Below are 57,671 nucleotides of genomic sequence, written 5' to 3'. Positions count from 1 at the left end.
GGGTCATCTTGGTCAGAGATACGACCATTTAAACGGAAAGCACCTTTTTCACTATTATTAGGACTATAGTTTAAATCGAACGTTCCTTCTTTAAGGTTGTAGCTGCCATAAGTCATAGTGGCCCGAGCAAAGCTTTCAGCTTGAGGGCGTTTAGTCACTAAGTTGACCATACCTCCTGGAGCAACCAAACCAAAATTAATAGAGGCAGGCCCTTTTAAAACTTGTACCTGATCCATGCCTGATAACTCAGTAGCAACATACGTATTTTGGCCTACTCTTAAACCATCTACATAAACTGAATCAGAAGAAGTTTGTCCTCGAATAATGAAATCATCCCAACCACGACGACCAAGTTTCCCAGCTCCAACACCTGCAACGCCTTCAAGGGCATCTGCTAAAGTTTTTGCTTGTTTTTGGTCAAGTTGCTCGCGGGTTACTACCGAAACCGACTGAGCAGTTTTAAATAAGGGTGCATCTGATTTTAAGGCAGAGTTTGCTTTCGTTGCGACATAAGGTGAAGTGCTTTCTTTTTGCGCTTTAACAGAAATCGTGGGGAGAACACTGGTCGAATTTTGTTGTTCTGTTATTTCTTCAGCGTGACTTGCTGTCATCGAAGTAAAAATAGCAACTGCTAACAATGTTTTTGATGTTGAAAAACGGAAGGGTTGATTCATGGGAGGCCTAAGCAGCACAAAAAGTAAATTTGATAATGAGAATTATTTTAATTTATTGTGGGGTAATTTTAAATAACATTATGATTCATTTATAAAATAAGAAAAGCAAAATCAATTTTAAAATATTATTAGAAAAATAAAGTAGTTTATTGCAAGAGTTACTGAATCCCTTTATTTTAGTATGGATATAAAAATATCTAATATTTAAAGTTTTTTTGGGGAATTGTATGGGGTTTGAAAAAACAACATCGCAGATATTATTTGATAATGGCGTACATAAATGTATTAGTTTTACCAGCTTGGTTAAAGGGGAAGGCATCCAAGCCAATCAATTTTTAATTATTGACCATGAACGTGCTGCTGTAATTGATCCGGGTGGCGATTTGACCTACGTTCCATTAACGATGGAATTAAATAAATATACACGTTTGAAAAATCTAGACTATGTGATGGCCTCGCATCAAGATCCGGACATTATTACTTCAATGCCACGCTGGCTGGTTTATACCGATGCTAAAGTCGTTGCATCAAAATTATGGGCACGTTTTTTACCACACCTAAATTCCTCATTTATGAGTGAGCGAATGAAAGGGAATTGGGAAGACCGTCTTATTGAGCTGCCAGATCGTGGTCAAGTGATTCAATTAGGTGAATCAAAGCTTGTGGTAGTTCCCGCTCACTTCTTACATTCGGTGGGTAATTTTCAGTTTTATGATCCAGTTGCTAAGATTCTGTTTTCTGGCGATATGGGTACCTCGATTGTTGAAGATGCTAATCAGCCTTTAAAAGATTTCGATACGCACGTCATGAAAATGAAGGCTTTTCACCAACGCTATATGTGTTCCAATAAAGTTATCCGTTTGTGGGTAAACATGGTGCGCCAGATGGATATTGAAATGATTGTGCCTCAGCATGGTAGTCCATTTATGGGTAAAGAAATGGTCAATCAGTTTTTAGACTGGATTGAGACCTTGCCATGCGGCGTAGATTTAATGAATGAGCAAATTTTTAGTTGTCCTACCTAAATATTATGTCTAATGATCAACCCAGATAAAATTCTGGGTTGCAAAAACCTCGATTAAAAAATAACGTTAAAACTATAATAAGTGGGAATTATTTGGAGAAGCTCTATATCTATTGCTGAAAAAGGCAAAGATAATATGAAAATTGCATTGAAATTTGTTTATAATAGCTCACGGAATTTACCAGTGAGATTGTTATGCTGACCATCGTTCAAGAAGCGCTAACCTTCGATGATGTCTTATTACTTCCTGCCTACTCTACTGTTCTCCCAAAAGATGTCTCTTTAAAGACACGTTTAACTCGCGGCATTCATTTAAATATTCCATTAGTTTCAGCTGCAATGGATACAGTGACTGAGTCACGTATGGCGATTGCTATGTCACAAAATGGTGGTATCGGGATTTTGCACAAAAACATGGATATTGCTGCTCAAGCTGCAGAAGTACGCCGTGTGAAAAAATTCGAAGCGGGTATGGTGAAAGATCCAATCACTGTAACGCCTGAAACTACAGTACGTGAACTGATTGCAATTACCAGCGCTAATAACATTAGCGGTGTACCTGTTGTTAAAGACGGCAAGGTTGTTGGTATTGTGACAGGCCGTGATACGCGTTTTGAAACCAATTTAGAACAACCTGTTAGCAACATCATGACAGGCCAAGATCGTTTAGTAACTGTACGTGAAGGCGAGTCTAAAGAAAATATTCAAGCATTATTGCAAAAACACCGTATTGAAAAAGTCTTGGTCGTTGGTGAGAGCAACGAACTTAAAGGCTTAATTACAGTAACGGACTTCCGCAAAGCTGAGAGCTATCCAAACAGTTGTAAAGATGATCTTGGTCGTTTACGTGTGGGTGCTGCGGTAGGTACAGGTGCTGATACACCAAGTCGTGTGGAAGCATTGGTTGAAGCCGGTGTTGACGTAATTGTTGTTGATACAGCACATGGTCACTCTGCTGGTGTAATTGAACGTGTACGTTGGGTGAAACAAAACTTCCCTCAAGTACAAGTGATTGGTGGCAACATCGCAACTGGTGATGCTGCATTAGCATTATTAGATGCAGGTGCAGATGCTGTAAAAGTAGGTATTGGCCCTGGTTCTATCTGTACAACACGTATTGTGGCAGGTATTGGTATGCCACAAATTTCTGCGATTGACAGCGTTGCTAGCGCACTAAAAGATCAAATTCCTTTAATTGCAGATGGTGGTATCCGCTTCTCTGGTGATATGGCAAAAGCGATCGGTGCGGGTGCAAGTACGATCATGGTTGGTTCATTACTTGCAGGTACTGAAGAAGCGCCGGGCGAAGTTGAGTTTTTCCAAGGTCGTTACTACAAAGCATATCGTGGTATGGGTTCATTAGGTGCAATGGCGGGAGCAACTGGTTCTGCTGACCGTTATTTCCAAGATTCAAAAGCAGGTGCTGAGAAGTTAGTACCAGAAGGAATCGAAGGCCGTGTTCCTTATAAAGGCCCAATGGGTAACATCGTTCATCAAATGATGGGTGGTTTACGTTCTTCGATGGGTTATACAGGTTCAGCTGTGATTGAAGATCTTCGCCAAAATGCGAAATTTGTGAAAATTACTTCAGCAGGCATGTCTGAGTCACATGTTCATGATGTAACGATTACTAAAGAAGCTCCGAACTATCGTGTTGGTTAGATTTTCGTAACCAAAACAATGAAGAAAGCCGTCATTACACTGACGGCTTTTTGTTTTTGGTGTAAAGTGAATCTGACGAAAAGAGATATGGCGGAATTGCCATATATGCAGTAAGCCACGGCTGAAGTGGCGTAAAAATGAGATAAGCTATGAGTTATTTTGGAACGGATGGTATTCGTGGAAAATTTGGGCAAATGCCTATTACTCCAGAGTTTGCTTTAAAACTCGGTTTTGCTGCAGGGAAGGTATTAAAACGAACGAGTCCAAAAAATAAGCCACTTGTTGTATTAGGAAAAGACACTCGTTTATCTGGTTATATTTTAGAGTCTGCTTTGCAGGCGGGGTTAAACGCTGCTGGCGTATATGTTCATTTGCTTGGCCCATTACCAACCCCAGCAATTGCGCACCTTACTCGTGCTTTACATGCGCATGCAGGTATCGTGATTTCTGCATCACATAACCCATATTTTGATAATGGTATTAAATTTTTCTCAAGCGAAGGTAAAAAACTACCAGATGCGCTACAAGAAGAAATTAACCTCGAATTAGAAAAAGATTTATATATTGATGACACAGCAAACTTAGGTAAAAGTGTTCGTGTAAAAGATGCAAATGGTCGTTACATTGAATTCTGTAAATCTACTTTTCCTTACCATTTTGATTTAAGTAATTTAACAATTGTGGTGGATTGTGCTCATGGTGCAGCGTATAGCGTTGGTCCTTCGGTTTTCCGTGAGTTAGGTGCAAAAGTTGTTGCTTTATATAATGAGCCGGATGGTTTAAATATTAATGAAGGTTGTGGTTCAACACATCCTGAGAACCTACAAAAAGCTGTAGTTGAGCACGAAGCAGATTTAGGGATTGCCTTTGATGGTGATGCTGACCGTGTCGTGATGGTCGATAAGTTTGGTAACTTGATTGATGGCGATCATATTTTATATATCTTGGCGACTCAGGCTCAGAAAAAACCAGCAGGCGTTGTTGGTACTGTCATGAGTAACATGGCACTCGAAATTGCACTTGAAAAAGCGAATGTTGGTTTTGTTCGTGCTAAGGTTGGCGACCGATATGTATTACAAGCTTTAGAAGAAAATGGTTGGGTTACTGGTGGGGAACCATCTGGTCATATTCTAACTTTAGACAAGAGTACGACAGGTGATGCGATTATTGCAGCACTTCAAGTTTTAACCGTGATGGTCGAGCAAAATAAAGCTCTTCATGAGTTGGTTCAAGACTTTAAATTATTCCCGCAAATTCTTGTGAATGTACGTTTAGAACAAATGCTTGATCCGTATTCTATTCCTACATTGGTTGCCGAGTTTGATAAAGCAGAAGCACAGCTCAAAGGACATGGACGAATCTTAATTCGTAAGTCAGGAACAGAGCCTGTAATTCGTGTTATGGTCGAAGGTGATGATGAGCAAGAAGTGAATGCTTTAGCTCAGCATTTAGCAGATTCAGTTCGTTCACAAGCACAAGTCGCATAAGGTGCATGACATGAGTGATGTCATTAAAGATTTAAGTGAATTACGCTTAAGCTACGAGCAAGGAGAATTGCATGAGGGGCAAGTTGAATCTAATCCTCATCAGCAGTTTCTTGGTTGGTTTAACCATGCTCTAGTAGCCAATTTGCATGAACCCTATGCAATGTCATTAGCGACAGCAAGCGCGAATGGCAGACCTCATGTTCGAACAGTTTTGTTACGTGGGGCTACAGAAGCTGGGTATGATTTTTATACTAATTACGACAGTCAAAAAGGTATCGATTTGGCAGAAAATCCATATGCCGAATTATTATTTTACTGGCCAAGTCTAGAGCGTCAGGTGCGAGTTGGTGGTCGTGTAGTCAAAATTGCTGAGCAAGAGTCTACAGATTACTATCGTAAACGACCACGTGATAGCCAAATTGCAGCGCATATCAGTATTCCGCAAAGTGGTAAGATTGAAAGCCGAGAGCTGTTACAGCAACGTTTTCAAGACTTACAACAGCAAGTTACAAGTCGTGAAGTACTTGATAAGCCAGAGTTCTGGGGAGGCTATCGTCTGCAACCAGATTATTATGAATTCTGGCAGGGAAGACCAAATCGTTTACATGACCGCTTGAGTTATGAAAAAATCGACGGTCAATGGACGCTGCACCGACTGATGCCTTAAATGACAAAAATACAAATCAAACAAAGACCTTTATTAACACGCCCTGAACAGTTTCAGGGCGTGCCTCCGTTTATTGCCGAAATTTTGGCAAGGCGTGGGGTACAATCTGAACAGGAATTAGAGTTAAAGCTTAAGAATTTATTAGCTCCACAGCTCAAGGGATTAGAAACTGCTGTGGCATTAATAGATCAAGCTATTGATGAGCAGAAAAAAATTGTTATTGTCGGTGATTATGATGCCGATGGTGCAACCAGTACAGCTTTAATGGTATTGGTGCTTCGCGATATGGGGGCACAAGTCGACTATTTGGTTCCAGACCGATTTAAATACGGTTATGGGCTTACCCCCGCAATTGCAGAGCTTGCACATCAAACTTATCAACCCGATTTATTAATTACTGTCGATAATGGGATTTCCAGCCATGCTGGTGTTGATGCGGCACATGCACTGGGCATGCAAGTGGTTATTACAGATCACCATTTAACCACTAAAGAAACACCGCTTGCAGAAGCAGTTGTAAATCCAAATCAGTTAGGTTGTGAGTTCCCAAGTAAGGCGCTTGCAGGTGTTGGAGTTGCATTTTATGTACTGGCCAATTTAGCAAGTTTACGTAACAAGCAAAACAAAAGTACAAGTAAAGTCACTCAATATCTAGACTTGGTTGCTTTGGGAACGTATGCGGATGTTGCTGTGTTAGATTATAACAATCGTATTTTGGTCGATGCAGGCGTAAAACGTATTCAACAACATCAATGCCGAGTCGGAATATTGGCGTTGCTAGATATTGCTGGCCGTGAGGCTTCATCTTTGCGTGCACAAGATTTAGGTTTTGTTTTAGGTCCGCGTATTAACGCTGCTGGACGCATGGAGAGCATGCGTATAGGCATTGAATGTTTATTAGCTGACACTATGGAATCTGCCTATCCAATCGCGAGACAGTTAAATCAATTAAATATAGAGCGCCGTCAAATCGAAGGGGAGATGAAGCAACAAGCCTTGTCTGCTTTAGATAGCTTGCAGCTCTCAAAGGAAGACGTTCCTCAAGCTCTTATACTCTTCGAAGAAAACTGGCATCAAGGTGTGATTGGGATTGTTGCAGGGCGTTTAAAAGAGCAGTTTCATCGTCCCACTATTGTGTTTGCACCTGATGAAGATGGTATTCATATAAAAGGGTCTGCACGTTCAATTGATGGGGTGCATATTCGAGATACGATTGAACAGGTTGCTGAACAACATCCAGAATTGGTGAGCCATTTTGGTGGGCATGCAGCAGCAGCAGGTTTAACCATACGTAAAGAAAACTTCGAAGCTTTTAAAACAGCATTTACCAATTGCATTGCAGCAATGGAAGAATCTTTGTTTCAAGCAACGCTATGGACGGATGGAGAACTCCCTGCTTCGGCTTTGCAACTAAATACATTAGATTGGATAGAACAGTTGGGGCCTTGGGGACAAAAATTCCCTTTTCCTCAGTTTGAGGGGCATTTTAAAGTTGTTGATTATCGCTGGCTTAAAGAAACGCATTTGAAGCTTAAATTAGCACTCGACCAATACAGTTTTGATGCAATTGCTTTTAATGCAGCAGGCCGTTTTGAATTTGACCCAATGCGGGATTATGTACATTTGGTCTATGAAATAGATCGTAATGCATTTAATGGCAATGTGAATTTACAATTACGCATCATACATTTAAACCAATAAAAAAATCCGCTCAATTGAGCGGATTTTTTATGACTTTAGGATTGATTAGAAGCGGTATGCTGCACGAACACCATAAGTGTTGTCGTTATCACCAAATCCAACACGGCCTTCAACACTTACTTGCTGATTTAAGAATTTTTTAGCATTAATACCAAATTCATCTTTATCAGTTAAGTCGTTGTTGTAGTAATCAGCACCAACACTTAAAGTTTTGTCGATGTAGTAGTCACCACGAACTTTATATTCGTCTAGGTCACCAAACGCACCGAACGCTTCAAGGTTTACGTCATGTTGGCCTACTTGAGTTACGTATTTAGCACGAACTGTTGGATCAGCTCCGTCTTTACCGTCTTTTTCGTCGTAGCCTTTAACACCTAGAGCAAGTAATAAACCTGGAGCTGGTAAATAACCTACTTCGGCTGCATAAGTAGTTACTTTTTGGTCGTAATTAGTGTTATCAATTTCACGCTCATTTCGACCTACATCACCGCTAAGGTAGAAATCTGAGTTAGGAACGTAATATTCAACACCTACGCCATACTGAGTATCTTTTGTACCGCTGTTATCGCCATAGTTGATAAGGGCGTTAACGTTACTTGTACGGCTTAAGAAAGCTGCTTCAGCAAGTGGAGCGTTACGAGTTTGAACAGGATTAAAGTAATAAGTCCCGTCAACACCGAATTTACTTACGCTGCTACCGTTGTCTGGATCAAGATAATTGTAAGAACCACCAACTTCAGCTTGGTAAGCGTTTGCTGCGCCACTCACTGCGAGTGCAGATAAAAGAGCTGATGCAATTGCTAGTTTTTTCATGGAATCTCTCCCCTCTAAAAAGCGATTTTATAAATGTTTTGTTACAACTTTTAGTCTAGACGAAAAAGCTTAGTCGTCAATCTTGCGCAAGTAACCGTACTGTAACCGTGTGATATTTATGTAAATCAATTTAATTTAACAAATTGATTTTAAAGTATAAAAACATAATGTTTTATTTTATTAAAATTGAGGATATTTTGTGTAGATCATAAAAAATGCTGTAAAAGTACCCAATTTTGTATGAGGATGTTACCAATTAATCTTAAATTGAACTGAAGAAAATTTATAAATTAAATTGATGAAATATGATGAGAAATACAAAGCGGGTTCGTAGATAACCGCAGCTATGCTAAAATAATTGACTGTTTATCTGCTCTTATGGGAACACTCGCGTGGAAATTAATCCTTATCTAAACCAATTGAAAGACTTAACTGATCGTAGCCAAACACTACGGGGGTATCTTTGACTACGATCTGAAAAAAGAACGTTTAGAAGAAGTTTTACGTGAGTTAGAAGACCCTGCGATCTGGAATGATCAAAGCCGTGCTCAGGCAATGGCGAAAGAAAAAGGTGAACTAGAAAACGTTATTAATGTATTGGATGGCTTATCTACACAGCTTGAAGATGCAAAAGCGATGTTAGATTTGGCTGTAGAAGCCGACGATGAAAGCCTGCTTGAAGATGTTCAGTCTGAGCTTGGGGCTGCCGAAGATGAACTGGCTAAACTTGAATTCCGTCGTATGTTTAGTAACCCAATGGACCCGAATCCTTGCTATGTAGAGATTCAATCAGGTTCAGGTGGTACAGAAGCACAAGATTGGGCGTCTATGCTTTTACGTATGTATATGCGCTGGATTGAACGTCATGGCTTTAAAGCAGAACTTATGGAAGTGTCTGACGGTGACGTAGCAGGTATTAAATCAGCAACGATTCGTGTTGAAGGTGAATATGCCTACGGTTGGTTACGCACAGAGTCAGGTGTACACCGTTTAGTTCGTAAATCACCATTTGACAGTGGCAACCGTCGTCACACTTCATTCTCTGCGGTATTTATTTCACCAGAAGTTGATGACAATATTGAAATTGATATTAACCCTTCTGATGTTCGTACCGATACGTACCGTGCATCTGGTGCAGGTGGTCAGCATATTAACAAAACCGACTCTGCTGTGCGTTTGACTCACATTCCAACAGGTATTGTGGTGGCGTGTCAGAACCAGCGTTCGCAACATGCTAACCGTGACCACGCATGGAAACAGTTACGTGCACGTTTATATGAATTGGAAATGCAAAAACGTAATGAAGCAGCTCAAGCTCTAGAAGACTCGAAGTCTGATATTGGTTGGGGAAGCCAAATTCGTTCATATGTATTAGATGATTCTCGTATTAAAGATTTACGTACGGGTGTTGAAAACTCTAATACAGGTGCTGTTCTTGATGGTGACCTTGATCGTTTTATCGAAGCGAGTTTAAAACAAGGTTTATAAGAGTCTGCTGAACTTTTAGTTTAAATACAGTTCATCTATGAATATTTAGAACTCTTGGATTTTTAGCGATTAAAACGGCAAAGCAGTTCAGTCTTCGAATGTTAATCGAAAAAATGCGATATGAATATCGAAAAAAATAGATATGAATATCGAAAAAATGCGATATTATGTTTTCGAAATGCTGAACAAAGCTTTGTTCGTTTAAAAGACGTGTTGAGCCTATGGATATTGATGCAATTAGCAAAGCCCTTTCCAACCCTCTACGTCGGCAAATTTTGCAATGGTTAAAAGAACCTGCACATTATTTACCGGTGGAAGAATGTGGTGGTAGTTTTGAGAAGGGTGTTTGTGCAGGTCATATTGAACGTTTGGGTAAAGTAGCTCAGTCTACAATGTCCAATCATTTGTCTGTGTTACAACAGGCGGGGCTTATTCAGGTCCAAAAATATGGTCAATGGTCTTATTTTTCACGTAACGAAGCTTTGATTCAGCAATATATCGAACATTTAAAACAAACACTTTAAATTATTAAAAGTGTAAGTCGAGGCGATTATGGCTGAACTCAATACTCCTTTAACGGTTGGTGATTTTGAAATCAAAAATCGATTGGTAATGGCTCCATTAACGCGTGCGCGTAGTGGTGAAAGCCGAGTGCCTAATGATTTAATGGTTGAATACTATCAACAACGTGCAAATGCTGGTCTAATTTTGACCGAAGCAACAGTAATTGGTTCAAAAACTGTGGGTTACGCAGACACCCCAGGATTATGGTCACAAGAGCAGGCACAAGCTTGGAATAAAATTATTGAGGCAGTTCATGCTCAAGGTTCAAAAATTGTAGCTCAACTTTGGCATGTAGGCCGTATTTCGCATCCTGAACTTTTAGATGGTGATATTCCTGTTGCACCAAGTGCAATTCAACCTGCGGGTGAAGTGAGTTTATTACGTCCTAAACGTCCCTATGTAACACCGCGTGCACTTTCAATTGAAGAGATTCAAGAAGTTATTGCTCAATACAAACATTCAGCAGAACTGGCTAAAGCAGCAGGTTTTGATGGTGTTGAATTACACGCAGCGAACGGTTACTTAATTGACCAGTTCCTTCAAAGTAATACCAACCAACGTGATGATGAATACGGTGGTCCTGTTGAAAATCGCGCACGTTTATTATTAGAAGTCGTTGATGCATTTATTGAAGTGTGGGGCGCAGGCCGAGTAGGTGTTCATATTGCACCGCGTGGTGATTCACACGATATGGGAGATGAAAACCCATTAGCAACTTTTGGTTATGTAGTGGAACAGCTTAATCAACGTAATGTTGCTTTCATTTTCTCTCGTGAATATGAAGCTGCTGATAGTATTAGCCCTAAACTTCGCGAAAAATTTAATGGTGTATGGATTGCCAATGAGAATCTAACACCAGAGTCAGCAAAACGTATCTTGCGTGAAGGTCAGGCAGATGCTGTATCTTTTGGTAAGGCATATATTGCTAACCCAGATCTTTTACAGCGTTTAGAGCAAGATTTGCCACTAAACGAACTTCAAGCAACGACTTTATATGCGAAAGGTGCTGAAGGTTATACAGACTATCCAACACTAGAAGCTTCATAAGGTTCTTTGAAATGATGTTTTGCTGACTTCGTCCATTTCTGAATTCAGTAAATCGCTTTTCTTGTAATGGTAGAGTTTAGGTATCGAAACTCTGCCATTTTTTCTATCTATGTTATATTTTCCCCAGTTTTAAACTTTGACTATTTGAGGCAAACCGCTTGGCGACCCCATTTTGGTACAACACCGCACTCCATTTATTAAAACCTTTTTACCACTGGCGTATAAAAAAACGTGCAGAAAGCCAGGAATTATATAATCAGGAATGTCTTGAAAGATTTGGGCCGTTTGAATCTCCGAAAAATGTGAGAGCAATTTGGTTCCATGCTGTTTCGGTTGGAGAAACCAATGCTGCGCAGCCTTTAATCGAGCATTATCTTAAACTCGGTCAGCCTGTGTTAGTTACTAATACGACTAAAACTGGGCAAGCGCGTGCCAAATCATTATTTTTAAAAGCGCCGTATTTAGATTTATTTCAAGCAGTTTATTTGCCTGTTGATCAAAAACATCTGTTAAAACAATTTTTTGAGTTGTACCAGCCAAAACTTTTAGCATTGGTTGAAACTGAACTTTGGCCAAATTTAATTGATCAAGCCAAGCTACAACAGGTTCCTTGTTTATTATTAAATGCGCGATTATCAGAAAAATCAGCTAAAGGTTATAGCCGTGTTTCAGGTCTAACAGCAGGAATGCTGAAACAAATTGATTGGGTGCTGGCACAAGATAATGCGACTCGACAACGTTATGTAGAACTTGGTTTAGATCAACAAAAAAGTCAGGTGGTTGGAAATATTAAATTTGATATTCACGCACCAGAAGCATTTATAAATCAGGCAGCAAAGCTATACCAGCTATGGTATTTGGGCCAACGAAAAGTACTGACAATTGCCAGTACACATGCACCCGAAGAACTACAAATTTTGCAAGCACTTCAGCCTTATCTAAGGTCAGATCCAAAGTTAGTTTGTATTGTCGTACCTCGACATCCTGAACGTTTCGACGAAGTCTTTGAAATTTGCCAAAACCTAGATTTAATTACTCATCGTAGAAGCTTGAACCAAAGTATTCATACGAGTACACAGGTTTATCTAGCCGATAGTATGGGGGAGCTTTGGTTATGGTACGCCCTAAGTCAGGTGTGTTTTGTGGGTGGATCACTTAATGAACCGGGCGGTGGGCATAATATTTTGGAGCCTATGGTTTTAAATGTACCGACCGTAATTGGACCTCGTTACTTTAATTTCCAAACCATTGTTGATGAATTTATTGATGAAAATGGGGTGCTCATTGCTCAAGACGCTGAGCAAGTTGTAGCAATCTGGATGGCATGTTTAGCCGAGCCTGAAGAAGCAAAGCAGGTGGTAGAGCAGGCGCATAAAGTCTTACAACGTAACCAAGGTTCATTACAAAAGCATATTGGTGTAATTAACCGGTATTTGGCCGAAAAACCATGAATATCGTTTTACTAGAACCTGACGATGTTCAGTCAGATTTATGGTTAATCCGTTCAAAACGCCAATTGCAGCATTTACGTGAACATCTTGATATTACGGTGGGCCAAAATCTAAAAGTTGGTGTTCGTAATGGTGCACGCTATACCACTGAAATTGTTTCGATGAATGAGCAAGAAGTTTGTATACGGCCTATCACTGAAGAAGTTGTACCTGCAAAACTTCCAGTACATTTAATCGTAGCGTTACCAAGGCCCAAAGTTTTACGCCGTTTAATTATGGATAGTGTGACTCTAGGTGTTGAAAGAATTAGTTTGATTCATAGTTCTCGTGTAGATAAAAGCTATTGGCAAACTCCATTTTTGCAACAACTTGATAACTATGTGACTTTAGGGCTTGAGCAAGCAGGCGACACCATTGTTCCTGAAATTCAATTATATAAACGCTTTAAACCTTTTGTTGAAGATGTTTTACCAAACTTAATTTCAAAGGAAAGTCCCGCCTATGTGGCTCATCCGTATGCGGAGCAGAGCATGCCAGTTAATATTCCGCATGCGTGCAGTGTAGTCGTTGGACCCGAAGGCGGCTTTATTCCCTATGAAGTTGATTTGCTCACAAAAAACGGCTGCCAAGCTGTGAGCTTAGGCAACCGTATTTTAAGAACTGAAACGTCTATTTCTTATATTTTAGGTCGTCTCTTTAGTTGATGTTTCTGGGTTTAAAAGTGGCTGATTTGAAGCCATTTTTAATTCCTGAATTGGGTAAGGAATATTAATACCGTTCTCATTGAAAGCTTGTTTTACTTGAGCTTGAATTGTACTTGTAGATGAGGACATATCAGTTTCAGTAGTATCAACCCACCAACGTACAGTCAGGTTAACCGAGAAATCTGCTAAAGCTGTAACGTTAACCGAGAAAGCTGGCTGACTGAGTACATTTCGGTCATTATTAAGAATATCTAAAATAATCTGTTTAGCTTTTTGTTCATCGTCATCATATCCAATGCCGACTACAAACTCACAACGTCGTTGCTGATAAGCCGTATTTACAGTTAAAGCACTCGTATAAACAGTGGCATTTGGAATAACAATACGACGGCCATCTGGCGAGCGTAAGAATGTTGCACGAATTTGGATATCTTCAACAGTTCCTTCAAGTGAATTGACCACGATTGAATCGCCAATACGGAACGGTTCGCTCAATAAAATCAAAATACCTGAAAGCAAGTTTTGGAAAATATCTTTAAATGCGAAACCAATTGCGACCGAACCGATTCCTAACGCGCTCATGAGTTGCCCTGGGGTAAAACCTGGGATCATGATGACGAGTGCAATTAAGAATCCAAAAAATAAAATTGTCGTACTTCCCACACGGTTTAGAACCAACACTAGGTTTTGGCGCGTGTAAGAGCGATTTTCTAAGGTTTTACGAACAAAGAACTTAAATAATTTGGTGAGTAGCCAAAAAATAATAAAAACGATAATCGCAATACAAATATAAGGCACACGTTCCCAGAAGCTATCCACGATTTTATCAATAGTGGTATAGGCATCATGATACTTTTCGGTATGGGCTAAAACCGTTTGAGTGGTTTTAGTACCTGCTTCTTGCAAAAGTTCGCCTGTATTTTTTGCAACATACGTTAAGGATTTTTGTTCATCAGCCACGACAAGTCTCTATTTTAAAAAATTATGAAAGCGATGATCGGCTTTCATCATAGTAGGAGATAAAATGTGCGCCTACTATAATGAGTTCATCTGAATAATAAAGTGTTTTTTAATTAAAAGTATTCCGTTCCTTTTTGTAAGATTTGTGACGGGGTTTGAATAGTATCGGTACCAGAGAAGTAGTAAAAAAAGCCTGCGGTAGAAATAAGGCTAATTAAAATAGCCAATAAAATAAACCAAGCCATGAGTTTTTCTATGAACGTTGATGGTCGAGATGGACCATATTGATTTGGACCTGCTGTACCTGGGGCAAGTAGTAAATAAATCATAAAAAAGAACTGAACAACTGGAATGAATAGTAGTAATCCCATCCAACCACTTTTATTTAGATCATGCAAACGTCGCACGACGAGAACAACATTTAAATAAATCAGGAATAGCCAAAAAGCCCAGACTACCAAAGCACTGAGGCCAGAAAGAGAGCTATAAAACTCAAAATTAAATAAATTACTTGAAAGCTGAAAACTTCCAAGAAAGGAGGCCAGAATAAAATAACCCACGATTGTGACTAAATAAATCAGTCCATATCCACCTAAATAACTCATACGGTTAAAACGGCCATGAATTGAAAAAGGGCTATCTTTTAAAGGCAGCTGTGGTGGGCGTGAGGAAGTTGTTTGGGTAAACATATTATTTTATTCCTAGGTTGCATATGAGAGACAAAATAATCTTTGTTGATGATCAAAACCATCAAATATTGAAAAAATTATAAAAGTAAAAGCTATAGACAAATGTTTTAAATCAACTTAATTTTATAAAAATGTTCATAATTTCGTATGCTTGAGTAGGTGGTTAATATATGACCAAAGTCGCATTGTCTAGGCTTTGAAAGAGTCATCATACTGCAAAGGCATACAAATAAGATCCAGTAAAATAATAGCCACAGTCTCGAGATGGGATGCACAAGATCAAGGAAGTTGCGTATGAATGAGATCTATCCAGTACCAGAGGAATTTAAAAAAACAGCTCGTACTGTTGAAGCAGACTACTTTAAACGTTATCAACACTCTATCGAGAACCCAGATGAATTCTGGGCAGAGCAAGCTAAAATTGTCGATTGGATAAAGCCATTTACCCAAGTTAAAAATACCAGTTTTGACAAAGACAATTTCAAAATTGAATGGTTTGCTGATGGTGAGTTGAACGTGTCAGCAAACTGCCTAGACAGGCATCTTAAAGAACATCCACATAAACCTGCAATTATTTGGGAAGGGGACCATCCTTCTCGTCATAAAATCGTTTCTTATAAAGAATTACACGATGAAGTCTGCCGTTTTGCCAACGTTTTAAAGAAATATGGCATTGGTAAAGGTGACCGCGTTGTGCTGTATATGCCAATGGTGACAGAAGCTGCAATTGCCATGTTAGCTTGTGCCCGTATTGGTGCTGTTCACTGTGTGGTATTTGGTGGGTTCTCGCCAGATTCTTTAGCAAGTCGTATTGAAGACAGCCAAGCTAAACTGGTGATTACCGCAGACTCAAGTCTACGTGCCGGAAAACTATTACCGCTCAAAGAAAATGTTGATTTGGCTTTAGCATTGCCGGGTACCGAGTGTGTTGAAAATGTGATTGTGGTTTACCGTAATGCAAACCCGATTGAAATGAAGCCTGGTCGTGATTTGTGGTATCACCTCATTATTATGGAGGTTGATGCAAACTGTCCTCCAGAGCCGATGAAGGCAGAAGACCCTTTATTTATTCTTTATACATCGGGCTCGACAGGTAAACCGAAAGGTGTGTTGCATACGACAGGCGGTTACTTAGTTTATGTAACCAGTACCTTTAAAGAGGTATTTGATTTAAAACAAGATGATGTGTACTGGTGTACAGCCGATATCGGTTGGATTACAGGGCATAGTTATTTGATTTATGGGCCGCTGGCAAATGGTACGACGACTTTAATGTTTGAAGGTGTGCCTCAATATCCAACATGGGCACGTCTTGGTCATGTGGTCGATAAACATAAAGTTTCTATTTTATATACAGCACCAACCGCAATTCGCGCCATGATGCGAGAAGGTGATTCGTTTGTACGTGAAAGTAACCGTAGCAGCCTGCGTTTACTTGGTTCGGTCGGTGAACCTATTAATCCTGAAGCTTGGAACTGGTACTACAACGTTGTTGGTGAAGGCCGCTGCCCGATTGTTGATACATGGTGGCAAACCGAAACAGGCGGTATTTTGATTGCGCCATTGCCGGGTGCAACAGCTTTAAAACCGGGTTCAGCAACACGTCCGTTATTTGGGGTCCAACCTGCCATTGTAGATGGTGAGGGTAATGAGCTAGAAGGTGCGGTTGAAGGTAACCTTGTGATTAAAGATTCATGGCCAGGCCAGATGCGTACCATTTGGGGGGACCCAGACCGCTTTATTGAGGCTTACTTCTCGACCTTTAAAAATACTTATTTTACGGGTGATGGTGCTCGCCGTGATGAAGATGGCTATTACTGGATCACAGGTCGTGTTGATGACGTCTTAAACGTTTCAGGTCATCGTCTGGGCACAGCTGAAATTGAAAGTGCTCTTGTTTCGCATGAATCAGTAGCAGAAGCAGCAGTGGTGGGCATGCCTCATGATATTAAAGGACAAGGTATTTGTACTTTCGTGACTTTACAGGCAGGTGTTCCAGAATCGGAAGAGCTGCGTAAAGAGTTAATCAATTGGGTACGTAAAGTGCTTGGACCTGTGGCTTCACCTGATGCACTACATTGGGCACCAGCATTACCGAAAACCCGTTCGGGTAAAATCATGCGCCGTATTTTAAGAAAAATTGCAGCGAATGAATTAGATAGTTTGGGTGACACTTCAACCTTGGCTGAGCCTGCTGTGGTTGATCAGTTAATTGCAACGGTTTATCCTGATAAGCAAAATTAATTTTAAGAAAGCCCCATCTGGGGCTTTTTTATTGCTTGCTATTAAGAGCTTGTTAAAAAGTCAGCAGTATTTTGTACATTTGCAAACGTACTCAGCGCAGTTAAAAAAGCAGTTTGTACGTCTTCAGCTTTTACAGTTTTTCCGTCATGACTTAAATCGCGAGTTGCGGTTGCATCTGCAATTAAGATGGGTTGATAGCCAAGTTCTTTAGCTGCACGTGTACCTGAATCAATACACATATGCGTCATCATGCCTATAATAATAAGTTGCTCAATTTGATGTGCTTTTAAAAGCTCATCTAAATTGGTTTCTAAAAAACTGTTTGGATAACGCTTTGTCACGATTAATGAATCACTGCCAGCACTAAGTTCAGGATGAAGTAAAACACCGTCGGTATTTTCTTGAAAGAAACTCGCTTGTGGTGGGTTAATATGTTGCACATAAATAATCGGTAAGTTTTTCTCGTTAAAATATTGTTCAAGCTGCTTTATTTTATCGAGCGCTTGATCTGGCCCAACCAATTCCATTTTGCCATTTTTAAAATAATCATTTTGAACATCGATAACTAATAATGCTTGTTTCATGAGATTACTCTTCTTGATATGAGATAAAACAAGATTATTCTCTGCTTGAAAAATCGGCTATAGTCAGATGAAAGCATTACCGCCAGTTTTCTTTCGCCATGAAAAATGAATATTGAATTAGACCCGATTGATCTAAAAATTATTGCATTACTTAAACAAGATTCCCGACTGACAAATAAAGAAATCGGACAGCGTGTCCATCGGACAGGACAGGCGGTGGGTGCTCGAATTGCTCAGTTAATGGATGCAGGTGTTATCAAAAACTACACCATTGCCGTTCAATATTCGCATAAACAATTTATTCATTTGCATTTAAATGAACAACGCGCATTTGAAGAAATTGAAAATTTGGTTAAGCAATACGAACAAATCGATGAATGCTTTAAAGTCATGGGCAATGCTTGCTATATGATTGTCAGCCATTTTGAACCAGCAGCATTAAATGAATTTATCGAAAAACTTTCAAAATGGTGCCGTTACTCGGTTGAAACAGTGATTCGAGAAGTCGAGAAATCCTAAAAAAATAAAGGCTCCAAGCCGAGTCTTGGAGCCAATAAATTCTTTATTTTTAATTTATTGTTTTTATTATCTTGCGCTGTTTTAACTGGGGTTTTTAGGCTGATTTAGCTTGAATTTCTACCTCCTTTTCCTGTTGAAGTTCTAACTGGCGAACGAGCGGCAGAACCTTTTCTCCAAAATATTCCACCTCTTCAATAAAGTGTAAAAATCCGGAAAGAATCAAATCAACACCTACATTTTTGAGTGCCACAATACGCTCTGCAATTTGCTGCGGCGTACCAATTAAATTGGTTTTAAAGCCATCATTGTATTGCACTAAGTCTTCAAAACTTGATTTTGCCCAGTTACCTTGTTGCTCTGGTGAAGCAGCACCTGCTTCACGTGTAGCATCTCCAAATGCATTTACCGCTTCAGTATTGGCTTTATCAATAATTTCTTGAAGTACTGCTTTTGCTTCTTCTTCGGTATCTCGGGCAATAATGAAAGCATTTACCCCAATTTTGACATGATGGTTATTGGCTTTTGCTTTAGTACGAATATCTTCGACTTGTTTTTGAATTTCTTCCACAGTATTACCGTTGGTGAAATACCAATCAGATACACGTGAAGCCATGTCACGTGCGGCACGTGAACTGCCACCTTGAAAGACTTCGATATAAGGCTTTTGCAAAGGTTTTGGTTTAAGTGTGTAGTTTTGGAACTGGTAGTATTTACCATTGAAACTATAGTTGTCGGTGGTCCAGATTCCTTTTAGAGTGCGAATAAATTCTTCAGAGCGAACATAACGTTCATCATGCTCAGGCCACTCTTCACCAATGGCATCAAACTCGCCTCTGAACCAACCACTCACTACGTTAATCGCAATACGGCCTTGAGTTAAATAATCAATCGTTGCAAGTTGTTTAGCCGCAAGTGCTGGTTTCCAAGGGCCGGGCAGAATCGCCGCAATGACTTTTAATTTTTCAGTTTTTGCTAGTAATGCATGACTGAAACTTACCGATTCATGTTGGTTTTCTGCCCCGTACCCAGCCGTAAAACGAATTTGGGTGAGCGCATATTCAAAACCATTGTTTTCGGCAGCCTGTGCAAGTCGAACATTGTAGTCATAACTCCAGTCTGTACGCTGTTCGATGTTACTCACTACAAGGCCACCGCTTACGTTTGGTACCCAATAAGCAAATTTAATTGGTTGTTGTAATTGCGTCATGGTTCGCTCTCCCCATTCGTTCTTTTTATTTAGCTATATTGCGCTTAGGCAACATGCGTTAATGATTTGCCAGACTTGTGATGCAAACGAGATTCTGCCGCATCAAGGTCTGGTACAGCTGCTGAAGGTAATACTTCTTCTTGCTCAATTTGCTTGTTAATACCAAGCTCTTGATTTGCTTGCTGTGATTTAGATTTGATTACTTCAGCACGTTTACCTTTCGCCGGCGCCCATTCTAAAATTGGCAATGCGCGTGCCACTGCTAACGTAATCCGGTCTGATAATTGCTCGCTTTTCACTGTATATTCAGGGGTAAAGTCACGATCTGTCGCATATACGCCAATTGGTAAAGTTTGTGCTTGGAAGAAACTGAACAATGGGCGAAGTTGATGTTCAAGTACAAGTGCATGACGATCACTACCGCCCGATGCTGCTAAAAGTACAGGCACATCGACTAAAGCAGTCTGTTCAACAAAATCGAAGAAATGTTTGAAAAGACCTGTAAAAGAAGCACGGTAAACGGGTGTACCTACAATTAAAGCATCTGCTGCTTCAACTGCTGCAAGGTCATCTTGTACGCGCTGTGGAAGTTGGTTGCGATAAAATGCGCCGCCTAGTAGAGGCCCGATTTCGCTTAATTTAATAAAGTGAACTTTAATATCGATTGCTTCTGATAATTCATCAAGAATGGCTTGAACCAAACTTTCCGTTTTAGATGGGGTATTTAAGCCACCAGAAACAGCAACGATATTTAAAGGTTTTGGTGATGTGATACCAGTCATAATTTGGTTCCTAAGCCTAAAACAAGAGATTGGACTTATTAATCAACAATGACGGTGAACTGTAAAATAACGAAATTGGTCAACCTTATCAGTTTTAAATATAAAAGATAAATAGTGGATTTTTATACTTTGCTTTTTTATTAAGTTGCTGTTTTTATTTTATATAATTATAGGTGATATATTTTTTATAATAAAAAAGAAGCTTATATAAAAAACAGATTAATTTTGATTAAAAGTTAAAAAACATCTGAAAATATGGGCTAAGTTCTGCATTTATCAACATTTTGCATAAAAATGGATAAGATGAACGTATCTTTCATCTAAATAGTAGGGTTACAATAGGCCATACTTATGCTCAAGATTACTTTAATCGCTTATGAATATTTTAATCGTTGATGATCATCCTTTGTTTCGTCATGCTTTAATTCAAGCAGTACGTTATAGCCTGCCACAGGCACAAATTCATGAAACAGCCTCGGTTGATGAGTTTTATGAGCGTTTGGAAAATGGGGCAGAACCTGATCTAGTATTACTCGATTTAAATTTACCGGGTGCTTCAGGATTTTCGGCTCTGGTTTATGTAAGAGCACAGTATCCATCTATTCCGATTATTGTTGTTTCTGCACATGAAGAAACCTCAATCATTCAGCGTGCAATCGCTCATGGTGCGATGGGTTATATTCCTAAGTCGGCTCATCCAAGCCATATTGGTGAAGCGATTCGTCAAGTCTTAGAAGGTGATATCTGGTTGCCACCGAACTTGCCATCTAATCTTAACCTTGACCCAAGAGCAGCAGATGAGACTGCTTTAGCTGAACGTATTCAATCATTAACACCTCAGCAATTCCGTGTTTTGATGATGGTTGCGGAAGGTTTGTTAAATAAGCAGATTGCATACGAGCTAGATGTTTCAGAAGCAACGATTAAAGCTCACGTAACGGCTATCTTTAGAAAATTAGGTGTACAAAACCGTACACAAGCCGTATTGGCAATTAGCGCACTCAATATTGAAGATAAGAAAATCTAAAAAGAAAAAGACCTCGATTGAGGTCTTTTTTATAGGTGTCACTTAAGCAAGGCAATCTTGCTTAGGTGTTAGGCTGTCGCAGTACAAAGGATTGAGTGCACATTGCAAATCATCAATTTGTTCTTGAGTCACGTAGCCTTTCATTTTTAAATATTCAGCCACACGGTCATCACGTAAGCTTAAGAAAGCTGCATCATAAACACCTAAATCTACAAAAAGTGCAGCTGTTTCTAGGCTATTGAAGCGATCAAGGAAAATGTCATTGCCATACATTAAGAAGATATGGTCGAGTTTTGCTTTTTCATCAACATGGAGTCGTTCAGCAAGTTGATCGGGGTGCGTTTTAATAAAGAGTAAGTCAGATAATTCATCAAATTGAGTCATATCTAACTGATTCTCGCCGAGTTTGACATGACCAAGCCAAGCTTTGAAAACGAGTACAGCACCGCCACGGAGTAGCATGCTCCAGATTTGATGACGTGTGTCATGGTCAAGATTTTCACTTTCAGCGCTAAGAACTTTTAAAAAGTTTTCTTCTTGTTGAGCCAATTTGTCAAATAAGCCTAAACCTTGAGGATGATAAGCCGCAGGTGCAAATACATCAAAATTTAGATCATGAAATACATTAAGTGCGAGGGGGACGGCACACTGATAAATTGTATTTAATGCTTTGATGTGGGCATCATTCAGTTTGCTGTGGGGGAAAATACTTTGCCAATCTAGTTCAGGAAGTAAAGCATTGGCACTGTATTGACGATAAAACTGTTGAGACGAAAGTTGGCCTTGCGGGCTGTTATCAGAAATATTCATGGCAATTGTCCTTTGCATTAATTCGTGAGCAGGGGTGCTTAATATGGAAATGGGTTATAAAAATAGCTGTACATAGAATAAATTGGTTTTGAATATTTATGTGTCATGAAGAATGCAAGTAGAATACGACTAAAGTCGTATATGGTTGTTTTTATCTAATTATAATTTTAAAAAACAGAAGCTTATGAAATTGTAACTAAGTATACAAGTGTTCACTTACAAAAAAGGTGAGCTTTGCCATAGAAAAAGGGCTATTGGAAAGTTTGGCCAATTATTTAATCAACAAAGGTAGACTTTTTGAGCAGTTCTGCCTATTGGCTTAAATTAGGCCAATAATTTTTGCCAAAAATCTCTCCCAAACTTATTAAAAGGTTTGGGAGAGAAAATATTTAATCTACCTCACTGGCAATTTTAAGTCCCGATAACCATGCTCTTAGAGAAGCTGGCTTAAGTGGTTTTTTGAGTAAAACAATATTCAGTTCTTTCAATTGTTGAGGTAACTCAGGATGAGAGTCGGCTGTAATCAGAGCAACCGGAACATCATGTTGACGATTTTGCAAAATAAAATCGACACCGAGTTGGTTGTTATTTAAATGCTGATCGATAAGCCAGACTTGAATATTCTCTTTTTGAATAATCTCAAATGCTTGTTCTGGTTCAGTGGCTTTAAAAACTTCGTAGCCCCATCGACCTAATAAGCTACTCATGCCCTCAAGAATTGTTTCATCATTGTCTAAACATAAAATTCGGTAAGCCTTAGTTTTTAAAGGCACTGCTTGTACGGTCGGGGTGACCACTTTTGGAGCTTCTACCACCGGCACCTCAATCATAAAGCAGGAGCCTTTATCAAGTTGTGAGTAGACATGGACTGGATAATTCAGCAAACCCGTCATACGCTGCACAATAGCAAGACCCAAACCTAAACCTTGCTCACCCCATGGTGATAAATGCCCACAGCGTTCGAATTCTTGAAATAGTTTAATACGTTGCTCTTCGGCAATTCCGGGACCTGTATCCCAGACACCAATTCGAATGTGTCCAGGTTTTTGAGCTGAGCGTAATACGCCAACAATCACTCGGCCTTTGGCTGTATAACGCAGTGCATTACTCACAAAGTTTTGGATAATGCGTCGAATCCACTGTGGATCTGTGTCAATCCAGAACGATACATCGTGAACTTTGAGTGAAATATTTCGCTGTGCAGCAATCGACTTAAACTGTAGTTCGAGGTCGCTTAATAAATCGTGCAGAGGATAAGGCTGTCTTTTTGGCTGTATGGTACCGCCTTCCAAACGTGCAATATCGAGCAGGGCAGAGAGCATGCTTTCTGCACCATATAGAGCACGGTCAAGTTGTTGCAACGTTTGAAGGTCTTCTTCGGTCGCAATGCTTTGTTCAAGAACCGTACTAAACAGACGAGCAGCGTGCATAGGTTGTAATAAGTCATGACTCGCCGCAGCAATAAATCGGCTTTTTGACATATTGGCCATATCGGCTTGTTCACGTGCAAGCTGTTGTTCGGTTAAGGCATCGGCAAGTTGTTGGGTGCGGTCTTTTACACGGGCTTCGAGTATTGCCTCATTTGCACGGAAAGCCGTAATGTCGGCGAAGGTAGTTACAAAGCCACCACCTGAAATAGGATTGCCGCGCATTTGAATAACGCGTCCGTCTTTACGAATTCGTTCAAATTCATGCGCACTTCCGACTTTCATCCAGTGTAAGCGTTTACGAACATGTTCTTCGACTGAACCAGGGCCACATTCGCCGCGTTCAGCGTTATAACGAATCAGATCGGCAATTGGACAACCCACATAAACTAAATCTTTAGGGTAGCCAAATAGTTTTAAATATTGGTTATTCCAAGCCACCAAACACATGTTTTTATCGACCACACTTACCCCTTGTGTCATGTGGTCAATCATGGTCATCAGCAAGTTTTGATTAAAACGTTGCCATTGCGAGGCTTGGTCTAAAATATTGGCGACTTGGCCTAATGCCAAACCATTGTTAATCATTGCTGTGGTAAGTAACGTACGTGCAGAAGCAGCCCCAATAATGCCAGCTAGATATTGCTCGGTGAATCGCCACCACATCCCGTTGGCGATACTATTTGGATTAAGCGTGAGATGATTTTGCTCACAAAAGTTCTCGAACGCTTGTGTTGTGGGTTGCTCACCTGTAATTCTTTTAGCAAGGGCGAACAGATCACCTACTTTTAAACGTGCAGCATCGTGCGGTAAATAAGTTAAATCGGTAGAGGTATGCGGTGATGGCAGAGGCTTAGTTTCGTAATAAAAAAAGCTTTCTGCCTGAATTTGTTCTGCCACACTTGGGCGGTAAAGTTTAGAAATCCAAATATATAAAACAATATTTAAACCGAGTGACCAAATAACGCCGTGGGTTAAAGGTGCAAATGACTCAAAGCCAAAAAGTGATTCTGGACGTAATGCATTAATTCCCAAAGGACCAAAAAGCAAAATACTTTGGGCTGTTTCTTGATAGGCTTCTGGCAAACTACGTAAGATGGTTGGAAATAGTAATGTGTAACTCCACATTAAAAAGCCAACAATAAGACCTGCATAAACGCCTTGGCGACTTCCACCTCGCCAATACAATCCTCCAATTAGTGCAGGAGCGAATTGAGCAACCGCACTAAATGCCAATAAACCAAATACTGAAAGCTGGTTAATATCATTAAAGAAGTGGAAAAATAAAAAACCAAGTAGCATCACCGCGACAATACTAATACGACGGCTAAATTTAAGAACTTTAGGTAAATGTTTGTCGTGGCGTGAAAGCAACTTGAAGCGCCAGAGGGCGGGCATAATCAAGTCATTACTGAGCATGATAGATAATGCAACAGATGAAACCAGTAACATGCCTGTTGATGCTGAGAACCCACCTAAAAAGGCCAGTAGGGCTAACCACTCTTGGTTATAACTAAGAGGTAATGAGAGTACTGCAACATCGGGCACAGTTAGGAATTTTGGCGCTGCATGTAAAGCCCAGCTTGCAATCGGGATAATAGCTAGAATCGTTAAAATGAGATAAGCCGCAAACCATTTACGTGCACCGCGAATATGCTTTTCATCACGTAATTCAACAACAGCTACATGAAACTGACGGGGTAAACAAATAATTGCCAGACCTGCCAATAATGTCTGAATCCAGAAGGTTTCAGGTACCCCAAATAACTGAACTTCTTGGAAGGTTTGGTTTACGTCGGCCGAAACTTGTACTAAGTTCGCGGGTGCTTCAAAAATAAAAAATAAAGCGACACAAATCAGCGCGAATAATTTTACAAAAGATTCAAAAGCGACAGCTAACATGAGGCCACCATGCTGTTCGGTGTTTGCAATCTGCCTTGTACCGAAGATCATGGCTAAAATCGCAAGGACACTAGTTAAAAGCAAAACGCTATTGGTGGTCGTATGAATATGAGCATTTTGCTCCAATATGACTGATGTACTTAAGGCAATTGCGCGTAACTGTAGGGCAAGGTAGGGAATAATCGCAATAACTGCCAAGATCGTAACCAACGATGCCAATACGCCGCTTTTGCCATAACGTGCAGCAACAAAGTCAGCAATTGAGGAAATCGCGTGGTGTTGACGTACTCGGCCTAAACGTCGCCAGATATCGTAACCAAACCAAACAAATAACAGCGGGCCTAAATAAATAGGTAAGAAAATGACGCCTTCTCGGACGGCAGCTCCGGTTGCACCATAAAATGTCCAAGATGAACAGTAAACACCTAAGGTCAAACTAAACAAGAACATGCGGCCACGTGTACTCAGGCGACTAGCATGCTTCTCGCCAAAAAAAGCACAAATGAATAAGAGTGCTATATAAAGAGTGAGTACCCCAATAATCAGCCAGCTGTTCATATGACCTACATGATTAAAACCTTGCGCCTATCATACCGCAAGCAGAAACAAAGCTATAAATTGATTAAATTTTAACGACCAAAGTCTAAGTTACGAATTACACGTTATTTTGCTAATTTTAATAATGAGAAACTACTATTAAAAAAGTGACCAAGGTTGGGCACAGGCAAGGAGTTTGGTTATGGATCAGAGCCAAGTAGAACAGATTCTACGCAATCCAAAGTTTCAAAAGATGGTCAAGAAAAAAAGTGCATTAAGCTGGACGCTCACAATCATTATGTTAGTGCTTTATGTGGGCTTTATGCTACTTGTTGGCTACAACAAAGAATTTTTAATGAGTTCATTTAGTGGTGGTGTAACGACATGGGGTATTCCACTAGGCTTAGGAATTATTGTTTTATCTTTCCTACTGTGTGGCGTGTATTCCTATATCGCAAACAATACCCTTGACCAGTTGAGTGAAGAAGCGTTGAAGGAAGTTGAAGCCATCACGCATGAGAAAGGATTACACTAATATGAAATGGAATTCATTAAAAGCGAAAGCCTTATTGGCAGCAGCATCGCTATATTCAACTGTTGCTATGGCTGGTCCAGATTTGGGTGAAGCCGAACAGCAAGCCACTAACTGGCATGCCATTATTATGTTCTTGATCTTTGTTGGTTTCACTTTGTTTATTACTAAGTGGGCGGCAAAGCAAACTCAATCAGCACAAGATTTCTATACCGCAGGGGGCGGAATCAGCGGTTTCCAAAACGGATTGGCAATTGCCGGTGACTATATGTCAGCAGCATCTTTCCTTGGTATTTCCGCGATGGTGTTTAGTTCGGGTTTTGATGGCTTACTTTATTCTCTTGGGTTTATGGTAGGTTGGCCAATCGTTTTATTCTTGGTTGCAGAGCGTTTACGTAACCTTGGTAAATACAACCTTTCAGATGTAGTGTCATTCCGTCTTGAAGAAAAACCAGTCCGTACCTTAGCTGCCTTGAGCTCGCTTGTTGTTGTAGCATTCTACTTGATCGCTCAAATGGTAGGCGCGGGCCAGCTCATCAAATTACTATTTGGTTTGAACTACAACATCGCTGTTGTCATCGTTGGTCTATTAATGATGGCATATGTGATCTTTGGTGGCATGTTGGCAACAACATGGGTACAGATCATTAAAGCGGTTATGTTGCTTAGTGGTGCGACTTTCATGGCATTCATGGTGATGAAAGCGGTTGGTTTCAGCTTCAGCAACATGTTCACTCAATCAATTGAAGTATTCAGTAAAGTTCACAGCGTAAGCTTTGAAGAAGCTGCAAAAATTATGGGTCCAGGTAAACTTGCCGCAAACCCGATTGATGCATTGTCTCTTGGCTTAGCACTCATGTTTGGTACAGCGGGTCTTCCACACATTCTTATGCGTTTCTTCACTGTAAAAGACGCAAAAGAAGCACGTAAATCGGTTGTGGTTGCGACAGGTTTCATTGGTTACTTCTATCTTTTAACTTTCATTATTGGTTTCGGTGCGATCCTTTTCGTATCAAACAACCCACAGTTCCTTGATGTTGCAAAAATGGCAGTATCAGGCAAACTTGAGCTTGTTGGTGGTAATAACATGGCAGCCGTGCATTTAAGTGACGCTTTAGGCGGTGACTTATTCATGGGCTTCATTTCAGCAGTAGCGTTCGCAACGATTCTTGCTGTTGTTGCTGGTTTAACACTTTCAGGTGCATCTGCAATCTCACACGACTTATACGCTAACGTATTCAAAAAAGGTCAAACGACTCCAGCTTCAGAACTTCGTATGTCAAAAATTGCGACACTTGGTTTAGCAATCTTTGCCATGATTTTGGGTATCTTGTTTGAAAAACAAAACGTAGCATTCATGGTGGGCTTAGCATTCTCTGTGGCATGTTGTGCAAACTTCCCGATTCTTGTTCTTTCAATGTTCTGGAAAGGTTTAACCACTCGTGGTGCAGTTATCGGTGGTGTGGTTGGTCTTGTAACAGCGGTAGTACTGATTGTTCTGTCTAAAGCGGTTTGGGTAGATACTTTAAAAATCTCTGATACACCAGTTAACCCATTCAATGGTCCTGCATTATTTGCTATGCCATTGTCATTCCTTTGCTGTTGGTTCTTCTCGGTGACTGACAACTCTGCACGTGCTAAAAAAGAGCGTGCTGCATTCGATGCCCAATACGTTCGTTCAATGACAGGTATCGGTGCTTCTGGTGCCTCAGATCACTAAAATCAAAATGGATTAAATATCTATTTCATTAAAAGCCCTGCGGGGCTTTTTTTGTTGATCTCATACATTAAAGTGAAAGAAGCTCTTTAATAAAGAACAACTTGTTTGTCCTATTTTTTGTACAGTATGATTTCCTATAATTCAAAACATAATGAAAAAGGAAAATAATTAAATGCGATCTATTATGGACTTCTGGGCGAGCTTTCGACTGCTACCTTCTGCATGGTTGCTGCTTGTGCAATTTATCCTACTCATTTTGGCCATGCTCACTTTTCATGATGTATTTTACCGGACCCTAACGTGGGCTTTAGGAGTGCTTGCCTTACTTATTATTGCCAAGGTCATTCGTCAAACCCCAATGTTTACTTTTCTGGGATTAACTTTTGTCAGTGGAGCGATTATATCCTCAGTCTTTATTTTATTAGGCTATAACAATTTAACGATCCAGATTTTTGCCCATAGCTGTGAAGCTCTGGCTTACTTTTCGGCTGCTTACGGTTTATTTCGTTATATGTTTGCTGATCGATATTTAACAAGAGATGAATTATTTGCAGCCGCCGCGGTTTTTACTTTGCTTGCTTGGGGCTTTGCATTCCTCTACAACATTTGTCAGCTATTGATTCCTGCTAGCTTCCAAAACCCAAACAATGTTCATCATTTACAGACTTGGTTAGATCTATTGTTCCTGAGCTTTAGCTTACAGTCAGCAACAGGCTTATCTGATTTAATGCCACTTAGTCCACCAGCACGCGTTTTGGCCATGCTACAAATGTTTTGTGGTGTGATGTATCTCGCTTTGATTGTCACACGTTTAATTGCTCTACAGTACATTGCCCATCCAACAAAGAAGGATCCTGACAAATAAAGGAGAAGGTGTTTTAATTTTTTACACCTTTGTAACTGCAATATTATTTAAGTTTATTTAAAGTATTATCGGCTTTCTCTATTGAAAGATTTAACTTTGTTCATTCTGTGAATGTCTTTATTGGCTTTATGCCTGTCACTTTTCATTAAAATAACATGGAGGAGTTATGCCTTCCAAACAACCAGGTTGGTTCGCAAACGTTAATCCTAACGTATTTTTTGGTACGGTCATTATCATTGCTTTGTTCTTGGCAGTTGTTGTGATCGCCCCGAGTTCTTTTGAACTTCTAACGCAGCAATTAAAACAATGGATCACCGATTCATTTAGCTGGTTTTATGTTTTATCTGTAGCCTTCTTTCTCATTTTATTGATTTATATCGCTTGTTCATCAATAGGTCGAATTAAATTAGGACCTGACCATAGTCAGCCTGAATATAATAATGGGTCTTGGTTTGCCATGCTGTTTACAGCAGGGATGGGTATCGGTCTCATGTTCTTCGGAGTTGCCGAACCTGTCATGCATTATGTTAATCCACCGAGTGGAGATGCTCAGACAATTGAGGCAGCACAGCAAGCATTAAGGGTGACCTTCTTCCACTGGGGCTTGCATGCGTGGGCTATTTACGCAGTGGTCGGATTGGCATTAGCTTATTTTGCTTATCGACATAATTTACCGTTAAAGACCCGTTCAGCCCTTTATCCTCTCATTGGTAAGAAGATTTATGGGCCTTGGGGCGACAGCATCGATATATTCGCAACTATTGGTACGGTATTTGGTGTAGCAACTTCTCTCGGGTTTGGCGTTACCCAGATTAACTCTGGTTTACATTATTTGTTCGGTGTCGAGCAAAGCACCCATATTCAAGTATTACTCATTATTTTTGTGAGCATTTTAGCTTCCTTGTCTGTGTTCTTAGGTCTAGATAAAGGGGTTAAACGCTTATCAGAGCTAAACTTAGTCTTAGCTTTAATATTATTAGCCTTTGTTTTTATTGCTGGTCCAAGTATCTATTTACTCCAAACCACTATTCAAAACACTGGGCAATATATCTCTAATCTTTTTACCATGACATTCAATTTATATGCTTATCAGCCGAATGGATGGATTGGTGGTTGGACAATTTTGTACTGGGCTTGGTGGATTTCTTGGTCGCCATTTGTGGGTATGTTTATCGCAAGGGTTTCACGTGGTCGTACCATTCGGGAATTTATTGTAGGGGTTCTCCTCATCCCGACAGGCTTTACCATTATCTGGATGGGCTTTTTAGGAAACGCTGCATTATTTAGCATTATTCATGAACATCAAACCACTCTCATTCAGGCTGTTCAGCAGGACTCATCAGTTGCACTATTTGAGTTTTTAGGGCATTTGCCGTGGTCAGGTGTCATGAATATTCTGGCTACCATTTTAGTGGTTTTATTCTTTGTGACCTCTGCTGACTCGGGAGCATTGGTAACGGACTACTTAACTGCAAAAACCGAAAATTCACCAACTTGGCAGCGTTTGTTCTGGACAGTACTGATGGCTGTACTCGCCATTATTTTATTGTTAGTCGGTGGTTTGGCTGCACTTCAATCTTCAATCATTATGAGCGCATTACCGTTTACTGTGGTTATGCTGTTCATGAGTTGGGGATTAATAAAAGCATTGCATCTTGATGTCACGAAAATGCAAGCAATTCAGGAAGCTCGAATTACCCCACGTGCTATTCATAATCCAAGAAGCTGGCAACAGCGGCTAGGTTTAATCATGCACTATCCTCATAGTGAAGAAGAGGTAAGGGAATATATCGAAAAACAAGTGGCTCGTGCATTTGAAAATATCAAACATGAATTTAGACGCCGTCATTTAGAAGTTTCAATTACTCAACTTGAGGATGGGATGCAACTTCGAGTCGATCATCACAATGAAATTAATTTTATTTATAAAGTTGTTTCACGTGAAACAGTGCCACCAAGTTTTTTAATTGGGCGTACTGAAGCTGAAGACGGGCAATATTTCCAAGCTGAAGTGTTTTTAAGAGAAGGTGGACAGAACTATGATGTAATGGATTGGACTCAAGAAGATTTAATTCAAGACATTATCGATCAGTATGAACGCCATTTATATTTCTTAAATATTGTACGAAGTTAATATGTAGCTGTAAAAAAAAGGACTCAATTGAGTCCTTTTTTAATTCGATTTCTAAATTAAATTAGAAACGGAATTTAGCATTTAAGCCGATAGTTTGTGTATCGTAGCTAGACTTTTTAACGTCAGCTTTCATGTACGATGCACCAACTGCTACAGCTGGAGTAATGAAGTAGTTTACGTTACCACCCCAAGCTTGACGGAACTCACCAAGGTCATTGCCTTTGATGTCAGCTGAACCATCGTTACCAACGAAAGAAGCGCCAACGCTTAACTTAGGAGTTAAGTAAAGGTCAGTTTTCAAACCGTATTGGTTTTCTTGACCGAAAGCACCAGCAGCTTCAAAACCAATTGCCATGTTAGTTCCATCGATTGGACCTACATATTTAGCACGAGCTGTAACAGCATCTTGGTCGTCTTGAATCGCAGCAGTTTGGTTCGCAGCAGTGTAGATACCGTTGCTGATGATACCGAAATTATCTAAAGCGAATTGGTTTGCAACGCTTGTATAACCAACAGTCATTAAGAAGTTAGGTAACAACATAGCACCAACTTCTAATGCATAACGGTCGCCGTTGTCATCTTTAGAGAAGTTGTTTTTACCATCAACATCAGTGTGGTTATAAGTTGCGCTAGCGTATACAGGAAGGTAAGGAGTAGGAACGTAAGCCTCACCTTTAACGCCGTATGTACCAACGTGGTAGTTCAAACCGTTGTTTTGGTCATACTGTTGGTAGCTATAACCTAAAGATACGCTAGAAGCTTGGTTCAAGAAAGCTGCTTCAGCTAAAGGACCCTTAGCGGTATCAACATTTTTTAAATAGAATGTACCAGCAATGTCACCAGTGAAGTTTTTATCGTTTGCAGTTGTGTCAACATATTCAGATTGACCTTGAACTTCAAATTGATAAGCATGAGCACCGGTCATGGCTAATAATACAGCAGTGGCTAAACCAAGTTTTTTCATAATCATTTCCAGCATTAACAAGAGATAAAGCTGGGGTCATTGTATTGTAACAATTTATGAAGTCAATAATCTAGAAAAGGTAATGTTAAAGATATTTAACACTTATGTTAAAATTGGTTAAAAACTAATCAAATGAAAAGTGGTTTGTCAACCTGATAAAAAAATGAACATTTACAATAGGCTAATAATTATATTTCATTAAGAATTAAGAAGTAAATGTTAAAAAGATATTACAATTGTGATTGGAAAAATAGATTGCATTAATCGGTTTTAACATTAACAAAAATATAGCTGTGTTTACAAAGTGAATAAAAAACCGCCATTTTATTGTCAAATTCGTTTTATTTTGAGGAATAGTTAACAATATTTGGATTAGTTTAACTAAAAAATTTAACTATTCTTAATTATTATATAAGTGAATAAAATAAAAGAAATCTCTATTTTAAGTTGAAAAAACGATTAAAATTTTAATCCTGATTAATTTAATCAACTTTACAAAGGTAGAGGTAAATCACATAATTCGATTGCAAAGTTCACTGCCTAACGTTTTTTAGGATTTAAAGTGCTTGCCCAGATACGATGTGTAGAACACATCAGATTTTACGAGCTCAGCTTTCCCCAAGGTTGAGCTTTTTTTTATCTGTAAGAAAATCTAAAAATTAAAATAAGAGTTATGTGAATTTTATTGAAAAAATGAGAGGCTAAAAAGAGCCCAGCTTAAAGCTGGGCAGCGGATGCTGGGAGAGGCATCCAAGAGGACAAGTAAATACTGTTTTTACTATCATGATTAAAAATCTTTAATCTGTAAAATAGAGTTTTTTTATAAAAAGCATTCAATTTTTCGATTCATTTTGTTATTTAAGCTGACAAAATTTAGGGATCGTATAATTATTAAAAAAGAAATGAAGGGGTTAATGATGAAATTTTAGTTATTAAAATGCTAGGATGGATTTAAGCCTAATTTATATCGTATTAAAAATGGCAGGACATTTACGGAGTACCAGCTAGAAATGTCAGGATTACGTTCAGAGCATATTAGTAATCGACTGTTCTTTTTTATGCTGGTTATTATTTTATCCTTATTATTCATGGCAGTACCTCTTATTGTGGGAAGCTATCAGGATTATATAAAAACTAGACAAGCCCTAGCTGAAATAAAAAGTTTAAGAGCAGTAGCCGATATTGCCTATAAAGTTTCTAAGGAACGTGCTCCTGCTAATAAAATGATGTCGAGTGGTCCTCATGATTTAGTAAAAAATCAGCAAGAATTAAAAAAATTTCGTTTAATCGTTGATGCGCAAATTGATACAAGCATTTTAATTTTAAAACAAGCTGGTTATGTTTCCTTAGCCAATGAGCTACAAACTAATTTTAAAGAAAATCTTAGACAAGCCCGACATGTGGTTGATTATTATGGTGAAACTCCATATGCAGCCAGAACTTCTGTTCAACTGGATAATGCCATTTTAGGAATGTTTGGCGCATGGGATAACTGTAGAGAAATACTACAAAAACTAATGTTGCAGTTAAAAAGTAAAGACAGCCGTATTTCTAATTACTTTACGCTTATTATCGTTCTAACTGATATGCGTGATCAGGCTGGGCGTATGGCATCTAACATTATTGCTCCCGTCAGTTTTAATGAAGAGATTCCAAGTAATAATCGTGCACGTTCATTACAAACTCAACACCAAGCTAGATATTTATGGATTTTGGTCGATACCTTACAGCCTGAACAGGCAAAAACTCCAGAATACCGTCGGTTATATTCCCGAGTGAAATCCGAATTTATAGATCAGGGTATACCGATCGTAGAAAAGCTATTAGAAGAAAGCCAAAAGAGCGAACCATATTTTTTAAGTGGTACACAGTTAACCGAAGCAATTGTAGGAAAATTTACCACTGTGGTTGATTTGCAGAGTTATATTCTTAATGAGAGTGTAGTCATTGCCACTCAAGAAAATGCAATTGCTCGAAATGGTTTCTTTTTAACTTTATTTATTTCTCTAATTTCTTTAGCAACAGCATTACTTACTCTGATATATGCGCAAAGACGAGTATTTTCGCCTCTAATTAAAGCGAGAACTTTAATTTTAGATTTATCGCATAGTTCTGATCATTGTAAAGATGAGATGAATGTCGCCACCAAAGGTGAATTTTTTTCTCTATTTGAAGCAATTGACCGATTACAACGTATGTTGCAACAACGCGACGCTTTTGAATTTCAGTTAAAGAATATTGCCAATACTGATCCACTCACCGGAGTCTCCAATCGTTTAGCTTTATCTGAATATTTAAAAATTGTTGAAAGTTACCCTCAAAAATTTACCCAGACCTGTTTAATGATTATCGATATTGATCGTTTTAAACAGGTGAACGACCAATATGGGCATATTGTAGGTGATCGCGTCATTGTCAGTATTGCCGAGCAATTAAAGCAAAATATTCGTAGTTCGGATTTAATTGTTCGTTATGGCGGAGATGAGTTTTTAATATTGCTAGAGCAGGTGCAATTTATAGATGCTCGTCTTTTAGCAGAGAAAATACGGATGGCGATTTCTTTAGAAGAAATTTGTTTATCTGGTTCAGATGAAAAATTGCATGTCTCTGTCAGTATTGGTTTTGCGATAGGCGCGGTGAGTTGGATAGATCTTCTAGAAAAAGCTGACCGTTCACTTTTAAGAGCAAAAGCCCGAGGACGAAATGCAGTTGAGGGATAAAAAAGCCGGAAATAAGTTCCGGCTTTTTTTATTCAATAACTTATTTCAACATCGGTTTTAAGAAGCGACCTGTATGGGAAATCTCAACTTCTGCCACTTGTTCAGGTGTGCCTTCGGCAATGATCATACCACCGCCCGAACCACCTTCAGGGCCTAAGTCCACAACCCAGTCTGCTGTTTTAATCACATCAAGGTTATGTTCAATCACCACAATGGTATTACCCTTGTTACGTAGCTCATGCAAAATATCGAGTAACTTGGCAATATCATGGAAATGTAGACCTGTTGTTGGTTCATCCAAGATATATAAAGTTTTACCCGTATCTCGTTTTGCTAACTCACGCGCAAGTTTTACACGTTGCGCTTCACCACCAGATAAGGTCGTAGCGGCTTGACCTAAACGAATATAGCCTAAGCCCACCTGAGTTAAGGTTTCTAAGCGGCGGTGGATGACTGGAATGGCACTAAAGAATTCAGCAGCATCTTCGACAGTCATTTCTAGAACATCAGAAATGTTTTTGCCTTTATAGCCCACTTCAAGCGTTTCACGGTTATAACGTTTACCATGACACGCATCGCATGGCACGTACATATCTGGTAAAAAGTGCATTGCGACTTTAATCATGCCGTCGCCTTCACACGCTTCACAGCGTCCGCCTTTTACGTTAAACGAGAAACGGCCAGCGCTATAACCGCGGGCTTTTGCCTCTGGTGTTTGTGCAAATAACTCACGGATTGGTGTAAATAGACCTGTGTACGTTGCAGGGTTAGAACGTGGTGTACGTCCAATTGGGCTTTGGTCAATATCAACAACTTTATCTAGATGTTGAAGTCCATCAATCGAGTCAAACTTTTCAGCTGTTAAGGTCGTTGCACCGTTGAGCTGTGTAGCTGCTAATGGAAGCAAAGTACGGTTAATCAGTGTTGATTTACCCGAACCTGAAACGCCAGTCACACAAGTCATAATGCCGAGCGGAATTGTTAAATCGACATTTTTTAAGTTATGACCTGCTGCACCTGAAAGTTTGATAACTTCATCTGGACGTGGTGATTCAGTACGTTTTTTTGGCACTTCAATTTTGAGTTTGCCAGAAAGATACTGTCCTGTAAGAGAATCAGCATGTTTAGCCAATTCATCATACGTACCTTCAGCAATAATTACACCACCGTGTACACCAGCACCAGGACCGATATCAATAATATGGTCAGCAGCACGAATCGCATCTTCATCGTGTTCAACGACTAATACTGTGTTACCTAAATCACGTAAGCGAATCAGGGTCTGTAATAAACGATCGTTATCGCGTTGATGTAGACCAATTGAAGGTTCATCGAGCACATACATGACGCCCATTAAACCTGCACCAATCTGCGAAGCTAGACGGATACGCTGCGCTTCACCGCCTGATAACGTTTCGGCAGAGCGAGCTAGACTTAAATAGTTAAGTCCCACGCTCACCAAGAAGTGTAGACGTTCACGAATCTCTTTAAAGATTTTATCTGCGATTTCACCTTTAGCACCTTCAAGGTTTAAACCTTGGTAGTAGCTTTCAGCATCACCAATCGACATGCGGGTAATGTCAGCAATCGTTTTGTCTTTCACACGAACATGACGTGAAATTTCATTAAGACGCGAACCATCACATGCATCACACGCTGCATTAGAGAGATATTGAGCTAAATCATCTCGTACATAGTTACTTTCAGTTTCACGGTAACGACGTTCAAGGTGCGGCAAAATTCCTTCAAATGGTTGCACGCGAGTGTGTTTACGGCCACGTTCGTCGATATAGCTTAAATCAACTTTTTCTTTGCCCGTACCTTGTAAGAATTTCTTTTGAGTATCTTTATCTAGCTGATTCCAAGGCGTATCAAGTTTTAAACCAAAATGATCGGCAACTTTTTGCAGCATCGAATAATAATATGGACGCTGACGATCCCAACCACGGATTGCACCTTCACTAATCGCAAGGTCAGGATTTGGAATGAGCTTTTCAGAACTAAAATGACTGCGTGTACCTAAACCATCACAAACAGGGCAGGCACCAAATGGGTTGTTAAATGAAAACAAACGTGGCTCAAGCTCTGCGACAGCGCGATCACATTCAGGACACGAGTGCTTTGCAGAAAAAACGCGATCAGCATGTTCACCATTCATCCACGATAAAACAGCAATATCGCCACCTAAACGTAGTGCGGTTTCAAATGATTCGGCAATACGGTTACCTAAGTCTTCACGTACTTTGAAGCGGTCAACAACGACTTCAATGGTATGTTTTTTCTTTTTGTCGAGTTCTGGTGGTGTATCAATATCAATGATTTCGCCATCCACACGGGCACGAACAAAACCTTGACCTTGTAGTTGTTCGAACAGGTTACTGTACTCACCTTTACGCTCACGAACGACAGGGGCAAGCAACATGAGTGCTGTGCCTTCTTCAAGCGTTTTTACCGCATCGACCATTTCAGAAACAGTTTGCGCGACCATCGGCAAATCATGTTCTGGGCAATATGGTGTACCGACACGTGCATAAAGCAAACGCAAATAGTCATAAATTTCGGTAATCGTACCAACCGTTGAACGTGGGTTATGACTGGTAGATTTTTGCTCAATGGCAATCGCTGGTGATAAACCTTCAATCGAGTCGACTTCAGGCTTTTCCATTTGCGATAAAAACTGACGGGCATACGCTGAAAGTGATTCGACGTAACGGCGTTGTCCTTCGGCGTACAGAGTATCGAAGGCAAGAGAAGATTTTCCTGAACCTGATAACCCCGTAATTACCACAAATTTGTCGCGTGGAATATCGAGAGACACATTTTTTAAATTATGGGTACGTGCGCCTCGAATACGGATATGACTTTGGCTCATAAAACATCTCAATTATATATTGATGAAAATTTAGGTGCTGATTGCTCAGTCGCAGAGAGGTGTGACTGGTTATAAGCAACAGACCCTATATATGATAACGATTTAAAATTGTTCAAGTGGTACAAAATGATTTAAAGCGACAAATTGTGACGGTTAAACGACAATCGACAAAATTTGTTTAAATAAGCAGATTGTATTTTTAACATTCCTTACTTCAGATTTCTACTCTAAGCAAATTTTAACCAGCAACATAACTTTACTAGACGACTGGTCTAATAGTTGTTTATGATGTGTGCATGAAACGATTAAATAAAAGTGAAACCACGCGACAACACATTTTAGATACGAGCTTTGAGCTGGTACTACGTAAAGGTTTTGTCGGTGTTGGTTTGCAAGAAATCTTAAAGGCTTGTGACGTACCCAAAGGTTCGTTCTATCACTACTTTGCTTCGAAAGAGGCATTTGGCTGTGCATTGCTCGAGCAATATATGGCTGATTATAAAGTTCGTATGGAACAACTTTGGCAGCACAGTGAGCAAAGTGCCCATGCTCGTTTAATGGCCTTATGGCAGGCATGGATTGATGATCCTGTAAACGGTAGTTGGGCTGAAAACTGTTTGATTGTGAAGTTGGCGGCAGAGGTTTCTGACTTGTCAGAAGACATGCGTCAAATTCTCAATGATGGCGTGCACAAACTAACGCAACGTTTGGCTTTGCTACTCAAAGAAGGGCAACAAGAAGGATCAATTCCAAAACATATTGAGCCTTTAAAAACTGCGCAAGTCATGTATCAGTTATGGTTAGGTGCTGCTTTACTCACAAAATTGTCGCAAGACAAAGCACATCTACATCTAGCTTTAGAAACGACCCAACAACTCATAAAACCGATAGAGGAATAAAGCATGCGAAGTATTATCCATGGTAATTTTGGCGAACCTGTAGACGTTTTAGAGCAGGCGGATATGCCAAAGCCAGAACCAAAAGCAGGCGAAGTGCGTATTAAAACCATCATGTCTCCAATTCATAATCATGATGTATGGACAGTACGTGGAAGCTATGGCTACAAGCCAACCTTACCTGCGATTGGTGGTAGTGAAGCGGTTGGTGTTGTAGATGCGTTGGGCGATGGGGTCACTCATCTACAAGTAGGGCAACGTATCGCAGTTGCGGCTGTGCATGGCAGTTGGGCTGAATACTTTATTGCGCCTGCTCATGGGATTATTCCACTCAATAATGAAATTGATGATGAAACTGCAGCACAACTGATTGGTATGCCAATTAGTGCTCTCATGCTACTCGACTTTGTTAACGTTCAACCGGGTCAATGGCTCATTCAAAACACGGCAAATGGTGCAGTCGGTAAAACAGTTGCCATGATTGCGCAGGCTCGTGGTTTACCTGTCATTAATCTGGTCCGTCGTACTGATGCAATTGCTGAAATGCAAGCATTAGGTATTCAGCATGTTGTTGCGACTGATCAGCCTAACTGGAAAGAGCAAGTTAAACAGATTCACGGCGACCAGCCTCTTATTGCTGGTGTGGACTCGATTGGAGGAACCGCAAGTGGCGAAATGCTGAATTTACTCAGTGAAAATAGCTTGCTCGTTTCGTTCGGTAGTATGACTGGCGAAACCATGCAGATTTCATCGGGTGATTTGATTTTTAAACAAGCGACAGTAAAAGGTTTCTGGGCGAGTGTAGTTAACAAAGAAATGCCTGCCGAACGCAAAAAAGAACTCATTGTTGAGTTATTAACGTTAGCAACTCAGAAAAAATTAATCCTTCCTGTAGAAGGTGTATTTAGTTTTGATGAGATTAAAACTGCCGCTCAAAGAGCAACGCAAGGTGCTCGTCAAGGCAAAGTGTTGTTAAAACCGTAACACATTAAAAGATCAGTCGAGAGACTGATCTTTTTTCATATCTTTAAAATAAAAAGGAAAATCGTATGATTGGACAAATTTTAATTGCACTTATCGCAATATTACATGTCTATATTTTAGTGTTAGAGATGTTTTTGTGGGACAAACCCTATGGCATGAAAGCCTTTGGAAATAATGCCGAAAAAGCAAAACTCACCAAAGTGATGGCGCAAAACCAAGGTCTTTATAATGGCTTTTTAGCGGCGGGTTTATTCTGGTCTTTATTGGCTGATGCACCGTTTGCAACATCAATTGCTAATTTCTTTTTAGGCTGTGTATTCATTGCCGGTATCTATGGTGGTCTAACTGCCAGCAAAAAGATTATTTATATTCAGGCAGTTCCAGCTTTGATTGCATTGGTCGCTGTTAATTTTCTTTAAAAAGCGCAAAATACAGCGTTTTGAAATGGAAATGACCAGATAGGATCAGCGCATGTGGGCGTTATTTTTAAAATGTATGTTGGGGGCTGGGGTTGTCCTCATTATTTCGATTCTATCGAAAAGTAAGGCATTTTATATTGCAGGCTTAGTCCCGCTTTTTCCTACATTTGCTTTGATTGCTCACGTGATTGTTTTTCAGCAAAAAGGGGCGGAGGCGTTACAAAAAACAGCTCTGTTTGGTCTATGGTCACTTATTCCCTATGCCATTTATTTAATTGCTGTTTATGTGCTGGCAACGCGTATGTCGATGTGGTCTTGTCTAGGAGTAGCAACTCTATGTTGGGTCGTGGCTGCGGCAGGTTTGATTTACGGCTGGCAGTTATTTCAGCATTAAAAGATTAAGGAAAACTCCTTAATCTTTTAAATCGAACCATTTTTATAGTTACTCAACAACACGAGTTCTGAGCATGCCTTCAACTAAATTGATCATTTTTTTGCGGGAAAGAATTCGAGGCAATTGAGACGTCAAATAGTTGCTACATCCCACCACAACCGTTGATTTATTCTTATCTAATGCTTTAAATGTTGCAGACACAACATCCTCAACTGTAGAGCTTTTCATACCACTCGTATCGGCATTTGCGACCTGAGTAAAATTGGTTTCGGTATTGCCCGGACAAACCGCCAGAAATTTAACTCCTGAAGAGCCGTATTCTCCTGCAAGAGCCTCAGTAAATTGCAATACATAAGATTTAGTTGCCCCATACACAGCAATATAAGGCAGAGGTTGAAACGCACCTGTAGATGAAATATTAATCATGATGCCTTTTTTGTTCGCAAGCATGTGGGGCAAAAATAAATAACATAAAGACGTTACACTGCTGATATTTAGCGTAATCATTTCTTGATAAATAGATACAGATTGATCTAGAAATTTAGTCCATTTACCAAATCCTGCGTTGTTAATTAAAATCTCTACCGTTAATTTTCTAGCTTGTACTTCATCTAATAAGCTTTGAGCTGAATTGGGTAGAGCTAAATCCAAAACGATCACCTCAACATTCACGTTATATTTTTTTCTAAGTTCATCGGCTAAATCATTCAGCTTCTGTTCGGAGCGTGCCGTTAAAATGAGATGAATTCCTAAAGACGCAAGTTCTTGAGCATAGGCTTTGCCTATTCCTGAAGATGCGCCTGTAATTAATGCTGTTGAATTTTTAAATGTAGAAAGGTGAGTGCTCATTTTATTGGTCCGTAATAAAAGAAGCTATTACCATAAACCTTGTCCCTAAGGGCAGAGTCAAGCACTCATTTTGAAAGTTATTTTCAGATTTTAATAAACTGTTTTAAGCAGAAATCTTATTGGTAATATAAGTTTGAATAATCTCATCTTCTAGTTGTTTTAAATCTTTTTGCAAACGGCTTAAAGCTTCTTTTTGCTCAATAATTTGTTGGTTCTTTTTTTGAATAAGCTGCTGTGCAGTTTCTACAGGAAAACGATTATTTTTATATTTTAAAGCTGACAGGTCATAAAGCTCGGAAAGGCTAAATCCAACAGCTTGTGCAAGGCGAATCATCTTAACCGATTGAACATCAATCTCTTCATAAATACGATAATTGCCTTTTCTTTTTGCGACTGGTAGTAAGCCTAATTTCTCATAATGCCGAATGGCCTTAGGAGTGGCTCCAGTCAAAGCCGCTAATTCGCCGATATACATATCTGTCTCGCATTTTATTGAAAATCGATCAGGTTATTAAGTGCACTGACCGATTTTTTTGAAGTTTTAAATATGATCTAAACCTAACCACTGTCTTTGGTGATAGGCACTATCCCAAAATAACCATTCAAGTTTTGCACCCATCGTATAGGCTGCATGCATTTTCTCTAAAGTATCTGCATCACAACGTGCGGCAACTTTATCTACCGTCGCAATCACATTACGAACGGCGGTATGGAACTCTTCACCAGCGTAGGTATCAATCCATGCTTGGTAAGGGTTACTTGGAATTGATTTATTTACAATATCTTTGCCAACTTCGGCATAAATCCAGAAGCAAGGTAACAGCGCAGCAAGTACAACAGGGTAGCTCTCAGACCAAGCAGTTGCTGTTAAAAATGAAGTGTAGTGGTGGCCTGCCAAAGTTAAAGGTGTATTTTTAAACTCTTCTTTAGTGACACCAAAGTTTTTCATAAAGTCATCATGCAAACTACGCTCCACCACAATCGCAATTTTAGCTGCATCTGAAAATTGCATAATATCGTCAGCCTCAAAGGCCTTTGCTGCTGCAACAGCAAGCACACGACCATAGGCCACTAAATATTGAGCATCTTGAATAACATAATGACAAAAAGCTTCTTTATCTAAAGTACCGTTAGCAAGTTCCTGATTAAAAGGCAGGTCGAGAATTTTTTGATATAAATTTAAATTACGTTGCCAGAGTTCTTGAGAAAAAAGCATAAAATCATTCCATTTAAAATTAGACAGCTAAACTGGATTTTAAATCAATTTTAAAATACAAAAATAAGAATGATAGATATATCGAAAGAAAATATTTAATCCGATTAATAAGTTAATTGAATATTGTAAATTTCTTTATTAAACAGAGAGATAAAGTAAAGGGAATAACGGCACAAAACAACATCGTTTTGTGGTTAATTATCGATATAATAGCGGCGGTTTTAAGAAAGATTAAATTTAGTTCTTGGTATAGGTCTGATCCATGAAGCATTTCCGATTTTCGATATTTTTTACGGTGGTGTGTTTAGCACTGTCCGCGTATTGGGGTTTTACCCACGGACCTGAAGCAGGCGTGTCTACCATGCTTAAAGCTTTAACAATTACAGCCATTTTAGCTGTAATGGAGGTCTCTTTATCTTTTGACAATGCTGTCGTAAATGCATCGGTTCTACGTAACTGGGATCCGTTCTGGAAAATGCTCTTTTTAACGGTTGGTATTTTAATCGCCGTTTTTGGTATGCGTTTAATTTTCCCAGTAGCGATTGTTGCCGTGACTGCGGATATGGGAATGATTGAAGTGGCTAAATTGGCACTCAATGATCCGAAAACTTACTCTGAACGTTTAATGGCACATCACGCTGAAATTTCGGCTTTTGGTGGAACATTCCTATTACTGGTGTTCTTAAACTTCTTCTTTGATGAAGAAAAAGAAACCCATTGGTTCAGATGGCTTGAAGCTAAACTTTCTAGTTTAGCAAGCGTACCAGCAATGTCTGTCTTTATTGCTCTAATTGCGATGTTAATTATGGCAGCAAATGTTGATGAGTCGCAGCGTCTTGTGGTGACTATGGCTGGTATTTGGGGCATTGTGGTTTATATTGGCGTTGAAGTATTAAGTCATATGTTAGGTGGTGAGCCTGAAATTGACGAAGATGGTAATGCGATTATGAAAGATGGATCGGGCGCGGCTTCTGGCGTAGTTAAAGCGGGTATAGGTGGTTTCTTATATCTTGAAGTCTTAGATGCATCATTCAGTTTTGATGGCGTGATTGGTGCTTTTGCAATTACTAGCGACGTTGTTGTGATTATGCTGGGTCTTGCAATCGGTGCTATTTTTGTCCGTTCAATGACAGTTTACCTTGTAGAAAAAGGCACGCTAGACGCTTATGTGTTCTTAGAACATGGTGCGCATTATGCGATCGGTGCCTTGGCATTCATTATGATTGCAAGTGGTACTGGCGTACATGTACCTGAAGTTGTTACTGGTTTAATTGGTGTAGCGTTTATTGTTTGGGCGGTTATTGCTTCAATTCAATATTCAAAGCGCGAGCAACAATCGCCTTAAGCTAATTTTCAGTAAAGTTCGATAGAATGAAGAGGCTAAATGCCTCTTTATTTTTTTAAGCCCAAATCGTTATTTTAAATAAGGTGTTCCGTATTTTTAGAAACGAATCGGCTTATAATTTACCTAGTTTGATAACGTGTATTGATATGATGAATGCTTTGGAACGTCGCTCAACTTTTGCCTTAAGTAGTATTTTTGCACTACGCATGTTGGGCTTGTTCATGATTATTCCTGTCTTTTCTGTAGTTGGGCAGTCATATCAATATGCGACTCCAGCACTCATTGGTTTGGCTGTAGGTGTCTACGGCTTAAGTCAGGCAATTTTGCAAATTCCATTTAGCTTACTGGCAGACCGTTTTAGCCGTAAACCGCTTGTAGTATTTGGTCTATTACTGTTTGCGATTGGTGGTGCAATTGCTGGTTTATCTGACACCATTTATGGCGTAATTATTGGCCGTGCTATCGCTGGTGCTGGTGCAGTTTCAGCAGTCGTGATGGCGCTTTTAGCCGATGTGACGCGTGAAGAGCAGCGTACTAAAGCCATGGCTGCCATGGGCATGAGTATTGGTCTGTCTTTTGTAGTGGCGTTTAGCCTTGGGCCTTGGCTCACAAGCCTTGTCGGTATTTCTGGCTTATTCTTTGTGACAACCATTATGGGCTTAATTGCGATTGCGATGTTATTGCTTGTGCCTAAAGTCACTCGCCATCATCGTAATTATCAGCAAGGCTACATGGCACAGCTTAAGCAAGTCATTCAAATGGGTGATTTAAACCGATTACACGTTTCGGTTTTTGCACTGCATTTATTGCTGACGGCCATGTTTATTTATGTACCTTCACAACTCATCGAGTTTGCGCATATTCCTTTGGCGAGCCATGGTCTAGTGTATTTACCACTGTTAGTCATTAGCCTGTTCTTTGCATTTCCAAGCATCATCATTGCTGAAAAATATCGCAAAATGCGCGGGATTTTCTTAACAGCAATTACAGGCATTATTGCAGGTTTGCTGCTGCTCATATTTGGTTATCAATCCAAATATGTATTACTTGCAGGTCTAGGTATTTTCTTTATTGCATTTAATGTGATGGAGGCTTTATTGCCTTCTTGGCTGTCGAAGTCTGCTCCAATTCAGTCAAAAGCGACGGCTATGGGTGTAAATGCCAGTAGTCAGTTTTTAGGTGCTTTTTTTGGTGGCACACTAGGTGGTCAATTATTGATGTTACATAATACTGCGATTGGATGGAGTGTCTTAGCAGGGATTGCTATAATATGGTTGCTAATTAGTTTTGGTTTAGCTCAGCCGCGGTATTTGTCATCAATTGTGTTGCCATTGCCGCAAGTGCAACAGGTGAATGAGTGGACCACACAGCTATTAGCAATTCGTGGTATCGAAGAAGTTGTGGTGATGCCTGACCAGCAAGTTGCTTATATTAAAGTCGATAAACAGTCTCTAGATGATGCTGCGCGACGTGATTTAACGCAGTTGTTCGGTAAAGAGGTAGCCATTTAAGCATAACTCTTATAAAGTAAAACATAGAAATGTATAGGATGAAGACAGCTAATGCGTGGTGTAAATAAGGTTATTTTGGTTGGTACTTTGGGTCGTGATCCTGAAACAAAAACTTTTCCAAATGGGGGCTCGTTGACCCAATTTTCAATCGCGACAAGTGAAGCTTGGACTGATAAAAATACCGGTGAACGTAAAGAACAAACAGAATGGCACCGTATTGTTTTGCATAACCGTTTAGGGGAAATTGCTCAGCAGTTCTTGCGTAAAGGTTCTAAGGTTTATATTGAAGGTTCACTACGTACGCGTCAGTGGACAGACCAAAATGGCCAAGAGCGTTACACGACAGAAATTCGTGGCGACCAGATGCAAATGTTAGATGCTCGTCAACAAGGTGAACAAGGTTTCGCTGGCGGTAATGATTTTAATCAACCACGTTTTAACGCACCTCAACAAGGTGGTAATGGTTATCAAAATAATAACAACCAAGGTGGCGGCTATGGCCAAAACAGCGGTGGTTATGGTAACCAAGGTGGTTTCGGTAATGGTGGAAGTAACCCTCAAGCGGGTGGTTTCGCGCCTAAAGCTCCGCAACAACCGGCTTCTGCACCAGCTGATTTAGACGACGATTTACCGTTCTAGTACACCCTAGAGACTATGTTTTGTAAAGTTTATTAAATTATTCTTTATTAGTAGTTAGTTACAAATAAAATTTACAGATACTAGAAATGGTTCTGTAAATTTTTTTACTTATATCTTATGATATTTAATACTTAGATATTTTGTTAAATTTAACTATGATGTCTGTTAAAAGATTTGTAATGAGTAGTGGTGAAAGATTTGCTGTTCTTTTGAATAGTGATGGTGTTCCTATGACTTATCCAAATTTATATACGATCATTCATTTAAGAAATCGTGGTCAATCAATCAATACTATTACAGCTATTCTGGAAGATATTAAGTTGCTGTTTCAGTTGTTGGATAAGTTAGGAATTGACTTGGAACAAAGGATAAAAAGTAAAGATTTTTTAAAACTAAACGAAATAGAAGCTATAGTAAATTTAACCAGTTTCAATCGTAGTCGATTAGGTGGGGCAGATTCAAAAAAAAAGATCATAAGTTTTCCAAAAAGTAATAATAAAGAGCGATCTAGAGCAAAATTGGTTGTTACTCAGGACTATGTATCTAAACAATTAATATATCGGCGGTTAACTAATTTTGCTGAATATATTGGATGGTTTGAGACTCATCTTCATTCATCAGCAATAACAAGTACAAAACGTTTGTTAAAATCTCGTAGACCTCGTAAGTCCATGGATATTCAGTCTGAATACAAATCTTTTGATAGTGATCAATTAAATAAAATTTTCAAGGCGGTTGATCCTGATAATCAGAATCGTATCTGGACATCAGATTATCTTACTTATAGAAATGAGCTAATTATCTATTTGTTTTTATATCTTGGATGTCGTAAAGGTGAATTATTAAATTTAAAGCTTACAGATATAACCCCTTCTCAAGGTGGTACATCGTATCTTACTATTAAGCGTAATCCTCATGATGTAAGTGATTCTAGGCTATATCAACCTTTGGTTAAAACTAGAAGTCGATCAATTGCAGTCAATCAAAATCTGAAGAAAAAATTAGAAACTTATATTTTAAATTATAGGTCAACAGTACCTAATGCAGAGCTAACAGACTTTTTGATTTTATCAAATAAAGGCCAGCCTTTATCAATCAATGCCTTAGATAAAATCTTTTCTGAAATTTCTAAAGTTGTTCTATTCAATGTACATGCTCATGCATTTAGACATACTTGGAATGATAAATTTTCTGAGAAGTCACACATCCTAGTGGAAACAGGAAAAATAACAGAATCACAAGTTGAAAATGATCGTGCATATCTGATGGGATGGATACCTAACTCACAAAGTGCAAGAAGATATTCAAGACGTGCAGAGAATAAGCGTGCTGTAGAGATTTTTTTAAGTATCCAAGAAAAATTTGAGGATGAAAATGAATAAATCAATTCAAATCGATAGTTTCGATGAATTACAAAATACCTTTACCTCATTTAAAGGTTATAAAGTTGATATTTATGATGATATATGGGTGTTAGATATTAATCAGCAAGTAAATATGTCGAATCTCTCGAAATTTTCGGAGGAAGTTAGGTCTGATGTTTTAAATACCTTTATACACTTTGCTAAATATAGCTCAAGCACACATGCTACAGAAATGATCCGCTATGCACTTAAGTATCCCGATCTGACAGGAGAGTCAGAAATTACTTTAAAAGGAATTTTAGAATATAAAAACTATTATAATGATAAGAAATACGAATATAAGTTAGCAAAATTTAGAGTTTTTTTAAAAAAACTCTATGATTTGGGTTATTCCTCAGTAGATGGTGAAATTTACGATTTAATAGACTCATGGAGATTAAGTGGCAATGACAAAGGAGTAGCAGTCCTTTCCCTTGATCCAGATGAAGGCCCATTTAGCTCATTTGAATTTCAAGCAATTATTACTAGAACCAACGAATATTTAGCAGAAAATAAGATCTCCTATTATGAGGCTGCTTTAATTCGTATTTTTTGTGCGACTGGTAGAAGACCCATCCAGATTGCAGGATTAAAGGTGAAAGATCTATACGTTTCAGATAAATATAATTTTAATGATACAAATGAAGTTCATATCCTTAACATTCCGAGAGCTAAAGTTAGGGGTGCTAGTGGATTCAGATTTGCTTTTAGTGAAGTGGGAATTCGTGAAAGTATTGCGAAAATTCTATTTGAGCATATTCAAATTTTAAAGAAGAAATTAACTAAACAGATAAAGCGAGCGTTATCTGAACAAGAGTTTGCAGAGTTACCACTATTCTATGATTTTGAGAAATTAGCTAATCTGGATTGGGGCAATCAGAATGAAATTTCAGAAATTTTATCAAAGGAAATTGTTCATTTACCTACTGTTGAATTAACTCAAATATTGAGAGATGCTGTGGTGAAGCTTGGAGTCCGTTCTAGAGAAACTGGTAAACCAATACATATAACTGCATATCGGTTTCGCTACACGCTTGGTACAAATGCTGCTAGGCAAAAAGCAGGCGTGAATGTTATTGCAAAGCTGTTAGATCATCATGACACCCAGAATGCGCATTGCTATGTGCAAAGTATTCCTGAAATTGCACAGCAAATATCATCTATCATGGATGAAAGTTTACGCAAATATGCAGATGCTTTTCAGGGAAAAGTTGTAAAGGATGAGATTGAGGCTCAATCACAAGTTAAAGATGCGAATAGAATTTCTTATGTAGAACAGGATTGTGATGTCGGCTCATGTGGTACACATCAATACTGTAACGATTATGCACCAATCGCATGTTATCTGTGTAGTAAGTTTATGCCTTGGGCAAATGCACCTCACCATCTAGTTCTAGAGCAATTAATAAAAGAACGAGATGATCTAATTGCGATGGGGTGTAGCCTTGAAGTCGCTGCCGTGAATGATCGAACAATTATTGCCGTTCAGCAAGTTATTGATGCCTGTGAGGAGTTTAATCATGGATAATTTAATATATTTTCCATCTGACAAAATCCAATCTCCTTACTCCGAAATTAAGCGGTTTATTGATTTTGTTAAACAATTATCAGAATTAAATGAAGATATTAGATTTGATGAGAATTATTGGAAAGGCGAAGTAAACTTTGTCAAAACAGGTATTTCATCCAAAGATAGATCACCTGAAAATCTTTTGCATCATTCAATTCTAGAATTTGCCAAGGCGTATGTTAAGTATCAAAGGACTAATAGTAAGTTAAAAACTCAAGATACAATTCTTTCAATTCGAGCAATAGAACAAATATGTTTAGACCGATATGGTGAAGTTGATTTAACTAAATTGGTTATTGCAGATTTTGACTTAGCTGCTGAAAATGCAAAGGTAAACTATAAAGCGGGTACTGCTTATCATGTTGGTAGGCAACTAAAGATTCTATTGGATTTTCTTCGCCAATTAAAAATAGTTGCTTTACCAGATTGGAAAAGTCCAATTAAAAAGCCTTCTGAAAAATCAATTGTGTTAGATGCAGAGTCAGAGGAACATCGAGCTTCTAAACTTCCAGATGAGGATGCGATTTTTGCATTAGCTGATATTTTCTCACGAAAGGATTCAGAGTTGTCAGATAGAGATATTTTTGTCACCAGTGCTGTGAGTTTGCTTCTAGCTGCGCCAGAACGAGCATCAGAGCTATTTTTCCTAAAGCATAATTGTATCCACGAGGAAGAAGTCCAAACGCTTTCTAAGAGCAGTTTAGGGCTTACAGCAGATGGTTCTAATATTGAGACAGTATTAGGTATTAGGTGGTATGCTCAGAAAAATTATGGGCATGACATTAAATACATTCCAAGTGTCATGATCCCAACGGTAAAACGGGCTATTGAACGTTTGATTAAGATGTCAGAAAAGTCTAGACATTTAGCATATTTGCTTGAGACAAGTGATAAATTTCCAAGACATGAGCTTTGTCCTAAAGTGCCTGATGATCAGTTCTTAAAGCGTTCTGAGGTACTATTAGCGATGGGGTTGGATATATCTTCTTATGAAAACTCGAATAACGCGAGTAATGCTGGTATAACCTTTTTAAAAACTAGAGGTATTCCTATTAGTGATTACGAAGTCTGCCTGAATGATTTAAATATTATTCTGCGAAATAGACTACCTAAAGGTTTTCCTTATATACCTTTTAAAACAGGTAATGGTATTCAGGTTAAATGGTCAGAAGCCTTATTTTGTTGTTTCGCAAACCAATTCCATAGTGATAAAGCGACTATTTTCTCAGAATTATGGATACCACATATTGATACTTTAAATGAAGATTTATCACCAACCAAAAAGAAATTAAGAGGAAAAGATGAGTTATCAAATGTCCAATCTATTTTTCAACGGTGGGGATATGGTGACTATAGTATGTCTACCCATCAGTTTCGACATTTATTGAATACGATAGCAAATACCAATGGAATGGATAGCATGTTACTCGCTAAATGGTCAGGGCGGGCTGATATGAAGCAAAATCGAGTATATGACCATACTTCGGTTGAAGATCGTAATTTTGGCTTAATTGAGATGCAGAAAAATGAGGTTGGTACAGTAAATACAGATAGTGCATTTACATTTCAGATCGCTACACCTCGTACTCTACAAGAGCTAAATACCAAAACAACATTGTCCATGCACACTACCGAGTTTGGTCTCTGTACACATTCCTATATTGATGAACCCTGCCTAAAGTATAGAAATTGTCTTAATTGTACGGAACATGTCTGTATTAAGGGGGATGAAGAAAAGAAAAAACGGCTTCAAGATCGACTTAGAAAAGAAAAAATCTTATGGGCAAAGGATAAGGAAGCTGTTAGTAAAAATGTTACTGGTGCAACGGTCTGGTTGGGAACTAGAGAGCTTACGATTAAACGTTGTGAACAGTTAATTGCCCTACTAGATGATCCAAACATTCTTGATGGAACGCCTTTAAGTTTGCCGCCTTCGGAAGATGTTACACATCTTGATTTAGCGTATCAAAAAGCAGGTCGTAAACGTATCCCCGTTATTGAGAATACTCAACGGAAAAAGATAGAGGATGAACCACATTTGCTCAGTCCTGCATTGCAAATGGATTTATGGATTTGATATGGCACAGCATTTAACCGATAAAGACATCGAGAATATTGTTGAGCTTCTTGATTATTGGCCTTTAAATCAGAAATTGACTTGGGAACTCCTATGTAAAGCTATTGAGCTACAGCTAGAGTTTGTGCCTGCGCCAACTCGTCAAACATTACAGAAATATGTACGTATTAAGAATGCCTATGATCAATGCAAAAAACCAAAATCTACACAGGTTAAGAGTAATACAACACAGAAATTACCTCCTAGTTTAAAAATTGCTCAAACTAGAATTGAGGCTTTGGAAGTCAAGAATGCCAGACTCGAAAAAGAAAACGCTATGTTGTTAGAGCAGTTCGTAGTGTGGCAATACAATGCTCATAAATATGGATTAAGTATTGCTAAATTGAATGAGCCGATGAGTAAGAAAAGTTCGGATTAATTTTAAGTATAAATAAGATAAATTGATCAGTGAATGCTATTTTCTGACCCCACTAAAAATCAAAGTAATTGACTGGACGGCTGCTAAAAACTATCATTCCCTTGCTGACCTAAATTGTCAGTCGGTTTTAGCAGACCGTGGCGTATAGCGTACCAGATTCATACTTATCAAAGTATGGATTATGTGCGAAACCTTCTTGTTCCCCCTTTGCGGTAGAACGGGAGGGGGACGCTTCGTGCGTGCTGGTTCTATATGCCCAGTCTGCTAACCCCCTCTTTGTTCTACCACCATCATTTAGCAGTGATTTGGTAGACTTTTATTTGCATATAGGACTTTACCATGTCTCATTCATTTTTTCTCTTCTGTGCCTCGCCACATGTTCAGCCTCATTATTTCAGACAATGGGGAATACAGAGCTAATTCTTAATTAGCTGTATTAAAAGCAACATTTTTAAATAGAACAATTCATAAGGTGGATGGCTAAGTCACGCCTATAAAAAATACCTATTTTTATGTCCCCCTTGTGATTTTGAGTTATTGCATTAAACATGTGTGGGAATAACTATGACTGAATTAACCAAACCAAAAATCATTCCAATCGAAAACTACCCAAAGAAATCCAAGCTATTTTTAAAGTGTGTAGTCTTACCAATAGTGATCTTTTTAATTGTTGCCAAGATTTTTTCTTTTGGCGCTTTCGCATATATCTTCTTTGGTTTTGATCTATTCTGGTTTGTGATCATCTACTACCTCTATCAATATGGAAATACTTTCTTTGATGGGATGACCGAACAACTGAAACGTCAGGGTGAAACCTTTAATTATCAAAATCGTGGAGTCTGGATTAACAGTCAGGATAAAACCATTATCCTGTTTGATCAGCCTGATCAACGTTTAGTTAAATATCCTTTTGATTACATTACCTCTGTAGGTCATTACAACTTGGTTGAAGATCGCTTCAGAACCACTACTACTGTGATCAGTAACCCGATGATGGGAACACATGTTAATCAGCGTGAATATCGAACACCGATGAAGCGTGAGTTCCAAGTCAATATTGGAACAAGAGATCAATTTAAACCTAACTATAGCCTTAAGGTACTATTTCCGTGGCGTAGTCCAAAAGTGGCAAGTGAAATCCGCCAGTTACTATCGGCTGATCATTATCAATAACAACAATATATAGGATAAGAATCAGATGAAAAAATTAATGTTCAGTATTGCAATGACTACTAGTATGGTCGTAACCAGTTCAACGGTATGTGCTGAAACCAAAAAAGTAACCCTATCAACAGGGTTAAACTATGTTTTGTCTCAAGTAGCAACAAAGGGAGATAACAATAAAAGTAACCATAATATGGGGATGCTTTACTACCTAGGTAAAAATGGCGTACCCATAGATCATAAAAAAGCTGCTGAATGGTTCTCCAAGTCAGCCGCCAATGGTTATGCTCCATCCCAGTACGCATTATCAGTCATGTATCTTAATGGGGATGTTGTGCCACAGGATGCAGAAAAAGGTATAGCCTTATTGCAAAGTGCTGCACGGCAGGGACAACCAGAAGCAATCAAGTTATACAATACATTGCAGGCTAAAGCACAGCAGCTCAATACCACTCAAACGTCATCAGTACAAACAGCCACAACTGCTATTAAATACTATGATACATCCACGCTTGAACCTAAAAGCTTTAAGCAAGTGGTACTTCCTAATCTGAGTGCAGATACCATTGCCCAAAGTTTTTACAAGGTGACATCATCCAGAGAAAGAAAAAAAGATGATTACTGGGGAAGTGGCAAATACTACTATGTTAATAAGCCTAGCGACTTGGACGATCTCACAGACGCTGTGATCAGTATCGCCCCTATTTTTACTTACCAGAATATGCAGGGGGAAGCCCGTTATTTAGTCCCTGTGGAAGTGACTTTAGCAATCGAAGGCAGGATAGAAATTTCACATGTTACACGAGGTACTTTGGAATTATATCTCTTTAAAAAATTGGACAATGGACAATTCCAAATGATTTCAAAAACAGCCCAAGGGGGAATTGAAAGTATTGAGGGATATGGTCGAACCTCATGGAACGCCCAAGAATTTAAAAAGAACTTACAAGCTTTTGGAAACAATACACTAGGAAGCTATACCATTGATGGTTATTACGGAAATGGTTATGGGGAAAGCGTATGGTCACTTCTTCTGTTAAATGAGGGCGGTTATATTGTTGAACAAATGTTCCAAGAAGGGAAAGTTTCAGAACAACCAGAGTATGGCTATTCTTCCGCAATCCAAGTCAACAAAAATGGACAACCATTTTATCCATTCCAGATTCATTATCAGGGAACGGATATGAACGACAACAATCGGATGGTTAAAGTAAATAAAATTGTACTATATCAGTATGATAGTAAGAGTAAGTTGTATTCGAAGCTGAAATAATACTCTTAAATTAGAATAGCTAAATTGATATCTATCCTTCTTTTTTAAGTATTAGGAATTGGAGGATAGTGTATCTTTTTACCCATCTATTTTATTCGATTGACGTAATCTGTCGCATAACTTTCACTTGAAAAGAATTATAGATATGTCAGTATTTAAAAAAACATATATTTATGGATAATTTAGAGGTTGAGGTAACTCAGCTTACGAAGCTAAGAAATAATTAAGAAGGGGAATTTATGCCACAATTAGAAGGCGGTTTAAGACAAGATCATCTAGACTCTCTTGAGATCGAAAAATTTATTTTTCATATAGTTAATCCTGACGCTTCAACTGAGGAAGATCAAGTAATTTATATGGATGAGGTTGAACTACAACCAAATCAAAGAACCTTTTTCCTTGAACGTTTAAAAGAAATTGCTGAGGGAACGCAGTATATTTTCCGTCAAGATATACCTAACATTAAAGAATCATGTGAAAGTCTAGAGTCTGACTTTGATACCTTTTCAAGAACAATTGCAGCTAATTTTTCACTTCAGCATTCAGGAAGAATGTCGGGTGGGCTTTTTGTTGTATGTGTTGTAAAATATCTAGCAAGCGCAAATAATTATAAGAAATTAATTTTTCTAGTAAAAATGGATAATCAACCCTCTATTACTTATGAATATAAGGAAGTAGAAGGTAAAAAAATAGCTACAGTAACAGATATAAAAAATGCACTAAATGAAAGTAAAAAAGCAGTACAAAAAAGTGCTTTAATAGATATAGGTAATGTTTTCTTATGGGATGTTTTAGCTTTTGATCGTATATATAAACCTACACTTGCTGGCTTCTTCAGGAAATTTTTAGGAGTAAAAGAGCGCAATACTAATACTCAGCTAACTCAAATTGCGTTCCAAACTGTAAAAGAATGGGCACGAACAATTCCACTAGATGAATTACCTGACGGTGAAGATGCTGCAACTTATACACAAAGAGCTTTAAACTTTTTATGTGATAATGATATTTTTGATACTGAACTATTCATTAATACTATTGTTAGAGATGAAGAAAATCCCGATAGAAAACTTAGTTTTTCTCAGTCTCTTAAAGAAAAACTAAATGAAAAAGGAGTAGCTGGTCAATCTTTTACTCCTCAGCCCAATTCAATAAAACCTAAAGATAGAAAGCATACTTACATCACAGCTGAGGGTATAACTATTACTTTCGAAGGAAGTCACGAAGCGGTAGGGTTTGTAATTCAAAAAACCCAGCAAGGCTCTAAAATTATCATTGAAACAGATGAAGTAAGTCTGAAACCTTGAAATGAAAAATTTAGAAAATTTATTTAAAGAACTAGATAATTTACAAAAAGTCTCCTTAAATCTCAAGGAGACAGATGCACGCCTAACAATAAAGGGAAACAATTTAGATCAAGTTACAGTAAATATTTTTAGAAATATATTTATTTTATTCAAAGAATTAGCTCAAAATAACTTTATTAGTGATCTAATTATTAGAGCTGGTGAGGAAAATATAAATTTTGACGATAAATATTTAAATACAGAGCAATACCTAACTTTTTCATGGCGATTAATTCTTGCTAAGAAAAACCTTGCTGACCTTCTTAAAGCAAGAAATGATGAAAAGACTATTCTATTTTATGATAAACATTCCATGATGGAATGGATCTCATTAATAGACCCTTGCTCACCTAGTGAAGATTTTTCAAATGCAATCACTATAAGAGTTAGAGGAGAAATGGCACGCTTTGGGAACTCGTTACTTTGGATTCTACCAATTGGAGAGATCAATGCTACTACTAATAGTTCATTAGATGATTTACCTGATGATGAAAGAGTGCAAGCTTTAATTCACGTGATGACTGTAAATAAGACCATCAGGATATCGCCTAGAACATTTACTCTGACTTGGGGGAATTTAAATCATGAGCTAGCTAAACCTTTTATTAAATTAGGTATTTTAATTTTAAGCTCATGCCTAGTACAAGAACTTAAATGTGAAAATGATAGTTACAAAGTCACACTGCGTGGTGTCAAACGACAAGAACTATTCTTGTTTGATGACTCAGATACTTTTAGTGTTGATTTATTAAACAATCTAATCAAAGCTGTAATTTGGGTCTATGAGGAACGTTCAGAAACTAGATTAAAGTTAATTATGGATCGACTTTCTATGGATATAGATCCAAGTAATAGTTTAATTAAAGGGATGAATTTATTCTTAGATGAAGCCTTACAACAAGCAAAAGATAGTTATACGTTTGTTATTTTAGAGCGAAAAGACGCCTATCATAAAGAAATGCGTGATTTATTAAAAGATATGAAATCACAAGCTGATATGTATGCAGCTAAAGTCCGTGATTTAGTTTCATCCCTAACACGTGATATATTGGGCATTCTAATATTTGTTGCTCTCTCTTTCATCAGTAAGTTTGATACAAACAATTTAACTAAGTTAATAAATAGTATTGAGTTAGCTACTTTCCTAAAATTCCTATCGGGCTATTTAATATTATCCTGCACTTTGCAATTAATAAGTCACTACAGAGATGCTAACTTATCATATGATGAAAGTAAACAATGGTTAGGAATTCTTCAAAACTATACTTCAAAACATGATAATAAAGAGAAATTTATAGAGCCTATAAATAGAAGAAGAAACACGCTTTTCATAGCTATGTTTCTTTGTGGGCTAATATATATGCTTCTTGCAATTACAATCTGGAATTTACCAACAATAATTCATTATTTAATTGCTCCTTAAATGATAAAACTTATTAACAACTTCGATAATTTTGCTGATGAATAAAATATTACCTAAATATATTTAAATCTTTCTACTTGAGTTGAAAATATATGAATACCAATCTGGTTAAAGATTATCAATAATTTTTAATAAAAATTTTTACCGTCTTAACTTAAAACTACTCTCATATAATTTGCTTTGATTAGTATGAAACTAATAACGAATTATTAGGTGCAATATTTGTTGGAAATCATTTAATTTTTTTGACTGATCGATTATTTTATAATATATCGGGGGGAGTACGGCTATTAGGGGTCATCACTGTAAGCTTGGAAACAATGAAGATTGTGAGAGCTTTGCCTAAGTTGAATATCTAGAAATATAAAGCCATTTAGATTTATCTAGATGGCTTTTTACTATTTATTACAGTTCATTGTTTATTGTATGTTGCTGATATACAAATACTCTTATATATTTCAAATATCTAAATGGTCGGTTAAAACCCTACTATTGCTCACACTGTTGTAAACCATTGGTTCGCTCGACAACACAGAAATGTGCATCAGAACAGAACCATGAGGATGGACTGGCTAGTCTTATCACCGATGAGAAGAGCTATTACCATTTGAATGGATGTAACAGTCCCCTTGCTATCATTACTTGGGGGGTACTTGGCTTTTTCAAGATGGTGGGCGTGGGGCTACGGGCGGTTTGGAGAACCGATATTCTCTATATTGTCAAGTGGTTGTTTCAGTTGGTTTTGATATTTTTGTCAAAAAATTATCAGGAAAATCAGGTGGTTATGTTGATAATTATGGAGTTTTTCGTGTTGATTCTCGATGTTGTTTTATGTTATACTGATAGCAGCATTTCAAGAAAAAAGATGGCAATAAATTGCTCACACTGTTGTAAACCATTGGTTCGCTCGACAACACAGAAATGTGCATCAGAACAGAACCATGAGGATGGACTGGCTAGTCTTATCACC

47 protein-coding genes (1 of these 47 running past the window's edge) are annotated in these 57,671 nt (G+C 38.6%); 33 read left to right on the top strand and 14 right to left on the bottom strand.

Annotated elements, in window-relative coordinates:
- Window positions 1-674, bottom strand: the 5' end (the start) of a protein-coding gene (locus MKL51_RS04510) for a TonB-dependent siderophore receptor (protein WP_017481811.1). Its footprint begins 1,483 nt before the window's first position; only the first 674 of its 2,157 coding nucleotides appear in the window; the start codon lies at window positions 672-674; its stop codon lies off the left edge, out of view.
- 227 nt (window positions 675-901) lie between these two features.
- Here MKL51_RS04510 and MKL51_RS04505 point away from each other — a divergent pair, with 227 nt between their 5' ends.
- From MKL51_RS04505 to recJ, 5 genes are all read left to right on the top strand, one after another.
- Window positions 902-1,699: an MBL fold metallo-hydrolase gene (locus MKL51_RS04505; protein ID WP_270904182.1), complete on the top strand. Its 798-nt coding sequence runs from the start codon at window positions 902-904 to the stop codon at window positions 1,697-1,699.
- Window positions 1,700-1,893: 194 nt separating this feature from the next.
- Window positions 1,894-3,360: an IMP dehydrogenase gene (gene guaB / locus MKL51_RS04500; protein ID WP_002121951.1), complete on the top strand. Its 1,467-nt coding sequence runs from the start codon at window positions 1,894-1,896 to the stop codon at window positions 3,358-3,360.
- Window positions 3,361-3,509: 149 nt separating this feature from the next.
- The gene (gene glmM, locus MKL51_RS04495; protein WP_002121981.1) at window positions 3,510-4,847 is read left to right on the top strand and encodes a phosphoglucosamine mutase; all 1,338 of its coding nucleotides are present in this window, start codon (window positions 3,510-3,512) and stop codon (window positions 4,845-4,847) included.
- Window positions 4,848-4,857: 10 nt separating this feature from the next.
- A complete protein-coding gene (gene pdxH / locus MKL51_RS04490) occupies window positions 4,858-5,514 on the top strand; it encodes a pyridoxamine 5'-phosphate oxidase (protein ID WP_017481810.1) in 657 nt (218 codons plus the stop codon).
- Window positions 5,515-7,215 carry a single-stranded-DNA-specific exonuclease RecJ gene (recJ, locus tag MKL51_RS04485; RefSeq protein WP_005066825.1) on the top strand — a complete coding sequence of 567 codons (1,701 nt, stop codon included), beginning with the start codon at window positions 5,515-5,517 and terminating at the stop codon, window positions 7,213-7,215.
- A gap of 45 nt (window positions 7,216-7,260) precedes the next feature.
- Here recJ and MKL51_RS04480 read toward each other — a convergent pair whose 3' ends face one another.
- Window positions 7,261-8,028, bottom strand: a complete 768-nt coding sequence (locus MKL51_RS04480) for a putative porin (protein ID WP_017481809.1) — start codon at window positions 8,026-8,028, stop codon at window positions 7,261-7,263.
- Between the two features lie 392 nt (window positions 8,029-8,420).
- On the opposite strand from MKL51_RS04480, the gene prfB reads away from it, so the two are divergent.
- The 5 genes from prfB to MKL51_RS04455 all read left to right on the top strand — a co-directional run bounded on the left by prfB (window position 8,421) and on the right by MKL51_RS04455 (window position 13,282).
- A protein-coding gene (gene prfB, locus MKL51_RS04475) for a peptide chain release factor 2 (RefSeq protein WP_099475557.1) occupies window positions 8,421-9,516 on the top strand; the annotation gives its coding sequence in 2 pieces (ribosomal slippage) (window positions 8,421-8,492 and window positions 8,494-9,516; 1,095 coding nt in all).
- Between the two features lie 221 nt (window positions 9,517-9,737).
- The gene (locus MKL51_RS04470; protein ID WP_002121891.1) at window positions 9,738-10,040 is read left to right on the top strand and encodes an ArsR/SmtB family transcription factor; all 303 of its coding nucleotides are present in this window, start codon (window positions 9,738-9,740) and stop codon (window positions 10,038-10,040) included.
- A 28-nt stretch (window positions 10,041-10,068) separates the two neighbouring features.
- Window positions 10,069-11,127: an alkene reductase gene (locus MKL51_RS04465; RefSeq protein ID WP_017481808.1), complete on the top strand. Its 1,059-nt coding sequence runs from the start codon at window positions 10,069-10,071 to the stop codon at window positions 11,125-11,127.
- Window positions 11,128-11,285: 158 nt separating this feature from the next.
- Entirely contained in the window at window positions 11,286-12,578 is a 1,293-nt protein-coding gene (locus MKL51_RS04460) for a 3-deoxy-D-manno-octulosonic acid transferase (protein ID WP_017481807.1), read from the top strand.
- Complete coding sequence (locus MKL51_RS04455; protein WP_005078645.1) at window positions 12,575-13,282, top strand: 16S rRNA (uracil(1498)-N(3))-methyltransferase; 708 nt, start codon at window positions 12,575-12,577, stop codon at window positions 13,280-13,282. Before MKL51_RS04460 ends, MKL51_RS04455 begins: the two co-directional genes overlap by 4 nt.
- Here the strand turns inward: MKL51_RS04455 and MKL51_RS04450 are convergent.
- Together MKL51_RS04450 and MKL51_RS04445 are read right to left on the bottom strand one after the other, a co-directional pair.
- A complete protein-coding gene (locus tag MKL51_RS04450) occupies window positions 13,262-14,242 on the bottom strand; it encodes a mechanosensitive ion channel family protein (RefSeq protein WP_017481806.1) in 981 nt (326 codons plus the stop codon). The two genes, MKL51_RS04455 and MKL51_RS04450, sit on opposite strands and share 21 nt — an antisense overlap.
- A gap of 113 nt (window positions 14,243-14,355) precedes the next feature.
- Entirely contained in the window at window positions 14,356-14,931 is a 576-nt protein-coding gene (locus MKL51_RS04445; RefSeq protein WP_017481805.1) for a DUF805 domain-containing protein, read from the bottom strand.
- Between the two features lie 294 nt (window positions 14,932-15,225).
- Between MKL51_RS04445 and acs the strand changes: the two genes are divergently transcribed.
- Complete coding sequence (gene acs / locus MKL51_RS04440) at window positions 15,226-17,175, top strand: acetate--CoA ligase (RefSeq protein ID WP_002121838.1); 1,950 nt, start codon at window positions 15,226-15,228, stop codon at window positions 17,173-17,175.
- 41 nt (window positions 17,176-17,216) lie between these two features.
- Here acs and MKL51_RS04435 read toward each other — a convergent pair whose 3' ends face one another.
- A complete protein-coding gene (locus MKL51_RS04435) occupies window positions 17,217-17,759 on the bottom strand; it encodes a cysteine hydrolase family protein (RefSeq protein WP_017481804.1) in 543 nt (180 codons plus the stop codon).
- Window positions 17,760-17,864: 105 nt separating this feature from the next.
- On the opposite strand from MKL51_RS04435, the gene MKL51_RS04430 reads away from it, so the two are divergent.
- Window positions 17,865-18,278, top strand: coding sequence for an Lrp/AsnC family transcriptional regulator (locus MKL51_RS04430; protein ID WP_005066843.1), 414 nt, complete (start codon window positions 17,865-17,867; stop codon window positions 18,276-18,278).
- A 94-nt stretch (window positions 18,279-18,372) separates the two neighbouring features.
- On the opposite strand, the gene sfnG is transcribed toward MKL51_RS04430, so the two are convergent.
- Window positions 18,373-19,485, bottom strand: coding sequence for a dimethylsulfone monooxygenase SfnG (gene sfnG / locus MKL51_RS04425; protein WP_017481803.1), 1,113 nt, complete (start codon window positions 19,483-19,485; stop codon window positions 18,373-18,375).
- A 44-nt stretch (window positions 19,486-19,529) separates the two neighbouring features.
- The gene (msuE, locus tag MKL51_RS04420) at window positions 19,530-20,267 is read right to left on the bottom strand and encodes an FMN reductase (RefSeq protein WP_002122062.1); all 738 of its coding nucleotides are present in this window, start codon (window positions 20,265-20,267) and stop codon (window positions 19,530-19,532) included.
- Between the two features lie 376 nt (window positions 20,268-20,643).
- Between msuE and MKL51_RS04415 the strand changes: the two genes are divergently transcribed.
- Window positions 20,644-21,294: a response regulator gene (locus MKL51_RS04415; protein ID WP_002122041.1), complete on the top strand. Its 651-nt coding sequence runs from the start codon at window positions 20,644-20,646 to the stop codon at window positions 21,292-21,294.
- A 42-nt stretch (window positions 21,295-21,336) separates the two neighbouring features.
- Here MKL51_RS04415 and MKL51_RS04410 read toward each other — a convergent pair whose 3' ends face one another.
- Both MKL51_RS04410 and MKL51_RS04405 read right to left on the bottom strand, forming a co-directional pair.
- Window positions 21,337-22,104, bottom strand: a complete 768-nt coding sequence (locus MKL51_RS04410; RefSeq protein WP_017481802.1) for a hypothetical protein — start codon at window positions 22,102-22,104, stop codon at window positions 21,337-21,339.
- A 389-nt stretch (window positions 22,105-22,493) separates the two neighbouring features.
- A complete protein-coding gene (locus tag MKL51_RS04405) occupies window positions 22,494-25,991 on the bottom strand; it encodes a hybrid sensor histidine kinase/response regulator (protein WP_017481801.1) in 3,498 nt (1,165 codons plus the stop codon).
- A 181-nt stretch (window positions 25,992-26,172) separates the two neighbouring features.
- Here MKL51_RS04405 and MKL51_RS04400 point away from each other — a divergent pair, with 181 nt between their 5' ends.
- From MKL51_RS04400 to MKL51_RS04385, 4 genes are all read left to right on the top strand, one after another.
- Complete coding sequence (locus tag MKL51_RS04400) at window positions 26,173-26,505, top strand: DUF485 domain-containing protein (protein WP_000372818.1); 333 nt, start codon at window positions 26,173-26,175, stop codon at window positions 26,503-26,505.
- Between the two features lies 1 nt (window position 26,506).
- Complete coding sequence (locus MKL51_RS04395) at window positions 26,507-28,222, top strand: cation acetate symporter (RefSeq protein ID WP_002121878.1); 1,716 nt, start codon at window positions 26,507-26,509, stop codon at window positions 28,220-28,222.
- A 172-nt stretch (window positions 28,223-28,394) separates the two neighbouring features.
- A complete protein-coding gene (locus MKL51_RS04390) occupies window positions 28,395-29,087 on the top strand; it encodes an ion channel (protein ID WP_017481800.1) in 693 nt (230 codons plus the stop codon).
- A 166-nt stretch (window positions 29,088-29,253) separates the two neighbouring features.
- On the top strand, window positions 29,254-31,221 hold the full coding sequence (locus tag MKL51_RS04385) for a BCCT family transporter (protein ID WP_017481799.1): 1,968 nt from the start codon (window positions 29,254-29,256) through the stop codon (window positions 31,219-31,221).
- A 61-nt stretch (window positions 31,222-31,282) separates the two neighbouring features.
- On the opposite strand, the gene omp33-36 is transcribed toward MKL51_RS04385, so the two are convergent.
- Complete coding sequence (gene omp33-36 / locus MKL51_RS04380) at window positions 31,283-32,185, bottom strand: porin Omp33-36 (protein ID WP_017481798.1); 903 nt, start codon at window positions 32,183-32,185, stop codon at window positions 31,283-31,285.
- A 1,010-nt stretch (window positions 32,186-33,195) separates the two neighbouring features.
- On the opposite strand from omp33-36, the gene MKL51_RS04375 reads away from it, so the two are divergent.
- Window positions 33,196-34,905: a GGDEF domain-containing protein gene (locus tag MKL51_RS04375; RefSeq protein ID WP_017481797.1), complete on the top strand. Its 1,710-nt coding sequence runs from the start codon at window positions 33,196-33,198 to the stop codon at window positions 34,903-34,905.
- 40 nt (window positions 34,906-34,945) lie between these two features.
- On the opposite strand, the gene uvrA is transcribed toward MKL51_RS04375, so the two are convergent.
- On the bottom strand, window positions 34,946-37,777 hold the full coding sequence (gene uvrA, locus MKL51_RS04370; RefSeq protein WP_017399825.1) for an excinuclease ABC subunit UvrA: 2,832 nt from the start codon (window positions 37,775-37,777) through the stop codon (window positions 34,946-34,948).
- A 296-nt stretch (window positions 37,778-38,073) separates the two neighbouring features.
- On the opposite strand from uvrA, the gene MKL51_RS04365 reads away from it, so the two are divergent.
- The 4 genes from MKL51_RS04365 (at window position 38,074) to MKL51_RS04350 (ending at window position 40,470) form a co-directional block, all read left to right on the top strand.
- Window positions 38,074-38,676, top strand: coding sequence for a TetR/AcrR family transcriptional regulator (locus tag MKL51_RS04365; protein WP_016143753.1), 603 nt, complete (start codon window positions 38,074-38,076; stop codon window positions 38,674-38,676).
- Between the two features lie 3 nt (window positions 38,677-38,679).
- Window positions 38,680-39,657, top strand: a complete 978-nt coding sequence (locus MKL51_RS04360) for a zinc-binding dehydrogenase (protein WP_017481796.1) — start codon at window positions 38,680-38,682, stop codon at window positions 39,655-39,657.
- Window positions 39,658-39,722: 65 nt separating this feature from the next.
- On the top strand, window positions 39,723-40,076 hold the full coding sequence (locus MKL51_RS04355) for a DUF1304 domain-containing protein (protein ID WP_017481795.1): 354 nt from the start codon (window positions 39,723-39,725) through the stop codon (window positions 40,074-40,076).
- Window positions 40,077-40,128: 52 nt separating this feature from the next.
- Complete coding sequence (locus MKL51_RS04350) at window positions 40,129-40,470, top strand: GlpM family protein (protein WP_017481794.1); 342 nt, start codon at window positions 40,129-40,131, stop codon at window positions 40,468-40,470.
- 48 nt (window positions 40,471-40,518) lie between these two features.
- Here the strand turns inward: MKL51_RS04350 and MKL51_RS04345 are convergent, their stop codons facing one another.
- From MKL51_RS04345 to tenA, 3 genes are all read right to left on the bottom strand, one after another.
- Window positions 40,519-41,319: an SDR family NAD(P)-dependent oxidoreductase gene (locus MKL51_RS04345; protein ID WP_017481793.1), complete on the bottom strand. Its 801-nt coding sequence runs from the start codon at window positions 41,317-41,319 to the stop codon at window positions 40,519-40,521.
- Window positions 41,320-41,422: 103 nt separating this feature from the next.
- Window positions 41,423-41,794 (bottom strand): MerR family transcriptional regulator, encoded by a 372-nt coding sequence (locus tag MKL51_RS04340; RefSeq protein ID WP_017481792.1) that lies wholly within the window; start codon window positions 41,792-41,794, stop codon window positions 41,423-41,425.
- 66 nt (window positions 41,795-41,860) lie between these two features.
- Window positions 41,861-42,535, bottom strand: a complete 675-nt coding sequence (tenA, locus tag MKL51_RS04335; RefSeq protein ID WP_017481791.1) for a thiaminase II — start codon at window positions 42,533-42,535, stop codon at window positions 41,861-41,863.
- A gap of 262 nt (window positions 42,536-42,797) precedes the next feature.
- Between tenA and MKL51_RS04330 the strand changes: the two genes are divergently transcribed.
- The 11 genes from MKL51_RS04330 (at window position 42,798) to MKL51_RS04280 (ending at window position 56,701) form a co-directional block, all read left to right on the top strand.
- Window positions 42,798-43,880, top strand: a complete 1,083-nt coding sequence (locus tag MKL51_RS04330) for a DUF475 domain-containing protein (protein WP_005066886.1) — start codon at window positions 42,798-42,800, stop codon at window positions 43,878-43,880.
- Between the two features lie 146 nt (window positions 43,881-44,026).
- On the top strand, window positions 44,027-45,391 hold the full coding sequence (locus MKL51_RS04325; protein WP_005078603.1) for an MFS transporter: 1,365 nt from the start codon (window positions 44,027-44,029) through the stop codon (window positions 45,389-45,391).
- A 51-nt stretch (window positions 45,392-45,442) separates the two neighbouring features.
- Window positions 45,443-46,030, top strand: coding sequence for a single-stranded DNA-binding protein (gene ssb, locus MKL51_RS04320; protein WP_005066890.1), 588 nt, complete (start codon window positions 45,443-45,445; stop codon window positions 46,028-46,030).
- Between the two features lie 155 nt (window positions 46,031-46,185).
- Entirely contained in the window at window positions 46,186-47,412 is a 1,227-nt protein-coding gene (locus MKL51_RS04315; RefSeq protein WP_008941061.1) for a site-specific integrase, read from the top strand.
- On the top strand, window positions 47,405-48,961 hold the full coding sequence (locus MKL51_RS04310; protein ID WP_017396153.1) for a site-specific integrase: 1,557 nt from the start codon (window positions 47,405-47,407) through the stop codon (window positions 48,959-48,961). The genes MKL51_RS04315 and MKL51_RS04310 overlap by 8 nt, the downstream gene beginning before the upstream one ends.
- On the top strand, window positions 48,954-51,080 hold the full coding sequence (locus tag MKL51_RS04305; protein ID WP_017396152.1) for an integrase: 2,127 nt from the start codon (window positions 48,954-48,956) through the stop codon (window positions 51,078-51,080). Before MKL51_RS04310 ends, MKL51_RS04305 begins: the two co-directional genes overlap by 8 nt.
- A 1-nt stretch (window position 51,081) precedes the next feature.
- Window positions 51,082-51,498: a hypothetical protein gene (locus MKL51_RS04300; protein WP_004705014.1), complete on the top strand. Its 417-nt coding sequence runs from the start codon at window positions 51,082-51,084 to the stop codon at window positions 51,496-51,498.
- A 564-nt stretch (window positions 51,499-52,062) separates the two neighbouring features.
- Window positions 52,063-52,671: a hypothetical protein gene (locus MKL51_RS04295; RefSeq protein WP_004705017.1), complete on the top strand. Its 609-nt coding sequence runs from the start codon at window positions 52,063-52,065 to the stop codon at window positions 52,669-52,671.
- Between the two features lie 25 nt (window positions 52,672-52,696).
- Window positions 52,697-53,935, top strand: coding sequence for a tetratricopeptide repeat protein (locus MKL51_RS04290; RefSeq protein ID WP_004705018.1), 1,239 nt, complete (start codon window positions 52,697-52,699; stop codon window positions 53,933-53,935).
- Window positions 53,936-54,174: 239 nt separating this feature from the next.
- Entirely contained in the window at window positions 54,175-55,239 is a 1,065-nt protein-coding gene (locus MKL51_RS04285) for a nucleoid-associated protein (protein ID WP_004705021.1), read from the top strand.
- A gap of 1 nt (window position 55,240) precedes the next feature.
- Window positions 55,241-56,701 (top strand): hypothetical protein, encoded by a 1,461-nt coding sequence (locus MKL51_RS04280; protein ID WP_004705022.1) that lies wholly within the window; start codon window positions 55,241-55,243, stop codon window positions 56,699-56,701.
- Window positions 56,702-57,671: the final 970 nt, after the last annotated feature.

Origin of the sequence: Acinetobacter sp. AOR18_HL, from assembly GCF_027855145.1 — a bacterium.
In the GTDB taxonomy this organism is placed as follows: Bacteria; Pseudomonadota; Gammaproteobacteria; order Pseudomonadales; family Moraxellaceae; genus Acinetobacter; species Acinetobacter pittii.
Note: the sequence above shows the minus strand (reverse complement) of the source record. Positions and strands in the feature narration are given on the sequence as shown.

What these genes read in the sequence shown, in the direction of transcription:
- MKL51_RS04465 (WP_017481808.1), top strand. Translation starts at nt 10,069, where the DNA reads ATGGCTGAACTCAATACTCCTTTAACGGTTGGTGATTTTGAAATCAAA.
- omp33-36 (WP_017481798.1), bottom strand. Translation starts at nt 32,185, where the DNA reads ATGAAAAAACTTGGTTTAGCCACTGCTGTATTATTAGCCATGACCGGT.
- glmM (WP_002121981.1), top strand. Translation starts at nt 3,510, where the DNA reads ATGAGTTATTTTGGAACGGATGGTATTCGTGGAAAATTTGGGCAAATG.
- MKL51_RS04360 (WP_017481796.1), top strand. Translation starts at nt 38,680, where the DNA reads ATGCGAAGTATTATCCATGGTAATTTTGGCGAACCTGTAGACGTTTTA.
- MKL51_RS04445 (WP_017481805.1), bottom strand. Translation starts at nt 14,931, where the DNA reads ATGTTTACCCAAACAACTTCCTCACGCCCACCACAGCTGCCTTTAAAA.
- MKL51_RS04345 (WP_017481793.1), bottom strand. Translation starts at nt 41,319, where the DNA reads ATGAGCACTCACCTTTCTACATTTAAAAATTCAACAGCATTAATTACA.
- MKL51_RS04340 (WP_017481792.1), bottom strand. Translation starts at nt 41,794, where the DNA reads ATGTATATCGGCGAATTAGCGGCTTTGACTGGAGCCACTCCTAAGGCC.
- MKL51_RS04365 (WP_016143753.1), top strand. Translation starts at nt 38,074, where the DNA reads ATGAAACGATTAAATAAAAGTGAAACCACGCGACAACACATTTTAGAT.
- MKL51_RS04295 (WP_004705017.1), top strand. Translation starts at nt 52,063, where the DNA reads ATGACTGAATTAACCAAACCAAAAATCATTCCAATCGAAAACTACCCA.
- uvrA (WP_017399825.1), bottom strand. Translation starts at nt 37,777, where the DNA reads ATGAGCCAAAGTCATATCCGTATTCGAGGCGCACGTACCCATAATTTA.
- MKL51_RS04395 (WP_002121878.1), top strand. Translation starts at nt 26,507, where the DNA reads ATGAAATGGAATTCATTAAAAGCGAAAGCCTTATTGGCAGCAGCATCG.
- MKL51_RS04390 (WP_017481800.1), top strand. Translation starts at nt 28,395, where the DNA reads ATGCGATCTATTATGGACTTCTGGGCGAGCTTTCGACTGCTACCTTCT.
- MKL51_RS04330 (WP_005066886.1), top strand. Translation starts at nt 42,798, where the DNA reads ATGAAGCATTTCCGATTTTCGATATTTTTTACGGTGGTGTGTTTAGCA.
- acs (WP_002121838.1), top strand. Translation starts at nt 15,226, where the DNA reads ATGAATGAGATCTATCCAGTACCAGAGGAATTTAAAAAAACAGCTCGT.
- MKL51_RS04300 (WP_004705014.1), top strand. Translation starts at nt 51,082, where the DNA reads ATGGCACAGCATTTAACCGATAAAGACATCGAGAATATTGTTGAGCTT.
- guaB (WP_002121951.1), top strand. Translation starts at nt 1,894, where the DNA reads ATGCTGACCATCGTTCAAGAAGCGCTAACCTTCGATGATGTCTTATTA.
- MKL51_RS04285 (WP_004705021.1), top strand. Translation starts at nt 54,175, where the DNA reads ATGCCACAATTAGAAGGCGGTTTAAGACAAGATCATCTAGACTCTCTT.
- msuE (WP_002122062.1), bottom strand. Translation starts at nt 20,267, where the DNA reads ATGACTGGTATCACATCACCAAAACCTTTAAATATCGTTGCTGTTTCT.
- pdxH (WP_017481810.1), top strand. Translation starts at nt 4,858, where the DNA reads ATGAGTGATGTCATTAAAGATTTAAGTGAATTACGCTTAAGCTACGAG.
- MKL51_RS04435 (WP_017481804.1), bottom strand. Translation starts at nt 17,759, where the DNA reads ATGAAACAAGCATTATTAGTTATCGATGTTCAAAATGATTATTTTAAA.
- recJ (WP_005066825.1), top strand. Translation starts at nt 5,515, where the DNA reads ATGACAAAAATACAAATCAAACAAAGACCTTTATTAACACGCCCTGAA.
- MKL51_RS04415 (WP_002122041.1), top strand. Translation starts at nt 20,644, where the DNA reads ATGAATATTTTAATCGTTGATGATCATCCTTTGTTTCGTCATGCTTTA.
- MKL51_RS04375 (WP_017481797.1), top strand. Translation starts at nt 33,196, where the DNA reads ATGTCAGGATTACGTTCAGAGCATATTAGTAATCGACTGTTCTTTTTT.
- MKL51_RS04505 (WP_270904182.1), top strand. Translation starts at nt 902, where the DNA reads ATGGGGTTTGAAAAAACAACATCGCAGATATTATTTGATAATGGCGTA.
- sfnG (WP_017481803.1), bottom strand. Translation starts at nt 19,485, where the DNA reads ATGACGCAATTACAACAACCAATTAAATTTGCTTATTGGGTACCAAAC.
- MKL51_RS04385 (WP_017481799.1), top strand. Translation starts at nt 29,254, where the DNA reads ATGCCTTCCAAACAACCAGGTTGGTTCGCAAACGTTAATCCTAACGTA.
- MKL51_RS04430 (WP_005066843.1), top strand. Translation starts at nt 17,865, where the DNA reads ATGAATATTGAATTAGACCCGATTGATCTAAAAATTATTGCATTACTT.
- MKL51_RS04305 (WP_017396152.1), top strand. Translation starts at nt 48,954, where the DNA reads ATGGATAATTTAATATATTTTCCATCTGACAAAATCCAATCTCCTTAC.
- tenA (WP_017481791.1), bottom strand. Translation starts at nt 42,535, where the DNA reads ATGCTTTTTTCTCAAGAACTCTGGCAACGTAATTTAAATTTATATCAA.
- MKL51_RS04400 (WP_000372818.1), top strand. Translation starts at nt 26,173, where the DNA reads ATGGATCAGAGCCAAGTAGAACAGATTCTACGCAATCCAAAGTTTCAA.
- ssb (WP_005066890.1), top strand. Translation starts at nt 45,443, where the DNA reads ATGCGTGGTGTAAATAAGGTTATTTTGGTTGGTACTTTGGGTCGTGAT.
- MKL51_RS04355 (WP_017481795.1), top strand. Translation starts at nt 39,723, where the DNA reads ATGATTGGACAAATTTTAATTGCACTTATCGCAATATTACATGTCTAT.
- MKL51_RS04315 (WP_008941061.1), top strand. Translation starts at nt 46,186, where the DNA reads ATGATGTCTGTTAAAAGATTTGTAATGAGTAGTGGTGAAAGATTTGCT.
- MKL51_RS04480 (WP_017481809.1), bottom strand. Translation starts at nt 8,028, where the DNA reads ATGAAAAAACTAGCAATTGCATCAGCTCTTTTATCTGCACTCGCAGTG.
- MKL51_RS04350 (WP_017481794.1), top strand. Translation starts at nt 40,129, where the DNA reads ATGTGGGCGTTATTTTTAAAATGTATGTTGGGGGCTGGGGTTGTCCTC.
- MKL51_RS04470 (WP_002121891.1), top strand. Translation starts at nt 9,738, where the DNA reads ATGGATATTGATGCAATTAGCAAAGCCCTTTCCAACCCTCTACGTCGG.
- MKL51_RS04455 (WP_005078645.1), top strand. Translation starts at nt 12,575, where the DNA reads ATGAATATCGTTTTACTAGAACCTGACGATGTTCAGTCAGATTTATGG.
- MKL51_RS04410 (WP_017481802.1), bottom strand. Translation starts at nt 22,104, where the DNA reads ATGAATATTTCTGATAACAGCCCGCAAGGCCAACTTTCGTCTCAACAG.
- MKL51_RS04310 (WP_017396153.1), top strand. Translation starts at nt 47,405, where the DNA reads ATGAATAAATCAATTCAAATCGATAGTTTCGATGAATTACAAAATACC.
- MKL51_RS04325 (WP_005078603.1), top strand. Translation starts at nt 44,027, where the DNA reads ATGATGAATGCTTTGGAACGTCGCTCAACTTTTGCCTTAAGTAGTATT.
- MKL51_RS04405 (WP_017481801.1), bottom strand. Translation starts at nt 25,991, where the DNA reads ATGAACAGCTGGCTGATTATTGGGGTACTCACTCTTTATATAGCACTC.
- MKL51_RS04280 (WP_004705022.1), top strand. Translation starts at nt 55,241, where the DNA reads ATGAAAAATTTAGAAAATTTATTTAAAGAACTAGATAATTTACAAAAA.
- MKL51_RS04290 (WP_004705018.1), top strand. Translation starts at nt 52,697, where the DNA reads ATGAAAAAATTAATGTTCAGTATTGCAATGACTACTAGTATGGTCGTA.